The organism is Confluentibacter lentus (assembly GCF_002806995.1).
Classification (GTDB): domain Bacteria; phylum Bacteroidota; class Bacteroidia; order Flavobacteriales; family Flavobacteriaceae; genus Confluentibacter; species Confluentibacter lentus.
Genome location: NZ_NIHE01000001.1, coordinates 346030 through 403700 on the forward strand (window position 1 = coordinate 346030; position 57671 = coordinate 403700).

The window sequence follows — 57671 nt, forward strand, 5'->3', positions numbered from 1 at the left end:
CCCTAGGGTTAATTGATGAAACCCACCATTGGTAAATACCACAGAATTGGTTTGGTAAGTATAGTTATAAGCGAACATAAACTGATCGTAATTTACGCCAATGATAGGCGTTATATTTTGTAATTTTTGGCTAGCAATGGCTCCAGAATTTGTTAGATATTGAGCACCATCTAAACTTTGACGGTAAGACAAGCCCCCCCAAAGGGTTCCAAACTGCGTTGTTTTATAAACTTTGGCGTTTATATCTATAGAGGACTCCTGCGTACCTTCTTTGTATTGAAACATTAAAGACGGCTCATAAGTCCAGTCACTTCCATACTTTCCAAAAACATAGCCCGCAGATAATAAATACCTTCTCAGATTACTTGTAATTTCAATATCGTTGTTAATACCTGAGTTTTTCAATAGATTTTTAACCGTTCCGTGGGCATAGAAATCTAAATAATTATACGAAAAACCAAAGTCCATGTTAAGATTGGTTTCACTTTGCACAACACCATCAATGATAGGGTCGAAACCATCTTGCGGAAATGATGTTTCATCTAATCTGTATTGAATAAAACCAACACTTAAACCAAATGATAACTGATTTAAATCGACTTCAGACCTAGAAAACATCAAGTGATGCGCATAGGTTACATAAGCACCTGTTTGAGAATGGTAGCCGTTTTTATCAGTATATAAAATACCTCCAATAGCAGAAGGTGTATCCCCAATTCTACTATTCATGCTCAACGTTAAAAGTTTTGGTGCATCTTCATGACCAAACCATTGTTGGCGACCCGTTAAACGCACCTTGGCGCAGTTAGCAGCACCAGCCATGGATGGATGGATTAAATAATAATTATCTGTTAAATAGTCTGTATAAATAGGCAACCCTTCTTGGGCTTGGGTTTTAAGTGCCCCCAAAAGGGTTATTACCAAAATAAAACAATATTTAAACTTCATAAACTATTATTAAGTAGGTTTTATATGGATACTATTGCTTTGATTATCAATAAATTAAAACAAAAAATACCACTATTAATCATGCCTTATAAAGAGCAACAAAACCCAAATATATACATAACTATAGTTTTCTTTTAGTATTTTTACAAAAAAAAGCTAAAATGAACACTTTTACCGTTTCAATACAGGAAACTTCCAATAAAGCTATCATCAAGTTCGAACTTAATCAATTCATTACCAAAAACCAAAGTTTTGAATTCAACAACATAGATGAAGCGAAACCGTCGCCATTAGCACAACAATTATTTTATTTACCTTTTGTAAAAAAGGTGTATATCTCTAGCAATTTTATTGCTGTAGAACGCTACAATATTGTAGAATGGGAAGATGTGCAGGATGAAATTGCTGAACAGATAGCAGATTATTTAAATGATGGAGGCGTTATTATTGAAGAAACCGCTGTTTCTAAAAAAACACCAGTTACAGTATATGCAGAAAGTACACCAAACCCATCTGTGATGAAGTTTGTTGCCAATAAAAAATTAGTAACAACTTTATTTGAATTCACTTCTATAGATGAAACCAAATTTTCGCCATTGGCTAAGGAATTGTTCCATTTTCCATTTGTTAAGAATGTTTTTTTTGATGAGAATTATATTTCAATAACAAAATATGATATTGCAGAATGGCAAGATATCACCGTGCAATTACGCGAATTTATAAGGAGTTATATTGAACAAGGGAAAGACATTGTATTGCCTGGAGCTGCTGAAAAGTTACAGAAATCAACAAAACAAGTAGATGCGTATTTTGAATCTCTTGACGATACCTCTAAAGAAATAATAAACATTCTGGAAGAATACGTAAAACCTGCTGTGGCTAGTGATGGAGGAAATATTCAGTTTATTTCTTATGATGCCATGTCTAAAAAAGTAAGCGTGCTGCTTCAAGGCGCTTGTAGTGGTTGTCCATCTTCAACATATACTTTAAAAAGCGGTATTGAAAATATGCTCAAAGAAATGCTACAAGGCAAAGTTGAAACAGTAGAAGCCATTAACGGTTAATTTCTTTACATAATGCAAAAATCATTCTACATTTTAGTAATTTCAACAATCTTGCTTTTTAGTTGTAAAAACGACACTTCAAAAGACATGACACATCCATATACAAACGACCTAGTACATGAAACGAGTCCGTACTTACTACAGCACGCGCACAACCCTGTAAACTGGAATGCATGGAACGACAAAACACTGGAGAAAGCAAAGTCTGAAAAAAAACTTATACTGATTAGCGTTGGTTATGCCGCATGCCATTGGTGCCATGTTATGGAACACGAAAGCTTTGAGGACAGTTTGGTGGCGCAAGTGATGAATAAAAATTTCATCAATATAAAAGTAGACAGAGAAGAACGCCCTGACGTTGACCAAATTTACATGAGTGCGGTACAACTTATGACTGGTAGCGGCGGTTGGCCTTTAAATGTGATTGCCTTACCTGATGGACGACCAGTTTGGGGCGGCACGTATTTCAAAAAAGAACAATGGGTAGATATTTTAAACCAGATTTCTAAATTATACGCTGAAAACCCTAACAAACTTTATGACTATGCAGACAAATTATCGCAGGGCATTAAGTCTTTAGATGTTGTTAATTTAAACACAGACGAACCGATTTTTGAAACGTCTTTTATAAATGATGCCCTTAAAAATTGGGAGGAAAATTTCGATTACAACCATGGTGGCACAAAGGCAACGCAAAAATTCATGATGCCTAACAACTATCATTTTTTAATGAGGCAAGCTTACCAAAATAATGATAAAAAATTACAGGAATTTGTAAATTTTACGCTAACCAAAATGGCTTATGGCGGTGTTTATGATCATGTGGGTGGTGGTTTTTCAAGATATTCGGTTGATGAAAAATGGCATGTGCCCCACTTTGAAAAAATGCTGTATGATAATGCACAATTGGTGAGTTTATATGCCGATGCGTATCTTATCACCAAAAATGAACTTTACAAAAAGGTTGTTGAAGAAACTCTAGAATATGTAAAAAATGACATGACCGGAAGCAATGGTATCTTTTATTCATCACTAGATGCGGACAGCAACAATGCCAAAGGAAAATTAGAAGAAGGCGCTTTTTATGTTTGGACTAAAGATGAACTAAAAACGCTACTTAAAGACGATTTTGATTTGTTTTCAGGATATTATAATGTTAATGATTACGGCCTTTGGGAACATGATAATTATGTATTAATCCGCAAAGATGATGACGCTTCCATTACTAAAAAATACGCCCTTACTGAAAACCAATTAACGGAAAAGAAACAACAGTGGAAAAAAACGCTTTTGGCCGTTCGGAATAAAAGACCAAAACCAAGACTTGATGATAAAACATTAACTTCATGGAACGCCTTAATGCTTAAAGGTTATATAGATGCTTACAGAGTTTTGGGAAACAAAGACTATTTAGAAGCTGCTGAAAAAAATGCCAAATTTATATTAAGCACACAACTTCGTAAAGATGGTGGTTTAAACCATAATTATAAAAATGGTAAAAGCACCATAAACGGTTATTTGGAAGATTATTCGGCTACCATTGATGCTTTTATTACGCTTTATGAAAATACTTTAAATGAAACCTATTTAAAAACCGCTAGAGATTTAGCCAATTACAGCTTCGATCACTTTTTTGATGAAACCAGTAAAATGTTTTTTTTCACGTCAAATAGTGATGCCTCTTTAGTATCCAGAAGCATTGAATATCGTGACAATGTGATTCCTGCTAGTAATTCCATAATGGCTAAAAACTTGTTTAAATTATCACATTATTTTGATAATGAGCATTTCTCAAAAACGGCAATGACGATGTTAAACAACGTAAAACCAGAAATGATGGAATATCCAACAGGTTACTCCAATTGGTTTGATTTGATGCTGAATTATGCCAGTCCGTATTATGAAGTTGCCATAGTAGGCAAAGACGCTAGACAAAAATTAGCCGAGTTAAATAAACATTACGTGCCCAATAAATTAATTGCTGCTAGCACTACCGAAAACAATATGCCATTATTGGAAAGCAGATACAATCCGCAAGAAACATTTATTTACGTTTGCGTAAACAAAGCCTGTAAACTACCTGTTAAAGACGTTAATAAAGCTTTAGAGTTTCTAAAAGAATGAGTTTTTTAAGCATTTTTTAATCGTATTTGTTGCTTTAGAACATCTCTATTTTTTGATATTTGAAATGTTTTTTTGGACCAAACCAAAAGGCATAAAAGCGTTCAGATTGAAGTCAAAACAATTTACTGAAGACACTAAAGTACTGGCTACAAACCAAGGATTATATAATGGATTTTTGTCGGCTGGATTAATTTTTTCAATTATAGAAAACGATATTAAAATCGCTTTATTTTTTCTTTCTTGTGTTACCATTGCGGGTATTTATGGTGCTTATTCTACCAAAAAAATCAAACTATTTTATCTTCAAGCCATACCAGCAATCCTTGGTATATTATCTCTCATTATTAACATTATTTAACCTTTTTGATTCCCCTTTTTAAGAAGAAAATTGTATTATGTGCTAGCATATATTAAAAACAAACATTTATGAATTTAGAAAGTATTGAAACAGAAAGACTGGTTGTATTAGCTACAGAATATGGCATGAAAATTATAGGTGCCATTATTATATGGATTGTGGGTGCTTGGGTTATAAAAAAAATTCTCCAAGCTAGCCGTAGAGTGATGGCAAAAAGTAATTACGATGTAAGCCTACAAAAATTTTTAATAAACCTTTTAAATTGGTCATTAAAAGCACTGCTTATTATTACGTTGTTAGGAACACTTGGCGTTTCAACAACCTCTTTTGCTGCCGTTATTGCAGCAGCGGGTTTAGCCATTGGCTTGGCACTTCAAGGCTCTTTAGGTAATTTTGCCGGAGGTGTATTGATTATGATTTTCAAACCATTTAAAATAGGCGATCTTATAGAAGCGCAAGGTGAACTTGGTACGGTGAAACAAATTGAAATATTTACCACAAAATTAATTGGGCTTTCCAACAAGGAAATAATCATTCCAAATGGTGCTTTATCAAACGGTAATATTATTAATTACACAACTGAGGGCACTAGACGAGTCGATTTGGTTTTTGGTGTTGGTTATGAGTCCGATATTAAAAAAACAAAAGAAGTTTTAATGACGGTTTTAAAGCAAACCCCTAAAGTTTTAGAAACTCCCGAACCAACCGTAAATGTTTTAGAATTGGCTGATAGTTCGGTTAATTTTGCGGTTAGGCCTTGGTGCAAATCTGAGGACTATTGGGCCGTTTATTTCGAAATAACTGAAAGCGTTAAAGAGGCTCTTGATGCTGCTGGCATAGAAATACCTTACCCACATCAAGTTGAAGTAAAAAAGGGAGCTAAAATTTAGCTTTTAAAGCTACAAAGTCTTTTAAGTAATAAGGTTCAAAATAAGCGACATCTTCAAAGTCGCTTATTTTGAACTTATCATAAGATAACAAACCCATCTCGTTTGCAGAGGGCAATGTATCATCTATAAAAATAGCATGGGGGTGCATGATAATATCTTTGGCTTTTTCAACACCATTACCAACAAAATAGACTTTTCCTTTTTCCAAATAATCTTTAAACGCATTGTCGTCTAGAATCTGTGCTTCAGTTTCCCTAATTTGGCTATAATCTGAATTGAAAATAGTCGAATATACTTCCATACGTCTGGCATCAAGCATAGGAATGATAATCCCTTCGGTAATTTTAACCTGATGTGCTAAAGCTAGAAGCGTTGGGACCGAAATCAACGGCTTATTTAAAGCAAAACAAAGCCCTTTTGCGGCAGAAACACCAATACGAAGCCCCGTATAAGACCCTGGCCCCTTGCTTACCGCAATAGCATCAATATCAATTAACTTAGTATTTGATTCTTTTAAAACAGTATCAATAAAGACATGCAAACTTTCGGCATGCGAATAATTCTTGTTATTATCTTCTTTTAAGAAAACTGTTTTACCTTCTTTAGAAATCGAAACCGAACAATTGGTCGTTGCTGTTTCAATATTTAGTATTAAAGCCAAATTAATCTATTGTTATTTTTTTCCATGTAAAAGTCTAAAACTTTTGTCTTAAAAACAAAAATTGTATCTAGTGATATTAAACTATAATTGCTTTATCCGTAAGAATAAAGCAATTATAAACAAAAGAACAATAATTGTTAAACTATGATTAATCCAATTCTGAGATAGGAATCCCAAAATAGAACTCCAACACTTTTAGTTTAAATATATAATCGTATTTGGTTCTAACCACATCACTTTGAGCAGCTTCTAACTGATTTTGGGATTGACTGAAGTCAAATGCATTTAACAAGCCAACATTGTAACGCTCTTGCGAATAATTATAAGCTTCTTGACGTGCTGTTACCGTCTTTTGGGCAGCCTCATAAGCTTTCATGGCACCTTTAGCATCATTAAAGGCTTGATAAACATTGGCTTCCAAATCCAAATTAGCTTGCTCTAATTGAAATTTAGATCGTTCTAAATTTATACGACTTCTGCTTACATTATTACTTGTAGAAAAACGATTGAATATTGGAATGCTTAATTGAAACCCAAAATTATGACGCTTGTTATTAGAAACTTGAACATCAAAAGGTTGCGTATCAAATAATTCCGAAGTGAAATAATTAGTTCCAAAACTATAAAAGCCACTTAATGTTGGCTGGAAAGCTCCCTTTGCAATTTCCAAATTATAATCTGCTATTTTCGTATTGGCTTCTGCTATTTTAATTTCATAACGTTCTTCCTTCGCTTTGCTAACAATAGTTTCAGGAGTTTCATTTAAAATATTGGTCATTGGCACATCATAATCGATATCAGCGGTGTCAAAATTTTGATAATCCTTAATCAATAATGTTTGTGCCAAGCTTACCCTTGACAATAAAATGGCATTTTCTGCATTTACAATTTGTTGTTCTTGGGATGCAATGGTTGCTTGAACCTCAAGTAAATCCCCTCTTGGCAATAAACCGCTGTCAACTAAACTTTGGGTTCGCTCTAATTGCTGTAATGAAACGGCTTGCTGTGCTTGTAACACTTTTAATTGTTCCTTATTGAAAAGAATTTGTAAAAATGAATTAGCAACCATAAGGGAAATATCATCCTTCATTTTATCTAGTTGATATTGACTTGCTACAATTTCTAATCTAGAACGGTACAACTGATTCAAATTTCTTAAACCATCATAAATGGTAATATTGGAATTTATATTACCCGAAAGCGTATTGGATGTTGCTGTAACAGCATCAAAACTTACTGGATTTTGAGTTAGACCAATACTCCAAGAATAAGATGATGATGCGCTTAAACTTGGCAAAAAATTACCAACAGCATCTTTTTTGTTTATCTCAGAAGTTTGTACATCTAAACCAGATTGTTTTACTGAAATATTATTCTCTAAAGCATACGCCACGCATTCTTGCAGTGTCCATTTTTTTTGCGAAAAACACAAGGCACTTATAAAGAAAACACTAACTATAATGTAATTTTTCATCTGATTCATAATCAATTAGTTATTTCTTCTTCTTTGTTGTTCGTCTTCATTGTTGTCTTTAGAAGCTTTGTTCCAAACCTTGATTTTATCGCCCTTCTTTACACCATCAAGGATTTCAACATTAATACCATCAGACAATCCTACCTTCACATCTTTCCTTTCAAATTTTCCTTCTCCAGTTTGTATTTCAACAAATGGTTTATCTGTAATTCTATCGTATTGAAGCAAGGCTTCCCTAATACTAAAAACACTGTCTTTGCCTTCTAAATCTATCTCGGCATTAGCACTGTAACCAGCCCTTATGTTTGTACCATTTTCAATAGACACATCTGCTTTTATGGTAAACTGAACAGCACCATTTTCTTCAATTCCTTTTGGTGCCACAAATGTTAATTTCCCTGGAAAATGTTTATCCTGGATTGCTCCAAGAACTATTTTAATTTCCTTGCCTTCCTTTAATTTGCCTACTTCAGCTTCATCAACTTTACCTTCAAAAATCATAAGGCTCATATCTGCAATAGTGGCAATGGTGGTTCCATCATTAAAAGTATTACTTTCAATAACTTGGTCCCCCTCTCTTACTGGAATCTCCAAAATAGTCCCATCAATTTGAGCCGTAATACTCGTGTTGGCGCCACTACCTCCCGAAATAGAACCTTTTTTAGTTATTTGGTAATCGTTTTGGGATTGCGAATATGTCTCTTTAGCCTGATTAAAGCTAAGCTCTATATTTTCAAAATCTTGTTTAGAGATGACTCCTTTTTCAAATAGTGCCTTGTTTCTATCGTATTGAATTTTGGCATTATCAAAAGCCAATTGAGATGTTTTTATTCTACTTTGCGCTTGAACCAAGGTTTGTTCGTTAGGCACCACACGAATGGTAGCGATTAAATCTCCTTTCTTAACGACATCGCCTTCATCAACAAAAATTTCATCAACAATTCCAGAAATCTGAGGTTTTAACGCCACTTCTTCCTCTGGATTTAATTTACCAGTTGCTACCGCTTTTGTACTTATAGTTGTGTAAAAAGGTTCTTCAACTTTAAAATCCTCAACGGCTTTTGAGTTGGCATCCATAAAATACTTGAGCACGATTATTAATAATATGACTGCAACTAATACTAAAATAATTTTTACTGTTTTTTTCATTTGGTTGTTCTTATTGTTTTTTATTTGTCAAATGGTGCTTCTATATTAAGTTTATAATAAAAAATAGTATAACGTTTATAGAAGGTTCATTTGGTTATTCTTATTATTTCTAATTCTTCAAATGCTGATTATACACTTGCTTTATAGAAGGTTCATTTTTTTTGATTATTTATTCTTCTCTTAATGCTTCAATTGGTTTTATACTTGTGGCTTTAAATGCTGGAATTAAGCCTATTAATGTTCCTAAAACCACTAATAATGAAAGAGCTGCAAATACCACAAGAATGGATACAGATGCGTTGACAATGACAGCGTCATCCCCTTGACCAAATGCAGAATCTAACCATATTAAAATCCAGCCCCCTGATATGATTCCAAATAATCCCGCTACAAGGGTTAAAAAGACAGCTTCTACTACAATTTGCCTTTTTATTTCAAATGGCGTGGCACCCAATGCACGACGAACACCAATTTCTTTGGTACGTTCGCGAACGGTAATCAACAAAATGTTCCCGATGGCAAAAACACCTGCTATTAAAGTAGCAACACCTACAAATATTGTTAAGAACTGCATACCTGTTAAAAATCCTGTTACTCTGGCAAAATCAGTACCTAAGTTTCTGCTGGCAAGACCTCTTTTATCATCTGGATGAATATTATTTAAGTTTTTCAGCAAAAGTTTGGCGTCTTGTTCTATCTGGCTTATATCGTATTCTGGCTTTCCGGTTATCATCATATAACCAATTCGATCACCTTGATTGTATATTTGTTGAAATGTGGTAAACGGTATATTTATTTCTGTTGAAGAACCAATATTTATAGCACCAACTTCATACATACCAATAACCTTAAAATTAATATCATTAATCTGGATATATTCCCCTATGGGATTGACATCTTTCTCAAATAGTTGTTTGTAAGTATCCTCAGAAATAACAGCGACCTTTTTCTTTTCATCAATATCTGCTTGATTTAAAAATCGGCCATTTATTAATTTTTTCTTTTGAACTTTGTCTAATAACGGATAATCTCCAGAAATTTGAGCCGTTCCTGAAAGAAAATTTCTTATAACAGTTGCTTGGTTTTGGTTTCTAGGAACCAAGAATTCAATACCTTCTACATTTTCCTCTACCTTTTTGGCATCCGTTAATGATAGTCTTACCTGTCTGCCTTCTTGAAATCCTTTAAAGGGTTTGCTAGTGGTTTGTCCCCAAATAAAAACACTATTGGTAGCAAAATTTCCGAACAAACGGTTAAAAGAATTTTCCAGACCTCTGGCAGAACCCAACAATCCTATTAACAATAAAATACCCCACCAAACGCCTACCATAGTAAGTATAGACCTTAATTTGTTTTTATTAAAGCTATCAAAAACTTCTTGCCATGTATCTCTATCAAATAAAAATCTAAACATACTTAATCATTTCTTAAGGCAACAATGGGTTTAATTTGTGATGCTTTTTGAGCAGGTAAATATCCTGCCAATGCACCTGCTAATACTAGGGTTATCGTGGCTCCAAAAACGAGACTATTATTAACACCTGGATTCGTTATAAAATAAACTTCTAAACCAGAACCAATCAATTCTAACACGCCCACTCCTATTAACAACCCTACATATCCTGCAATGGCAGTTATAAGTATAGATTCAATTAATATGATGGATACAATTGATCTTGGGGTAGCTCCTAGGGCTTTTCTAATGCCTATTTCTTTGGTACGCTCTTTTACAATGAAAATCATGATGTTGCTAATTCCTACAATACCTGCTATAAGGGTTCCAAAACCAATAACTAAAATGATAACGGTAAGCCCTAAAGTCATTTGATCAACTTGTTGGGTAGCTTCTGCCATATTAAAAACCCTGATACCCCTTTGATCATCATTAGCAACAGAAAACCGACTCTTTAACTTTCTGGTTAGCAAATTACTAAAGCCCAATGCCTGCTCATAATTTAAGTCAGGGCTATAAGTTAAGTTCATTTGATCTATATAATCATTATTCCCATAAAGATGTTGTGCTGTAGTAAGTGGCATATAAATAATCCGCTCCTCATCATCACCACCTTCATCCATAAAAGTTCCCACTACTTTATATTGAATACCATTAAGATTTATGTATTTACCTATTGAAGATTCATTTATAAATAAATCTTCTTCAACTAACCTTCCTATAACAATAACTTTAGTCCTGTTTTCAATATCGTTTTGGTTAATATAGCGTCCCTCTTTTATGATATTTTTCTCTACAAACTGATAATCCGGGTGTACAGCGATTAAACTGTAACTATTCTTTTCGTTTTTATAGGAAGCATTGACACTTTTGAAAACCCTTGAGGTTATAAATTCAACTTTATCGCTAAATTCTTCCTTTATGTAATCGTAATCCTCATTTTTAAATTGAATTTTTCTTCCAGCTTGAAGCCCTTCGCTCGCTATGCTTGTTTGCCCAGACATAATAAATATGGAATTTGAGGCCGTATCTACAAACTCTTGCTCAAATGTATTTTGTAATCCATTGGCAATACCAAAAAGAATTGTAAACAGCAAAATAGCAAATGCCACAGTAAACCCAGAAAGTAAACTTCTAGTTCTGTTTTTATTGATACTTTGAAAAATTTCTCTCCAGAGATCTAAATCAAACATGTTGTCCTGCCCTTATTTGGTTTATTTTTTTGTCTTCTATAATGATGCCATCACGCAAACGCACAATGCGTTTACACATATTGGCGATATCTTCTTCATGTGTTACCATTAAAATGGTTTTGCCTTCATCATTTAATTGTTGGATAAATGCCATAATTTCATGAGAAGTTGTTGAGTCTAAAGCTCCTGTAGGCTCATCTGCTAATAGCAGCTTAGGGTTTGCAGCCAATGCCCTAGCGATGGCAACACGTTGTTTTTGTCCACCTGAAAGCTCCTTAGGTAAATGGTGCGCCCAATTAGTCAGTCCCACTTTTTCTAAATGGAACATGGCCAATTCTTGGCGCTCTTTACGTTTCAACCCTTGATAATATAAAGGCAACGCTACGTTTTCAAGTGCATTTTTATAATTAATAAGATTAAATGATTGGAAAATAAACCCTAAAAACTTATTTCTATATACAGCCGCTTTTTTTTCGGTAAGGTTTTTAATAAGAAGCCCATCAAGTATATATTCACCCGAATCTGCTTCATCAAGCATCCCTATGATATTTAACAATGTAGATTTTCCAGAACCTGAAGACCCCATAATAGCAACCATCTCCCCTTCTTCAACTGATAGGTCTATACCTTTTAAAACATGTAAACTGGTGTTTCCTATGGGATAGGATTTGTGTAGTTTTTTAATTTGTAACATCTTTGATTGATTAATGAGCCTTACAGATTTATACGTTAGACTTATATTATTAAGAAAAGTTACATGTGAATTAAAAAAAATATTACTTTTTTAGCTTATCATCCACTTTATAAAACTTTCTATATATTAAATAACTTATGCCTGCTACTAAGATATAAGGAATTGCCATAAGATAAACAATCCCATCATTAATCCCTTGCGCAGCGGTTTGCCCTTCTTCACTTTCCAAAACCGCTCTACACATGGCGCATTGCGCATTTGTCTTGAGACAAAAAACAAGGAACAAAAGATAAAAGGTTATTTTAGTTTTCATTTCACTGATTGTTTCGTTCCTACGTTATGCATAATATGGAGAAATCATAATATAAACAATAACACCTGATACCGCTACATAAAACCAAAGCGGAAATGTTATTTTAGCTATTTTTTTATGTTTTTCTATATTATTAGTTATGGCTCTTACATAAGTAATAAGCACAAATGGAATAACAATAATTGACAATAATATATGTGTTATCAATATAAAATAATATATATATTTTACAACACCTTCACCTCCAAATTTCGTAGAATCGCTTGTCATGTGGTAAGCCACATACATAACTAAAAACACTACGGAACACCAAATAGCTGTGGTCATTAAGTTTTCATGAAGCACAATATTCTTGTTTTTAATTGCTATTAAAGCAATAACCAAAATAATAGCGGTTAAACCATTTATGGTTGCATAAATAGGAGGCAAAAAAGAAAGGGGCTCTACATTGGGTATTTTTACCCCAAATAAAATAGCTACAGCTATTGGAATAGCTACGGATAGTATGACAATTAATTTGTTGTACTTTTTATCGTCTAATATTTTTTCAGAATTATTCATTAAGCAATTTTTTTAAGTCTTCTTTTAGTGCACTAATTTCTTCTTTTGATCCATCATCATCTACCTTTTCTTCTTCTGAAACTATGCCTTTATAGTAAATTATAGGATTTCCAAATTCATCTTTTCTAGATCGAATAAACCCTTTCTTATCTATTAAAGCAAAGTTTCCCGAATGTTCGAATCCGCCCAAAGCATTTTCTTCTTTAGCGGTATATAAATTAAACCCTTCGTTGGAGAGTTTGTAAATGGCATTTTGGTCGCCAGTTAATAAATGCCAGTTCGGATTTGTAATACCATATTTTTTAGCATATTCCTTTAATACTTGGGGTGAGTCATATTCTGGATTAATGGTAAATGAAGCCACTCCAAAATTTTCAAAATCATTGAACTCATTTTGGATTTGGACCAAATTTGAATTCATTCTTGGACAAATGGTTGGGCAGGTTGTAAAAAAGAATTCAACAATATATACTTTACCTTCGTAATCTTTGTTTGATATGATGGTACCATCTTGGTTTGTAAAAGAAAATGCTGGCACTTTTTTTGGTTCACCATTAATTTCAATAAATGCTAAATCGGATTTAGATTTTTCTTCTAGTTTTTGGTCACTTCTACTTTCTTTTCTAGAGACGTCATCATTTGTAATTCTATCAATAATTCTTGGAATGAAATAAATACCAAAAACCAAAATAATAAAGGCAATACCTATGTACGAATAATTAGTTTTCTTCATCATCTTCTTTTAAATCGTTTGCCCTTCTGGTTGAGGAATCAAAATCGCCTGTTCTTTTCTGTCTGTATTCAGTAAAAAGAATGCGCATATCTTCACTCATTTTATTTTTTATTTCAGCGACCTCAATACAATTATATGAATATAAGCCAAGAACAGGGTTGTTTTTGGCAATGTCGTTATCTTCCCTATCATCCAATCGCCCTCGTTGGTTTAAATCCTTATCTATTATAAACACATTATCGGTTGCTAAATTGGCATCTAAAACGGCATTTCCTTTTAAGCTTTTAAATAGATTCTGAATGTCTTCTGGTTCTCCGAAAACAAAATGCCAAAACCTAATATCTTCGTAAGAGTTGATTTCCTGTTTTAAGGATTCCACCTCATCTTCGGTTCCAAAAGGCATAACAATCACTACTTGAAACCTTTTGAATCCTTTAAATTTATCGTAAACTAATTCTTTTAAATTGGAAGCAGTAATTGATTTTTCCAAAGGATGATTTCCTAAAAACCCCAACACGGTAATATGGTCACTTAAAACAATCTCATCATTTGAATCTGATGAAAATCCGTTTAAATCCAATACCGATTCATTAACAATATCCAATGGGGTATAATTATGGGTAGCAGGATATAAAAACAATAAAAAAGTAACAGGAAGAAAAAACAGAATTCCTAAAACTACATAGCGGGCAACTTTTTTATAATCCATTGAAGTATTCTGTTATTGTAAACCGATGTGCAAAAATAAAAAAGGTGGTTTAAATAACCACCTTGAATTTATCTTTTAACAATATAATATGAATTAAAAATCTCTTTTTATATATCCAGATGAATAGATACTTTCAATATAACCTCCTTCTTGTAATAAGATGAAGATTAAATATAAAATTAAGAATATAGCTGTCCAAACCACCATACGACGTAACGCTTTAACCTCATCGCGCATGTGCATAAAGTCCCAAGTAATATAATACGCCTTTACTAAAGTTAGTATGATGAATATCCAGTTTAGAATTTTCATTCCTATAAACTTTGCCATTAAGGATTCTGGCTTGTAAATACCTAAAACTACTTCGATAGCGGTTATAATTGACAAGAAAATTAAAACGCCCCAAATTTTTTGGGTATTGGATTTAAACTTAACTAAGCCTCTAAATATTTCTAATTTATGTGCGTGTGCCATTTCTTAATATTAAATAAAATTAAACAAGGTAGAAGAACGTGAATACAAATACCCAAACTAAATCTACAAAGTGCCAATAAAGCCCCACTTTTTCCACCATTTCATAGTTTTTGCGTTTTTCGTAAGTTCCTAAAATAACATTAAAGAAAATAATGATATTAATAACAACTCCAGAAAATACGTGAAACCCGTGAAACCCTGTGATAAAGAAAAAGAAATCGGCAAATAACGGAGAACCATATTCATTTTCGTGCAAGTTGGCACCTTCAACAACATGGGTTCCGTTGTTTTTTAATTGCTTTAATGATTCTGCTCTTGAAAGCACTGTTTTTTCACCATTCTCATCAAGCAATTGTGTTCTTACTAAAATATTATCATGAGCTTCTAAACCATTAACGACTTCTTCAACAGTATAGGTTGGCAACGTTCCTTCTGAAACAAACCAAATACCATTTTTCCTTTCATGCTGTGTTCTTTCGCCGTGTTCTGCCACAACAAAATCTCTTAAAGCAACTCTATGACCTTCAGTATCTACAAATTGTAAAATGTTACCTCCCTTTGTTTGTACGGCACCAAAATCACCTTTAATAAATGTTGCCCATTCCCAAGCTTGAGAACCCACAAATATTAAACCACCAATGATGGTTAAAAACATGTATAACGTTACTTTAGCTTTATTTAAATGATGGCCAGCATCAACTGCCAAAACCATGGTTACAGACGACATGATAAGAATAAACGTCATAAACGCTACATAAATCATCGGTAATTCTTGGCCATGTAGAAAAGGTACGTGAGTAAATACTTCGTCGGCAATTGGCCAATAATCTATAAACTTAAATCTTGAAAATCCATAGGCTGCTAAAAACCCAGAAAATGTTAAGGCATCAGACACGATGAAAAACCACATCATCATTTTACCATAACTTGCTTTTAATGGCTCGTTACCACCTCCCCAAGCTTTACCTTCAATTTCAGTAGCTACAACTGTATTACTCATATATATTGGTTGTTTTTTAAAAAAAGTTGCACAAAAATAATCAATTTATTTATCTAATAAAATATAAAAACAAAAAGAGATACACCCAAAGTATATCAATAAAGTGCCAAAAGGTAGATGCGAGTTCAAAACCAAGCATTTTCGAAGCATTATACTTTTGTTTAAAATGATTATAAATTACCACCAATAAACAAATTAACCCAACAACAACGTGCAAAATATGCACTAATGCTATCAAATAGATGTAAGACATGGTTACATTACTGGTCGGTCCCGTAAAATTATAACCTAAATCAATAATTTGCTGAAAGCCTGAAAATTGATTGAAAATAAATACACATCCCAAGATAAGCGTTACAAATAACCATAAGGTAGTTAGCTGTCTATTATCCTTTTTTAATGCTTGTTTTGCCAAAAAAAACGAAACACTACTTAATAAAATAACTACTGAACTTATTATAAATGCATTTGGCAATTGAAAATCTTTCAACCAATCTGGTCTAGAACTGCTTACCACAAATGCACTGGTCCACCCTGCAAACGACATGATAAGCGAAATAATGCCAAACCAAAGCATCATTTTCTTTGCTCGATTGTTTTTTTCTTCTAAAGTACCTTGAGTTAAATCCATGATTTATCTTATAAATTTATCGATAACGTAAACAATTTGAACCAATGTAATATAGGATACGCTTGCCAGCATCAATTGTTTTGCAGCTTGCTCCGTCATTTTTTTAAATAATTGAATGGCATAATACAACATCCCGAGACCTAAAATAAACACCAAAATAGCTGCTATTACAGATAATTGTAACTTACCTGTAAAACCAAAAACAGGAATAATAGAAACTAACAGTGTCCAAATAGTGTACATAATGGTTTGTACCGATGTACCTCTGTCTTGCTTGCCTGTTGGCAGCATAAAAAACCCCCCTTTTTTATAATCTTCAAACAAAAACCAACCAATGGCCCAAAAGTGAGGGAATTGCCAAAAAAACTGCAACGCGAATAATGTACCTGGCTCTATTCCAAAATGATCAGTAGCAGCTACCCAACCCAACATAAATGGAATGGCTCCGGGAATGGCACCAACAAAAACCGATAATGGTGTTTTTGTTTTTAGGGGCGTATAAACGCAGGTATATATAAAAATTGAAATAGCACCAAACATAGCGGTTTGCTTGTTGATGGTATATAAAATAATCATTCCCAACAACGTAAAAACAGATGCAATAATAAAGGCTGTATTAACAGACATACGACCAGCGGGTATAGGCCGGTTTTTAGTGCGATCCATTAAAGCATCTAAATCTTTTTCAATAATTTGATTAAAAGCGTTTGAAGCCCCAACCATAAAATAACCACCAAACGCCAATAAAACCAAGGTTTTAAAATCTACTATATCAACACCTAACAAATAGCCAGCAAGCGATGAAAAAACCACACTTACTGCCAGTCGCATTTTAGTGATTTCCTTAAAATCTGATATAACAGAATGTGTTGTTAATGAAGAATTTGTAGTGCCCAACGTTTTATGTGTAAGTCTCTTTAATAATGCGAGTGCAAAGATACTTTATTAATGTATTTTGAGCAATGCTTTTAATTATAAAAAAAAGGAAGTCTTTTATAAACTAAAAATCAAAATACCAATTGAACAAATCGGTTCTTACACCCAAATTAAACCACACCGTATCGCTATTAAATGCAGTGGCCGTTTCGGCTTCGGGGTTAAAGTTTCTAAATGTAATATCAGTAAATATTTTTAGGTTTGATGCTGGATTAATCACATAACCGGCCTGAATATTACCATTAAACGTTTTGGTTTTTATACCTTGACCCACTTCAACACCTGTATCAAAAGGTCTATCACTGTAATCTCTATAAATATCACCACCATAACTAAAATCATCTGTACCATCATTAAAATCCAGTCCTCTCAGGCCAAAAATAAGTTTGGCATCAGCAAACCATCGTTTATAATGGTAGCGGCCAATGATGATAGCTTCACTAAAATTAGCGCCCCATAAATGCGCCATGGATTGGTTATTGTGACCATAATTCAAAACCGTATTATGCGAATAGGTATAAGGCCTTATTCTATTATATTCAAATTGTAACAATAAATTATCAACTTTAAAAGCATTATAATATTTAACTCCAAGTTGATATCCAAATTTATTTTTCCAACTTTTTTCTCCGCCTTTTACATCGCTCAGGGAAAACTCGTCTAAAATAAATTGGCTGTATAGGTTCACGTTATTGTTCCATTTGTATTTTGCTGAAGCCCCTAAAATAGCATTTCCCGCTCCTTGCCCTGTTTCAAATTCTATTGCTCGGTAAAATATAATAGGATTCAAATAGTTTACATCAAAACCTCTATCGTTACTATTAGTCCATAAAACCGATTCAAATAATCCCAAATTAAATCGTTTAGACACGTTCCAACTCAAATAATGGGTTGCCATATATTTGGTTAAAAATGCCTTATCCTGAGTAACTTCTGGCCTTACATCTTTTAACCACATCCAAGTATTGGTATATTTTATTTTCCAGAACGTAGTGTTTAATTTTAGAAAAGGATGCGGACTAGCTACATCACTCAATAACAAAGAACGATAGCCGTCACCTATAAAATTTTTACCATGTCCGAATTGAACATTTAAAAACTTTGCTGGCGAATATGACAAATAAGCCTCTGCTACAGGATAATCATAACTATTTGTTTTAAAACGTTTTGCAATACCCCGCCCTGGAATAATAGCTGGGTCTGGGCCAAATGCTTTTAAGCTTTCGGCATAAGTGTTAACATAGTTTGCAAATCGACCCTGGCTTTCAAACACCGAGGTATAAAAATTAAACTTTTCACCTAAGCCACCTTGAACCAAAAATCCACGTGTATTATTGTAGGTTGAACCAAAATCGGCTTCCGTATCTTTACCTACTTGTAAATCTAAAATAGGGTCAATGGTGAACCAGTAATCTTTACCTTGTAGCTCAACCAAATGCTCATTCCAAAGTTTTTTTTCTGCCCAAGTCCTTGATTCCTTTTTTAGTGATTCTTTTTCTTTTTCGATGTCATAAAACCTAGAAACGTCTTCATAAATAAAAGGTTTAGATGCCGTATGGCTGTTCGTTCCAATCCTATTCATATGGCTATCAAATCTAGCATAATCACTATGTATAAACGGAATATTTAATTGACTGGAATAGGCCTTGTTGGTAAATGCGGTTAGATTATTGTTTACACTATCAAATTCTCTTTGGGCTTTTTGTTGCAATTGAGTTATCTCATTTGCTTTAGAAGTATTATCTGTTGAAATCTGTTGATTAACCAACGGTATTTTAATAGCTATAGAATACTGCTTAAATGTAGGTTTTCCATTATAAGTACCTGGTTTTATGGTTGGAAACAAGCCAAAAACACGCTTCGTTTCTTCCTTTAGCTCATCATACATAGCATCGGTATAAACAATCTTAAATTGTCCTTCAGCATTAACTTCAAAAATAACAGAGACTTCACCATTATAATTGGCATTGGAAACATGTTGAGGCACTTTGAAATTTTCAAAAATAAATTGGCGCACCTGACTGTTAAAACAATTTTGTTGTGCATCAAAAGAAACTCCCTCACAATTGGTATAAACTGGAGGTTTTTCATTATGAGATGTTTCTTGTGAAAAAGTATTATATTGAACTAAAAATAGAAGTAGTACAATGAATCGCTTCATAAGAGTTGGAAAGAATTGATTTTAAAGTGGAAAGATAGTATATTTTTAATAACGAACCATTAAAAAACCGCTATCACTGTTATGATAACGGTTTAAAAAAATATCAAATTTTTATATTACTAATTCTGAACCTGAAGCACAATTGGCAAAGAATAAATAACACTTACATTTTTATCTTGCTGTTTGCCCGGTGTCATTTCTGGAATTTTATTGATGACCCGCTCCGCTTCTTCTTTTAGTTTTGGATGCGTCGCCCGTGTTTGAATATCTATAACGTGGCCTGTTTTATCAATCTTAAACTGTGTATTAATTACTTGTTTCCCTGACAAACCCAGTTCACCAGCTAAATTCGGGTCAAACTGTTTTTGTACCAATTGGGATATTTTATCGGACATACATTTTCGTTTAGCATCATTGCTTTTTTCCTTTTCACAACCGGGATAGATTGGCACTTGTTCTATAAAATCTAGATGTATTGGAATATCTTCTGGAACATCAACAACTTTCACATCCTCAGGTGATATTGGACTATTTGTAACAGGAGGTTCTGTGAAAATTTCTAGGGTTTCTTCAATAATAGGATCTTCACTTATTATTGGTTCTTTAAAGCTAACGGGGGTCTTTTTTACCAATTCTTTTTTAACTTCCTCTTCATAAACTTTTACGGGTTCATTAAAAACGAATAAGTCATTTTCCTCTATTTGAGGACAAGCGGTAACAATACCGTCTGTTTTTTCAAATTTCATTTCAAGCATACCATAGGCTGCCATTAAACATACAATTAACCCTACTTGAAAAAACAGAACAGAGTTTTTTTGTAAATTTGCATCATGTTTTTGTGATTTTTTTACGACTTGAGCATTTTGCCGAATGCCGTCGTGAGTCTTTTTTTGAGTTCTCATAATATTATAGTTTAAATGTTAATATTATGATAAAATCACAATAAGCATACCAAAAAAGAAATCCCGTTACAAAATTTTGTAACGGGATTTTATATTTAATATAATTTAAAAAAATTACTCTTGAACCACAAAAACTATTGGTAATGAATATGGTACAGTAACTGCTTTACCACGTTGTTTACCTGGCAACATTTTAGGCAATAAATTTACAACCCTCGCAGCTTCTTTTTCTAACCCTGGGTGTGGAGCTCTAGCCTGAACGCCAGTAACAGCACCTGATTTATCAATTTTAAACATAACGGTAATACGTTGTCTACCAGATAACCCTAAATCACTTGCCAAGTCTGTATTAAATTTTTTACTAACAAATTCTTGAATCTTATCAGACATACATTTTTTCTTAGCATTGTTGTCCCCTTTTTCGCAACCTGGAAACGTTGGAACATTTTCAATAACTGCAAAAGGTACTTCAAGATCTTCCTCTACTTCCTTCACTTCAATTTGTTTCACTTCAACAATTTTTTCTTGTTGATTGGTTTCGGTTGACTGTATGACCGTTTCCTCAACCTCTTCTTCATCTTCAACAATTTCTATCACCTCTGTAGGAGCTGGAGGTGGCGGTGGAGGCGGTGGTAATACTTGTTGCTGGGTTATTGGAATTTCTTCTTCTAATTCTTCATCTAAATTTAATTGACCTATATCTATGTTAGATTCATCATAGGTTTTATAATTAATAGCAAAATTGGTTAAAAATAACATGAGCATTAAACCAATTGCGAAGTAAAGCGAACTATTACGTCCAACATTAGCTTTAGGATTTTTTTTAGGTTCCATAATTTATACTGTTTTTGAAGATTGCTAAAATAAGTATTTATTTATCAAAATTGCAAGCGTTTATAATTTTTTAACTGTATTTATATTTTTTAACAATAATAGAGATGCGGCAAATAAAACTCCCAAGGAATTAGCAAGTACATCAAACACATCAGCCTGTCTTGTTGCTGTAAACACTCCTTGTAATACCTCAACAATTATACCAAAAATAATTGATATAACAGAAGCGTATACAATGGCTTGTATTTTTCCTTTTTTAAATTGAAAAAAAAAAGTACCAAACCATAAAAAAGCTAAAATAACATAAGTTAATGAGTGAAATATCTTGTCGCCAAAGGACACGCCCATATCTGGTATTTTTTTTAATGGCATCAAATAAATTAAAGCCAATGCCAAAGAATAAAAAATGGTTATTAAAAACACCCGCTTTTTAAGCACCTATAAGATTTTTATATGCCTCTGCAGATAATAAACCATCAACCTCGTTTAAATTTGAGCATTTAATTTTTATCATCCAACCATCGCCATAAGGGTCTTTATTAACCTTTTCTGGTTCATCTTCTAAGGCATTATTAAATTCAATGATGTCGCCAGATAGTGGTAAAAACAAATCTGAAACCGTTTTTACAGCCTCTACTGTTCCAAAAATTTCTTCAGCCGCCAATGTTTCATCTAAGGTTTCAACCTCAACATATACAATATCACCTAATTCACTTTGTGCAAAATCTGTAATACCTACAGTAGCAATATCGCCTTCAACTTTAACCCATTCGTGGTCTTTTGTATATTTTAATTCTGATGGAATATTCATGTCATTGTTTTAAGTTAAATATGGGCAAATGTATCTATTCGAACTTTAAATTCAAACAGATATTTTTAATTTCCGAAATTATATCTTAACGTAAATCCAGAACGGATGGTTGTTTGTGGAAATGCTGTTGAAATGGCATATTCAGAAAACGAATAATCAAAATAAAACAAGGCTGTTAGGTTTTTACTAAACGCGTAATCGGCCGAGTATTTTACGCTCCAAATGGTTTGTCCAGAGGTTATTTGATTATTTTCTAAGTCTAAATACCTTATGATGGTTTTATTATCTCTTATGGAAACATCTGCTTTCATATTTAAATCGCTCACAATACGTTGCGTTGGGCCCGCTAAATTAGAGCGGATACGTAAATCCTTTATTCTATAGCCTAGCCCTAAAATGTATTCATTCCCTTGAATTTCGGTCATTAAATTATTATCAAAACTCAGTGATAATAATCGATCCTTTTTAATTTCGGCCAAAATCTTTATGGAGTTTTGCATTTCCATATCGATTCTAATGAGCGGACTGAACATTTCAGCCAAATTGATGTTACTATACAAGACTTGGTTTTTAAAATTCCCTGATTGATCTAAGTCATCATTTGGTTGCGATGCATAATCTAAACCATAATCGATACCATTAAAATCCAAATTAGATCTAAATTGGTTAATAGTATATGTCGAACGGTAGCCATGGTTTACTGAAAAACGCCTGAAATTCTTTTTAAACCAAGCAAACTTCATAAAACCCGTGTATTTTAAGTCCCAATTAGGAATGGGTACATTCCTAAACGCTCCCAATTTTACTTTACTAGCATCTTGCCCAGTATAAGCTGCCAAAAAAGCTGGCAATAATACGGCTTGACTATTTTTGCCAAACCCATTTGGATAACCATCAGTATCTACATCGTTAACATCTGCACCTCTTTCTTGTGCCAATCTTCTAGCAATGGTAAGTCGGTTTGCTCTAAAATCATTAAACGCATCTGATGTATTTTCATCACTTACACCAAACGCCGTTTTAATTAAAAGTGTAGAAATATTAAAATTACCAAACGTATTTGGCGTTAATGATTCATATTGTAAATCTCCAGCATTATTATTGACTCTAAAGTTTTCTGTGTAATTTTCATAATACGTTCTGTTACCTATAACATCTATTTGTAAATCGGTTACAGGTTGTAAACTTGCTGAAAAATCCAATTGCTTTGTATGCGTTTCTGTATATTGTTGGTTAAATTCTGGATACAAGGTTAACCATCCACGACTGGCTGCTAAATACCTAATGTCACTTTGGCTACCAAACGTATAACCTAAAGTTGGTTTAAGCGTTCCTATAAACCCAGGTGTTTGTAAATACCCTGGTAAAAAAGTACCATTGTTTTCGATGTAATTAAATTGAATTCTTTTTATACTAGTTAATATATCTACTCCTGCGTTTAATAGCTTAGTAGTTGATTGACTTTTTCTGTTTGTTTGAACCGGATTGCTTTGTCCTGGACCAGGAGGCCCACCCCTGTTGGTATTTGTTGTGCTAGCTCTTGAAATAGGTTTTTTAACCAAGCCAATATATCTATAAAGCTTATTCATGTCTAGCGACGAATTAAGACGATGGGTGTTGGCATTTTGAATGTTATTCCCTAAATCATAAGTCTGCCCATCGAGTTCCAAATTGCCATATAAATCAGAGCCTTTTTGCCATTGAAAATCTCCCATATATTCATAAGTGGCATTAATAAAATTGAAGGTTGGGATTTTATCTAACGGTAATTTATAGGTAAGTCCTAATCTTTGCGATTGTCTGTTGGGGTCACCAAAATCCAGAAAGCCATCCCAAACATCCAAATTGGGATCTTGTTCGCCATTTAGAATATCATCTTTGAAATAATTGCGTACGATATTATTATTAGCTGCCGTAAAGTTTAACTGTAACGAATTCGTCAAAGCATAATTAATGGTGTATTGAAAATCGAAGGTGTAATTTCTTCGGAATAACTCTTCAATACCAATATTGCCTCCGCCAAGGTCGATATCCCTAAATTTTTGCTTGTTGAATTGCCTATTAATATCGGTATTGATGGTAAAACTTGTTGGTAATAAATTCACATTAAAATCTTTTAGTATTCTCCAATACTTACCAGTAAACAAAGAATCATTCTTTTTAAAAGGCTCTACGGTAATAGGATTAAAGTTGAAAGCATAATTGGCACCCACCCTAACTGTTTTAATTTCGGAATTTTCTATTTCAAAATCACGATGCTCAATTTCGTTATAAGAATAGTTTAATGTTAAATTTTCCACATCATAAAAACGTGGTGTGGCATCGGTTGTTCTTGTTTTTCTAATGCCTATAAAATTAATGCTTTGTCGTTTTGTATAATCTTCCGATTGTTGTCTTACAATCTCCTTTTCATCACTCGTATTTGCCGCATCTAATCGAGATCGCAGGGTTAAATCCTCATAAAACTGATCATATTTAGGTGTAATGAGTTCTTCACTTTGCCCATAGTTGAATGGAATTTGAATGCCCCATTTTTTTGGTAATAGCTGCCCTACGTTTATGTTGGTAACCACATCATATTGCTTGACGTCTTCTAAGCTACGTTGACTTGGCCCTTGGTCTAAGCTACCAAAACCAGAGGTACTTTGTCTTCCTGTTGCGCTAATGTTCATAAAATCGGCGAAATTGCTATCCATACTTACTACAGCGGCCCAGCCTCCTTCGTTATCCATATCGGATAATCGAAGTTCATTAAACCAAACTTCGGCACAAACATCATTACTGTTCGTAGCGTTTTTAACCCCAACCATAAGGGTTCTAATATCACCAAAATTTGGATTTCCTTTGACACCGATACGATGCTGTCCTGCAACATAGCCCGAGAATGGATCTGTAACAGCAACTAATTCACCGTTTACAACATCATAAAAAGTGGGATCTTCATTTATTAAAGTTCCATCTGAAATCCCATTTGATTTAATCTGACCCAAGAGTTCAATAGCCAAATTAATTTCATTTTCTTCAGGCCAAAGACCTTCTCTTGAATTAGAGGTTGATACTTGTAAAGGAATCTCTATTTGATAAAAATTTTGGTTTAAATCGTTACCTATGCGTATAAAACCAACCAAATCATTATCAGTTAAAGACCCGAAATCACCTGGTTCTGCGTGTAAAAACATTCGTAACTTTTTATATTGACGCATATCAATACTAATATTTTTGAATACCCCTCTGGAATCTTCTGATTCTAGATTACATACATTAAGTACTAATGATTGTTCATTTTGTGGTATGACTGTATTATTGTTAAAAAGTTCTTCGGGTTCGATTCCTGGCGGACGGCTATAACTACCTTCATTGTCTAGTGTACCAATAACCCCGACTGAAAAATCTGTTTGTGTATCTTCAGGAGTTGCATCATTTTTATCTAATGCTTGGGTATATCGTCTCCAATCGCTTCTTACCAAATCTAAAGTCCCAAACCGAAAAACGGTGCTTTCAGTAAACTCTTTAAGAAAAACACGGGCAAAACGAACCGATCTTAAATCAGTAATACCACCAACAGCCTTTACATGGCTTCCTTGAACAGGAACTCTAAGAAGGTACCATCTAACATTTTGACTATCTCCATTAGCAAGTGCGCGGGGTCTTTCTTTAAAATCCCTTATAAATTCTTTTAGCGGATTGGAGTCAGGCATATTATCAAAGCTTAATTGATCTTCCGGTAAATTTTGCCTTGTAATATCTAGTTCATACTCAAAATAACTATCAATCGTGTTCATGGTATTATCACGGTTGATATCTTCTACATCGGGTTGGGTGTTGGCACCTCTATCTGTATTGCTAAAGGTGTCTGGTGTATTGCCTTCTACACCATTGTATTGTTTATAACGGTCAAAAATATCACCATCTGTATTTAAAAAGTAGGTGTAGTTATCTTTTGCGGGGTCGGGGCCAAATTGAGCTCCAAATACAGCGGCTTCTTCCGCATCATTATAGCCATCATAACCAACATCTTGATTGGTACGTTCCTCTCCTGTGCTATCAAACGCATACACCAATGATTGATTTTGAGGCACCACAGTACCCCAAGCCGTAGTTGGCAATAAACTTACATCACCACTTTTTGGCAAACCATTCTCGTATAATTTACGTCCGTCTTTAATAATGTCTTCAGAAATGTTTCCTAGGTTAAAAACCAATTTACCGCCTGGATTTGTTGGGTTTTCTTGAAAGGGGTCTTGCAACCAAAACTCAATATATTCCACATTTGCTTGCTCTAAATCGGTTGATGTTAATTGGCGTGTAATACCTGCCCAAGATTCTTGTGGATTACTGATAACACCATTAGCGGCAGTGGGATCGAAATTATAAGGCCCTCTTTCAGTTGGATAATATGCTAGATCTAAAGTAAATAATACCGAATTTTGACCTTGTACCAATTCCCTATCAGGAAACAGTTCATTTATAAAAACACGACTGGTGTATAAACTGGACAAATCGTCGTCTGATATACCATTGGGTCTTTGGTTGGTATAAAAAATAGGATCGATAGTATACCAATTTAACATGGCTCTACCATAACCATTTTGAATCCCATTATTATCATCACCCGGCGAATTTGTTAAATCTAACGGCCTGCTAGATAAAAACCACGACAATTGAGATTTTAAATCGATGGCGTTTTGAGTTCCTTCAAAATCATCCACATACGAGGTAGCTTCGCCATTAAGATTCGTGCCTTTGGGAGCTCCGGGCACCAAATAAGCAAACTCACCTCTTAGTGACAAATTAGATTCCACATCAGTATCTATATTTGGCAACTTATTTACCAAGCGTGTCAAAAAAGGCACTTTCGTGGCATAATTTCCATTCATTCCAAAAATGGTATTATTAATTGGCTCAGTACCATAATTGGCTTTTTGTGTTATAGGACGTTCACTTAAGTTTAAAAGTGTACCGCCTAATACAAAGTTCTCGTTGAATTTATGTTCAATATTAATTCCTGTAAAACGTCTGGTTTGTTGACCAAAAACGGCATTGTTTTCTGTAGAAATATTAATAGGTGTATTAGATGCTTTCAAAGCTTCATCTAAGATTTGAACACGCCCCAACTCATAGTTTACAATATAATCAATCCCTTCAACCAAAACACGACCTCCAGCAGTGACTTTTACAGACCCCCTGGGCACATTAAAAGCTCCAATGGAAATACCATCACCTCCTGTAGATTTGTAACGTCCTTTTATTTGAAATTTATTTTTTTCAATCGCTTCCAAAGCTGCTGTCTTAGTACTTTTATAAAGTACATCATACACATACTTGGCCTGATTTTCGTTATATGATCCGGGATCGTCATAATTACCACCCCCTAATTTATTAAACAGATATTCCCCAAAAGGCTCTGCATTTGGGAAAATTATTTTTCCGTTTTGTTGTAAAACCGTTATCCCTGGAACAAAGTCAAAAAAACCATCACCATTCGCTTGTGGGTCATTGTTGAAATTTAATTTATCTAAATTGAATACTCTTAATAAAGTAGATTCTTCAATTGGTTTATCATTTCCAGTAGGAGGAGGAAATGGTGTTGAACCCACTGGCGTAATATAATTTAAGGGAGACGCTTCGGTATAAAAAATGTTTAATTTAAAATCATCTTGGCTCAAGTTATAAGCCCCTGTATCATAAATGTTTTTCATCATCAAGTCCCAAACAGGTTGCGTCACGTTTGTGATACTGCTTTTTAGCATTTTTAAAACCAGATTGGAATTGACTACATTGGTTACTTGTCCAGAACCATTGGTTGTAACACTGGTTGCATCTATACCATCATTAGCAAATTCACCTACTTGATATACCTGACCGCCAACAGTAAACTGAAAAGCGACTGCCAAAACCTCATCATTATTTAAGCGTTGATTTAAGGAAATATAACCCAAATTTTTGTTTAATGTATATTCTTGACCTTCTATTAATTTTCGTGCATTTTCTAATTTAGCATAATCAAACCCTTCCCTTGAATTGGGAACTAAAATACCCGTTTGTACACTAGCAATATCCCTAATGGCATTTGTTAATTGTGAACCCGCTCCGCCAATATTTGTTGGATCCAACCCATTGTTTTCATTACTTGGAAATGCACCAGGACCCGTAAAAACAGTGACTCCAGCGTTTCCAAACTTTTCGTTTTCACCTAAATCTTGAAGGGCGACAATATTTCTAACGTTATCGGTTCTGTTACTACGGTTGGTAATCCAAACCTCTATTCTTGTGATTTGTACACCTCTATTATTTAAAAAAGGATAGGTTTGTAAAGATTGGTCATAGGTATCCCTAAAATATTGTGATAAATAAAAGTGTCTGTTCTCATCATAATCCCTAACAAATAATTCAAAATCTTCAACCGTTCCGCCTCCTTGAGCCACCACAGATGTTGCTTGCGACTTTTGTTCAGAAAAAACGCCCGTAACGGTGGTTTTCCCAAATTGCAATTGTGCCTTCACACCAAATAAACTTTGGGCACCTGTAATTAAAGAACTGTTTAAAGGCATGCTTACGTTACCGACTTCTATTTTTTGAATGATGTCATCTTCGGTTGGTGTGTATTCTAACTTGATGAGATTTTGAAAATCAAACGTGGATTGTGTATCATAATTTGCGGTTACCTGAAGTCGTGTTCCTACTTTACCAAGTAAACTCAAACTAATACGCTGGTCAAAATCAAAGGTGAAATTACTTCGGTTTCTTGGTGAAAAAGAGGGGTTATCTTGTCTAGAAAAAAGAACGCCCAAATCCATTTCTACAGATCCTTGTGGAACGACTTGAATGGTGTCACTACCAAAAATGGATTTAAAAAAATCTGATTTTACATAAAACTCTGGCAATAAGTTTTTCTGACCATCTTTAGAGCCATCCTTTTTACCATCAAAAGCATCTATTTTTTCTTTATAATAGGCTTTCAAATTTTCCCTTGCCACCAAATCTTGATATTCCTTTGGTGTTAAGATTATGGGATAGTTAATATTATAATTCCCAATTTTTTCGGTGAAAATATACCTATCAGTAATAGGGTCGTAAGTGTATTTAGACTCAATACTATTAGGATTTGGTATTTTAATATTACCTAAATTAAAGCCAGATATGATGGAATCGGAATCCTGTTCGGGTTCTTGGGCCCGAGCCATGAGAGAGAATAAAACAACAAAAACTAAAACAAAGTATTTTTTAATTATTCTATAAAAAATATCATTAGTTGTATTCAAATCTATTATAAATTTTTTAAAGCCTGTTTTATAATGGTTTCCACATTGGCATCGGGTTGCGATATTAAAATTTTATCTACAACACGCTCTGCTTGCTTTTTAACAAAGCCAAGCACTTCCAATGCAGATAACGCTTCATTTTTATTGGTATTGTCTTTAGAAACTGAAACTTCATCTATATCATAAATCTTTAAGATTTTATCTTTCAAATCAATGATGACACGTTGCGCTGTTTTGGTGCCAATTCCTTTAATGGATTGTATCAAAACAACATCTTCTTTTGCAATACCTTCCTTTATTTGCATAGGAGTTAAAGACGAAAGCATGGTTCTTGCAATATTGGCTCCAATGCCGTTAACAGAAATCAACAATCTAAAAATATCCCTTTCTGCTAACGAAGAAAACCCATACAGCGTATGGGAATCTTCTTTAATTTGTAAATGTGTGTATAATTTTAAATGTTCATTATCAGGTATTTGAGAGTATGTATGCAGAGATATATTGATAGCGTATCCAACACCATTACACTCTATGACAACATCCGTTGGGTTTTTATCAACTAACTTTCCTTGAATATGAGTTATCATTTTACTTTAGGTTATGCTACCAAATGTAATGAAATTATTTACGCTTGTCTATTTTGAATTCCCCTTTTCTTTTTCCCATTTTTCCTTTTGTTGTGCATCTATAACAGAAATAGCCGTCATATTAACAATTTCGTCTACACTCGCTCCTAATTGCAAAATATGAACAGGTTTGCGCATTCCCATCATGATAGGCCCAATGGATTCAGCTTTATTTAATTCTTTAAGAAGTTTATAAGTGATGTTTGCTGATTCTAAATTTGGAAAAATAAGGGTGTTTACCTTTTTACCAACTAATTTAGAGAATGGAAATGATTTTTCAAGCATTTCACTATTTAAAGCGAAATCTATTTGTAATTCACCATCTACTAATAATTCTGGATTGGTTTCATGGAGAATGGCTACTGCCTCCCTAACTTTTGTTGTTCTTGGACTAGGAGATGACCCAAAATTAGAAAACGTTGTCATGGCCATAACAGGTTCTAAACCAAACATACGCACGGTTTTTGCTGTCATTTGGGCAATTTTAACCAAATCTTCAGCTGGCGGATCGATATTTATAGAGGTATCACTTAAAAATATGGGCCCTCGTTGTGTCATCATAATATTGGTTGTTGCAACTCTTTTTGCTCCTTTAGCCAAACCAATTAACTCCAACATAGGTTTTACAACTGCTGGATAACTCAGCGAATATCCAGAAATAATAGCATCAGCATCACCCTCATTAACCATCATGGCAGCAAAATAATTACGCTCACGCATGATACGTTGTGCCGAATAAAGCGTTACTCCTTTGCGTTTTCTTTGCTCCCAATACACCTTGGCATACTTGTTTTTTCTGGTTTCTTCTTCATCAGATTTTGGATCGATGATTTCAATATTGGCATCAAATTCGATTTCAGCCATTAACTTTTGAATCGTTTCTTTTCTTCCTAACAAAATAGGAATTGCGATGCCTTCATCATATGCTATTTGTGCCGCTTTTAAAACATCTAAATGATCAGCCTCTGCATATACAACACGTTTTGGGTCCATTTTTGCTCTGTTGGTAAGCAATCTAATCATTTTATTATCCGACCCTAATCGTTCCAATAATTCATCTTCATATTTTTCCCAATTTTCAATAGGATTAGTAGCAACACCACTTTCCATAGCGGCTCTTGCTACAGCAGGAGGCACCTGAGCAATTAACCGAGGATCGAAAGGCTTCGGAATAATATAGTCTTTACCAAATGTTAACCTAGTTTCACCATAGGCAATATTGACCTGTTCAGGCACAGGCTCTTTAGCCAATCTTGCCAAAGCCTTAACGGCAGCCATTTTCATGGCTTCGTTAATTTTTGTCGCTCGAACATCTAGAGCTCCTCTAAAAATGAAAGGAAATCCTAGCACATTATTCACTTGGTTAGGATGATCCGAACGCCCAGTTGCCATGATGATATCCTTTCTTGTATCTACCGCAAGCTGATACCCTATTTCAGGATTAGGATTTGACATAGCAAACACAATAGGGTCTTTAGCCATTGTCAAAAGCATTTGTGGACTAACAATATCTGCCGTTGATAAACCAATGAAAACATCGGCATCAACCATCGCTTCATCTAATGTGTCAATTTTTCTGTGGGTAGAAAATTCGGCTTTTTCACTCGATAAGTTTTCCCTATCATTTCTAATCACGCCTTTACTATCAAGCATGACCATATTTTCGCGTTTTGCTCCACAAGCCTGATATAAACGAGAACAAGAAATAGCTGCGGCTCCAGCACCACTAATCACGATTTTTACGTCTTCAATTTTCTTCTTCGTGATTTCCAGAGCATTTATTAAAGCGGCTGCTGATATGATAGCTGTTCCATGTTGGTCATCATGCATGACTGGAATATCCAATTCTTCTTTTAAGCGTCTTTCAATCTCAAAAGCTTCTGGGGCTTTAATATCTTCTAAATTGATGCCTCCAAATGTAGGCGCAATCATTTTTACGGTTTGAATAAATTCTTCAACATTCTCCGTGTTTACTTCAATATCAAAAACATCGATGTCTGCAAATATTTTAAAAAGCAATCCCTTACCCTCCATGACAGGTTTTGATGCTTCTGGCCCGATATTCCCTAAACCTAAAACGGCTGTTCCGTTTGAAATTACAGCAACCAAATTTCCTTTGGCCGTATATTTATAAACGTTTTTTACATTTTTTGCTATTTCTAAACACGGTTCGGCAACACCTGGAGAATACGCCAAAGATAAATCTCTTTGAGTGGCATATTTTTTTGTTGGTACAACTTGAATTTTTCCTGGGGTTGGTTTTGCGTGGTATATAAGCGCCTCTCTGCGTTTACTTTCTTTGCTCATAGGGTTTTAGTTATAGTGGTTGTCAAAATTGAGAAACTAAGTTGTTAAACAATCCTTGCGTGTGTATACTATAAGGATTTCGTTTAAGTGACAAATATAATAATCCTATACTTTAAACCGCTATTCTTTCAAGAAATTGATGTTTCTTTTTAAACCCTAAAGTTTATTTGAAAATTTGATGATGACGTTTGGTTTTTCTATCATACCAAATAAAAACCACTTCAATAATTAATAAATATTATTTTTAATAACTTTATACTTGATAAGGATTTATAAATGCATCAATATCTGACTTTAACAACACAGGATTAGCTCCTTCATTTTGAGCGACCATTGCCCCAACGGCACAAGCAAAATCTATGGCCTCTTGGGGATTTGCATTATTAAGCAGCTGACTTATTAAAGCGCCTAAAAAAGAATCACCAGCACCTACAGTATCAATTACTTTTATTAAAAAGCCGCTATTGTAATAAAGTTTATCATTGTATAACAATACAGCCCCGTGGTGTCCTTTAGTCACACAAATATGTTTCGTATTTGTTTTGTTTGCAATGTACATTAAGTTTTGCTCTAATGAATTATACTTAGACCCCATTACCTTGCTCACTTCATAAAGTTCATCGTCATTGAATTTTATAAAATCTGCGTTGTTCATTAAATGAACCAACACCTCTTTAGTGTAGTATGGCGACCTTAAATTAAGGTCAAAAATTTTGTATTTGGCAAGTTCTATCAGTTTATACAATGTGCTTCTAGAACTTTCGTCCCTTGCTGCAAGGCTTCCAAAAACAAAAGCATCCGAATTTTTAACAGCGGCTTTGTTTATTTCCGTTAACCTTATTTTGTCCCAAGCCCTTGGGTATTTAATATCATAGGAGGCCGACCCCTTATCATTCAGCATCACTTTTACTTTCCCTGTTTTGTACTCATTATGAACTTGAATACAGCTAGTATCAATCCCTACTTCTTTAATGTAGTTAAGCAATTCAGCACCATTTTTACCTTGACCTATAGCACTAATCATGGTGACGTTATTTCCTAACGCCTGCAATCTATTGGCAACATTTAAAGGCGCTCCGCCAATTTTTTTATGCGTGGGGAATACATCCCACAACACTTCTCCAAAACATGTTATTTTAGACATATTATTTCATCTGTTTGCTATTATTGTCTTTAATTGTTAGATGGAACACTTTTAACAATCATTCTCGTATCTGTGAATACTATTCTCATGAATATTTCATTTGAAAGTTTAAAAGGGTGTTTCATGAAACACCCTCTTAATTTAAAAAAAACCAACTCAAAAAACTAAACAATTTTATGATTAAAATTAATATCCAGGATTTTGTTCATATAAACCTCCTGTAAAATCAATCTCTCTTTGTGGTATTGGATAATACTCATCGCGTCCTGCAGTAAACTGAGCATTAGCAAGAAAATCTTTTCTTGTTCTTTCAACCGCTAAATATGCATTTAGCACAGGTTCTGCTATGCCCCATCTTACTAAATCAAAGAATCTTGGCCCTTCCATACCAAACTCCAATCTTCTTTCAAACATTAACGCTTTAAAAGCATCTGCTTTAGACATTCCCATGGGGTACATCCCAACATTATATACGTTTGAAGCCCCTGCATCAATTTGTCTTTGAGTACTTGCCGCTGCACGTGTTCTAATTTGATTAATAATGGTTACACCTGCATCTACTTGATTTAATTGAATTAATGCTTCCGCTTTAAACAATAACACATCGGCATAACGTATAAAATCAATATTTTTAGAAGTACCAACAAAAGGCCCTTCTTTTACATAGCATGAACAATCTGGTGCTTGTTGCTCTTTCATGTTTCCAAAATAGCCATAAACACCCGGGTCTCTTGCCCAACTGAAATTGTAAATCATGTCACCAGTATTATTTACTGTATTACGATATTTAAACGGACGACCAGGTATTCCAACTGTGTGATCGATTCTTGGATCTACAGTAATCCCAGGAGCCAATGGCGTTTCACCATTTCCATCAACAACATTAAAAATGCTTGTATTATTAAAAGTATCTAATAAAGGTAACCCTGAAGCATCTGTTTGGAACGCATTTACCATATTTTGGCTAGCCAAATGGAATCCACAACATCCATACAATCCCGTACCATGTGGTGAGTTTAACCCTGTAACAAAACTTGTTCTACCAACAGTTGTACCATCATTTATAGAAAACTGAACAGCCCAAATAGATTCTGTACCATTATCAAAACCATCTAAAAAATTATTTCCATAATCTGCTTCTAACCCCCCTGTAACATCGTCGGCATAATCAATAACTTCTTGCAATTTAGAAGGGTTTATATTAGTTACCTGATGGGTATCATTTTGCTCATAAGCTTGGTATAAACGCAATTTTGCTAAATAAGCAGCTGCGGCATTTTTATCGGCTCTACCAACTTGGTCTTGAGATTGTGGCAACGTGTTATAGGCAAACAAGAAATCGTCTGCTATTGTATTCCACAAGGCATCATTATCAATATCATTAGAAGCTAATGCTTTCTCTTCAGGAGTCATATCTTCTGTTATATAAGGTATTTTTTTGAAAAGCAGTTTTAACATAAAATGAGAGTGCGCTCTTAAAAACCTAAGCTCAGCTTGTCTGATAGCTTTATTTGGATAGTCTGCATCTGGTATAATGTTAATTACAGATAAGGCAAAATTAGCTCTTGAAATGGCTCTATAATAAAGTGTCCAAGTTCTTGGTGTCATCCAGTCGCCCTGATCTGCCGCAGTAAGGTTATATTGCTCATATTTATCTACAATATCAACATCACCACGACCTCCTCCTCCTTTATAAGCGTCATCCGAACGCACACTACCGTAAACCCATTGAGAGGTTATAGGGCCAACCATATCATCGTTACCAATTGCAGCATATGCAGCAATTACCAATGCCTCTGCATTATCAGCCGTTGCAACATTTTCACTTGAGAGTACACCTTCTGGTTCGTATTCTAAAAAATCTTTACTGCATGCAGACAATATTATTGTTGCAAGTAAACAGCCAATTATCTTTATATTTTTTTTCATGACTTTTTTATTTTAAAAATTAATGTTTAAACCAACAGATAATGTTGTAGGTACTGGAATTCTATTTACATCTATACGCTCTGGATCTGAACCTATATAACCTTTAGGTGTAAACCAAAATAAATTCTCTCCTTGACAGTAAACACGTAGTCCTGTCATTCCAGCCAATTTATTTATAGAGCTTTCAGGAAAAGAATATCCTAATTGCATGGTTCGTAATTTAAAATAGGAATTTTTTCTGTAAACATAGTCGTTGTCTCCACCAATATTATTTACTAATGATAATGAAGGAACATCGGTGTTAGTATTGGTTGGTGTCCATGAATTTAAAACGCCAGGACCAGCATTTTCACGACCTTGTGTGAAATTATTCCAGAAAATATATGGGTCTGTTCCTATTCTACCTGCAACTCCAGAACCAAACATTGAAAAATCAAAGTTTTTGTAGTTTAAATCTATTCTAATACCATATTCAAGATCAGGTACTGTAGTTCCAATAAAATCTCTATCATCACCATCTATTTTTCCATCATTATTTAGGTCAACAAACTTGACGCCTCCTGGTCTGGCATTACTTGTTTGCACACCACCGTTTGGATGCGCATCAACTTCAGCCTGACTTTGAAATAATCCATCTGTTTTATACCCAAATATTGAAAATACTGAATGTCCTAATATAGAATTATCTGCTGTACCGGGAAATCCCGCAAGAACATCTGCTGGTAAATAGGTGATTTTATCTTTAAAAGCTCCAAAATTTGTAGAAACCGTAAAACTAAAATCATTATCATAAGATTTAGAATAACTTAAAGCTAATTCCCAACCTTTTGTTTCGGTAGAAGCGCCATTTAACACACGTTGCTGCCCTTCTCCTAACACAGATGGAATTGGTGGTGTAGTTAAAATATCACTTGTTTTTCTAGTAAAATAATCGAACGAGCCACTAACAGCATTATTAAATAAACTAAAATCAATACCATAGTTGTATTCTTTAGTTGTTTCCCATTTTAAATCTGGATTTTCAGCTTGTGTAGAAACAAACCCAGATGGTAAAGTACCCGTGTTATTACCATTTATGTCATAAGCAGTACCAACATTTTGATAAATTTCAAAAAATCCACCTGAAAGTTGTGCTTGATTTTGTCCATACCTTGACTCATATAATCCGAAACGAGCTACATTTCCAATTTCTTGGTTACCAACTTCACCATAACCAACACGAACTTTTAAATCTGAAATAACATCTGTTTTTGGGAAGAAATCCTCATTCGTAACTTTCCACCCAACTGTAGCTGCTGGAAAAATACCATATCTGTTATTTTTACCAAATCGTGAAGAACCATCTCTACGTAAAGTGAACGTTGCCAAATATTTATCGGCATAAGAATAATTCAATTTTCCAAATTGTGAAAGCAAACTATATGCAGTAGAAATACCATTACTAGTTCGAGCACCAGTAGCCGCATTTAATACAAAATATGATTCTGATTCTACTGCAAAATCATCTGCCTGTAAGAATAACGTATCAAAATTCTCGTTAACGGATTCAACTCCTAAGATGACTCCAAATTTACTTTCTCCAAGCTCTAAATTATAATTTAAAACATTAGAAAAAACTAACGATGATAATTTATTGGTGTCATAAATAAGTCTATTCGTGCCTCTGGTAATAAATCCGTTATTTACCTTTGGCTCAATATTTTTCTTTTTAAAATCACTAAAATCAATCCCCAAAGTAGATCGGAATGTTAAATTCTCCATTAATTGCAATTCGGCATAAACGCTCCCAAAGAAATTATTTTTTGTGGCATTATCCCATCTATTTAAATATTGCATTAATACAGGATTGTTACGGTCAGAATATCCAGCTCCTAATGGACCTGCAAAATTACCATTGGCATCATAAACAGGAAGTGTTGGTGCTAGAGTAATAGCCAAACCGGGTGTTGGAGCACTACCAACGTCAGGTGTAGCTAATGTCTCATCAGAAGTAGAAAATTGAGTATTCATACCAAACTTAAGTTTATCATTAAATAACTTTGTTGAACCATTAATCTTTGCAGTATACCTATCGTAATTTGTATATTTAAGCATCCCAGTATTTTTTAGATATCCCATATTAAAGAGCAAAGATGATTTTTCACTACTTGCAGAAACCGTTACTTCGTTATTAAACACATAACCTTTTTCATAAGTTGCATCTTGCCAATCGGTATCTCCAACAGGGACGTTAGGATCTCCACCAACAAATGGCTTAACAGTTACGCTATTAAGAACAGGATTACTAAAATCACCATTCCAATCAAAATTATAAATTTCACCATAGCCACCATTAGGATCTGCGCCATCATTAACAGAAGCTTGCCATAATGCTTGGCCTCGTTGTTGAGCATTTAACATATCATAACGTTGCTTTTTCTCTGATTGGACAGATATGTTCGAGTTTATACTTACTGTTACTCTTTCTCCTTTTGCACCAGTTTTAGTAGTAACTACTATTACACCATTTGCAGCTCTTGAACCATAAAGTGAAGAAGCTGATGCATCTTTTAGTATTTGAATAGATTCAATAGCATTAGGATTTAGACTCGCAAAAACCTCCTGGCGCTTAGTTGGCACACCATCTATAACATATAATGGGTCGTTGTTACCCAGTGTAGTAACACCACGAATAAGTATCCTACTATTTAAACCAGTAGGATCTCCAGATTTTTCGACAAAAAGTCCAGGAACTCGTCCTTGTAATGCCTGCATGGCATTACCTGAACTTAAACTTTGTCCTTCAACTGGTGCTAAATCAACTACAGTTATGGCGCCAGTAATATCTACTTTTCTTTCTCTGGAATATCCTGTTACAACAATTTCATCTAACGCTGCGGCATCTACTTGCATGACAATGTCTATTGAAGAACGCCCGCTAATTTCTATCTGTTGGGTTTGGAAACCTATGTAGCTAAAAACCAATGTGGCATTTTTATCAACATTTTCCAGTACATAATTACCGTCAAAATCAGTTGCAGTACCTTGGCTTGTGCCAGATACAACTACAGATACACCAGGTAAAGGCATCCCATCTTCTTGGGAGGTAACAGTACCTCTCACCTGTGCCTGTGTCCAAATGCTTATAAAAGCAAATACGGGCAGAAATAAAAGTTGTTTTAATTTCATAATTAATTAATTTAGTTAAAATTTAGTTTGTGGATTTCAATATTGCCAAGAACGAATTCTTGGTTTTTAGGTTCAATACTTAGCTTATCGAATGGTGAGTTCGGGAAAAATATTTCTGTCATGACGGTTTCGCCATTATCAAAAAATAGCTCGATGGATGTTTTGTCCAGAATAATTGTAGCAGACAAATCTGGGTTTAATGATGTTCTTTTAGCCTTAGAAACATGACTTGCAAACTTTTCTGAAAAGGCTGTTTTACCCGATTTTCTTCTATCAACAAAAAAATTTTTATCTTCATTATTGTATCCAAACGCTAAAGTGTCGCCTTGTTTGTTTGTAAGCTTGAAAGTGAAGCCGTTATCTTTTAAATCTGAGATTTTAAAATTGATTTCTGTACTTGATAAATCGATTGCTTTTGAATCAATAATTTTTGTATCTCCATTTATTGCTATTGATTCCTTTTTAAATTTGGTGCTTCTGTAATTAGTGAGTTCTTTCACAGGTTTAAATAACAACCTATAACTAGCATCCATTTTTTGAAGCTCAACTTCTCTTGCAACCGTCATGGCGCTTCTCCATGTTTCGGTAGGAACTTCTTGCCCGTAATGCCAATTAGACATCCATCCCATGAATAGTTTTCTGCCATCGGTATCTGGTATATTTGCCCAAGTTACTCCAGCATAATTATCTCTTCCATAATCTATCCATATAGATTTGTGTTCAGAACTATTTAAATCCTTTTCAAATGATGAATCAATATTGAATTGTTTCCCATTAAAATCGCCCACAAAATATTGAGTGGCACTTCCACTATTTGGTCCACCGGGATTTATACTAACCAACAAAACCCATTTAACCTCATCCGTTCCTTGAACTACCATTGGAAAGAAATCTGGACATTCCCAAACACCTCCGTGTGCTCCAATTCCATCGCCAAAATCTGATTCAAGTTTCCAATCTTTTAAATTCGAAGAGCTATAAAACATAATTTTTTGTCCAGCCGCCAATACCATAAGCCATTTTTCGTGTATGGAATCCCAAACAATTTTTGGGTCCCTAAAATCTTTAATGTCTGGGTTTTTAATGACAGGATTACCAGAATATTTAGTAAAAGTTTGACCTTCATCTAAAGAGTACGCTATGGCTTGCGATTGATAATTTGTTTTACCTGCTTTTTCCCCATCCATGTCATGGTAAGTAAACATGGCAATTATAGGTTGTCCGCCACCCTTACCAAATCCTGAGGTATTGTTAACATCTACCACAGCACTTCCCGAAAAAATATAGCCTTTTTCATCTGGGAATATGGCTATGGGCATTTCTTTCCAAGTGACCATATCTGTGCTTACAGCATGCCCCCAATGCATGGGTCCCCAAACATTTCCATCAGGGTAATGTTGAAAATATAAATGGTAATACCCGTTATAGTAAAACATACCGTTTGGATCGTTCATCCATCCCTCTTTAGGAGTAAAATGAAGGTTCGGACGGTATAGGTCTTCTTCCGTATAAGATACATTTACAGATTCATCAACATCTTGATTGTTTTGGACTTTATCCTTGCAACCAATCAGAAAGGATAAAACTATAAGCATTGAAACTAGACTCGTTTTTCTTAAGGTTTTCATTTTATTTATCTTATTTAATTAGTTTTTTACTTAATTCTTCCAAGGATATACCTTTAGTTTCTGGCATCATAAAAATTACAAAAAGTAATTGGAGTCCCATCATAATGGTAAAGAATAGAAAAACCATACCTGCACCTATTGTAGAAAATAAAACAGGGACTAAGGAAGGTACCACAGCCGCTAAAACCCAGTGAACAGAACTGCCAAATGATTGCCCAGAACCTCTTAAATGATTTGGGAATATTTCTGAAATAAACACCCAAATTACAGTACCTTGACCAATGGCATGGGCAGCTATAAACATGAATAAAAATATGGGGACAAAATTCCCTTCCCAATGGAAGAAAAATGCCATAGAGACTAATGATAAAGATATAATGTAACCAATGGAACAGATAAACATTAATTGTTTTCTTCCTAATCTATCTATTAGAAAAATACCTAAAAGTGTAAATATCAAATTAGTAACCCCTACCCCTATACTACTTAAAAGCGCTGAACTTTCTTCAAGACCTGCTTCTGTTAAAATCCTAGGCGCATAATAAAGCAATGCATTGATTCCAGACAACTGATTAAAAAATGCTATTAAGAATGCCAAGATTAACGGAAACCTGTACTTCTTTAAAAAAATGTTCTCGTTGGGCACTGTATTATCCATCTCATCTTTTATCTCTAACATCAGCTTTTCTGGATCTTGATCTGGATTGATAATTTGAAGAACGCTTATTGCTTCACTATTTCTAAATTTAGTAAGCAACCAACGTGGACTCTTAGGTATAGTTAGCGCAAAAATGGTATATATAGCTGCAGGAAAAGCTTCTACTCCTAGCATCCAACGCCAGGCATTTTCTCCTATATTATTTAATAAGTAATTTGATAAAAAGGCTATAAGGATACCAAGTACAATGTTGAACTGGTATAAACCCACCAATTTACCGCGGTCTTTGGCGGGAGCTATTTCTGATATGTATGCTGGTGCCGCAATAGTTGAGGCCCCTACACCCAGACCTCCAATAAACCTGAAAATCGCAAATGTTATGGGGTCATTGGCTAAAGCAGACCCTACTGCGGATATGGTATACAATACGCCTATCCATATTAAAGTATTTTTACGCCCAATCCTATTAGTGGGAATCCCACCAAAAAAGGCTCCTACAACTGTGCCCCATAATGCCATACCTATTACAACTATGCCATGAAACATATCGGAAGAACCCCATAATAGTTGTAGTTTTTTTTCTGCTCCTGATATTACTACGGTATCGAAGCCAAATAAGAAACCTGCTAAGGCTGCAGTAATAGACCAGATTAATATCTTTCTGTTCATGTGGTGGTATATTTAGTTTAGTGATCACAAGGTACTTTTAAAGACCATCGCTCTATTTCAGATATGTATCAAAACATTCTAAAATTGTTAAACAAACGTTAAAAAACATATAAATAATTAATTATCAATTAATTAAAATGAAATAATTTTTTTATAAAATTATTGATGTTTAATATTGTTACATCAATCTTTCAAAATTGTTACATGTAAATTTTCAAAAAACGTATCAATTTCTTAAAAAGCATTATTTAAAGTAACAATTGAATTGATCTTTGGATAGTGAAATAAAAAAGCGATGCTATTATTACAATAGGAACAAGAAAGAAAGATAAAAAACCATTAAATAATTACTCTCTAAAAGCTTTTGGAGATTTATTAAATTTATTTTTGAAGCTTGTAGAAAAGTAATTTGGCGATGAAAAGCCAGTAGCATAAGCTATTTCAGATATGGTTAATGTCGTATCCTGAAGCATATTTTTTGCTTTTTCCAATCGAATGTTCTGAATATAATCACTAACATTTACATCCATAATAGCCTTAATCTTTCTGTAAAGCTGAATTCGAGATACATTGAGGTGGTTTGCTAAATTCTCAACGGAAAATTTAGTATTATCTATATTATCATTGATTATTTTATTCACCTTAGAAATAAATTCTTGCTCAATCGTACCAAAAGTGCTACTAGCATCTATGTTATGTACATTGTTAACAAAATAATAGCGAAGCTTCTCCCTATTATAAATGAGTGTTTTAATGGATTGTGATAAAATGGCAAAACTAAATGGCTTGGTTAAATATAAATCGGCACCAGATTCAAGTCCTTTAATATAAGATTCTTTGTCATTTAAAGCCGTTAGTATAATGGTAGGTATATGCGATGTCCTTAAATCTTTCTTTAAAATGTCGCATATTTCAAAACCTGTTTTATCAGGAAGATTAACATCGCAAATTATAATATCTGGGATAAGCCCTAAAGCCATTTCTACACCGTTGTTGCCATCGGAAACATGCACGCTGTACTCTTGTGTTAATTTGCCTTTTAAATATTTAACCAAATCTGGATTGTCTTCAATAATTAAAATTGAATAGCGTTCATCATCATTTAAAACTGCATCTTGATTAAATATATCTTCCTCATAATCCACATTAAAACTCAAAACCGCACTATCAACAACATCGGGCAGGTAAATAATTTCATCCGAACTTAAATGTGCACTTCCTTTATAAAGTGTTAAAACAAATTCTGCTCCGTGTTTTGAAAATACTTCAATACTACCTTTATGAAGCTCTATGAATTCTTTTGACAAATGCAATCCAATACCAGAACTCGATTTGTTGTTATTCGTGCCCTGATAAAATGCTTTAAAAACATTATTTAATTCTTGATTTGGTATACCGATTCCAGAATCTTTAAAATGTATGGTTACATAATTACTTTCAAAATCATCTTTTATATCAATAGATATGGAACCATTATTGGGGGTAAACTTAAAGGCGTTTGATAATAGATTGAAATAAACTTTGTCCATTAAATTTCTATCTAAATAAACTTTTAAGTTTTTATTATTGCTATTAATGGAAAAATTAATGTTTCTTTTTTGTGCTTCTCTCTCAAAATCCTTGAAAATAGTATTTGAAAAATCGAATAGATTGGTTTCAGAGGCTTTTAAAACAAACTTTCTGTCTTCAATTTTTCTAAAATCAAGTAATTGATTAATCAAACGTAATAACCGTTTGGAATTGTTATAGATCAAACCTACTTCTTGAACTAATTTGTTGTCTCTAATTAATTTATTATCGGATAAAGATTCAACTGAAGATAGGATGAGCGTAATAGGCGTTTTAAATTCGTGCGATAATCCTGTGAAAAAATTCACCTTAGCTTCATTACTGATTTTAACTTTCTCAGCTATTTTTTTTATCTGATTTCTTTGAATCGTAATTTTTTTGTTTTGCAGTTCTAATGCGCGTTTTTGCTTTCTAATATTATACCCCGAATATATGCTATAGGCCCCCAAAAGGATACTGGTTATTAATAGTCCTAAAAGCAACTTTAAGATATTGGTTTGTGTCGTATAAGTTTCCTCTTGCTTATCTATAGTGCTTTGCTGCTGTAAAATATCTTGCTGTTGTTGGTTTATTTTGTTAAACTGATTCCACATAATATCAGCATTACGAAAATCTATGACAGTTGTTTCCAAAATATTGTTTTTTGGAACACTCTCACCATTTAAAATCTTCATGGCTAATCTTATAGCTTCATCTCCCCCTGTAGGATATAATATGGTAGCCAGCAACACATGATCTTGCACTAACTTAATGCCCCCATATTCCCCTGGCAGCCCATCAACTCCAACAAATCCTATTTTGTTATGTAAGTTTTTTTCTTTAGCAACTTCCCACGCCCCGAGCACCATTCTATCATTGTGCGCAAATACATAATCTATATCTTTTATTTCATTTAATACCTTTCTTAAACTATCTTTAATCGAATAACTTTCCCAGTTACCCTCAATAGATTTAACAATTTCCAGCTTATCATTTTTTTCAATGGTATTCTTAAACCCAATACTCCTTTCTAAAGCAGGCGAAGAACCAGATAAACCACGTATTTCCACTACTTTTTTTCTTTCATTTGATAGCGATGCCAAATAATTTGCGGCATCTACACCTACTTGGTAATTATCACCTCCTAAATATGCCGTATAATTTTGCCCCTCTGTTTTCCGGTCAACAATTAAAACAGGGATTCCCTTATTGAATGCTTTTTCAACAATTGGTGTTATGGGTTGTGATTTAACGGGAGAAACTATCAAAACATCCACATCCTTAGCGATTAATTCTTCAATGTCTTGTGTTTGGTTTTCAATATTATCTTCACCATCCAAAATAATAAGCTCAACATTGGAATACAGTGATGTTTGTATTCTCATTGATTGATTCATTGCTCTTCGCCACTCATCATTAACTCCTGTTTGAGCAAACCCAATAGTATATTCTTTAGTTTCAGTCTTACTACATGAAAAAGAAAACAAAAGAATTGACACCAAAAAAAATCTGAAAAAAATATGGAAATGTCTGGTCTTCATTAAAAAATACGATGATCTTAATACTTTGGAAATAATTTTGAAGATAATGATTTCTATAATAAAAATTTATTAAGTGCCCATTTAAATGTATTATCCTGTTTTTATAATAAATTTACTATCAAGATATAGTAAAGGATATGAATATCATTATGATACATTTATTTCAAAAATGCAATATTCCTCTTTAAGCCAGAAAATTTAGTTCTTTTTACTGCGGAATCTTTGAACACTTTATTGAAAACATCCTCCGTGATATCCTCCCAATCTTTTTTGGTTAGGGATAACAGTTCTGGGTGAGGATTGAATAATGGTTCGTTATGTACTTTTGAAAACCTATTCCACGGACACACATCTTGGCACACATCGCAACCAAACATCCAATCATCCATTTTTCCTTTGAATTCCGTGGGGATATTTTCTTTTAATTCTATGGTGAAATAGGAAATACATTTACTGCCGTCAACTACATAAGGCTCTGTAATGGCTTGCGTTGGGCAAGCATCAATACAAGCAGTACATGTGCCGCAATGGTCGGTTGTTGGTAAATCGTATTCTAAATCTAAATCCACTATTAATTCAGCTATAAAATAAAAAGAACCTACTTGTTGAGTTAATAAATTACTGTGTTTTCCAATCCAACCCAAACCACTTTTCGCTGCCCAAGCTTTATCCAAAACTGGAGCGGAATCTACAAAAGCGCGCCCGTGAACATCGCCTATCTCTTCTTGAATGAAGTTTAAAAGTGATTTTAATTTGTCTTTTATAACGAAGTGATAATCGGTTCCATAAGCATATTTTGATAGCTTGTAGCTGTTAGTCTTTTGCTCTTGGCTTGGATAATAATTAAGTAATAATGAGATAACAGATTTAGAATCTTCAACCAATTTAGTTGGGTTTAAGCGTTTATCAAAATGGTTTTCCATATACTGCATCTGTCCATGCATATTGTTTTTCAACCATTTTTCCAATCTTGGCGCTTCTGCTTCCAAAAAACCAGCTTTACTAATACCACAAGATAAAAAACCGAGGCGTTTGGCTTCGGTTTTAATTAATTGGGTATGATTTTGCTTATTCCCCATAGTTAAGAGATTCTGAAAAAAGTTCAGAATGACAATTGTTTAAAACAATCCTCCTTGAATATTTCCTTTTATTTTACCTAAATGCTTATAAGCTAATTCTGTGACTTCGCGTCCACGAGGCGTTCGCATGATGAAACCTTGTTGAATTAAAAAAGGTTCATAAACTTCTTCGATAGTTTCGGTACTTTCACTAACTGCGGTCGCAATGGTAGAAATACCAACAGGTCCACCTTTAAATTTGTCAATAATTGTAGAAAGAATTTTATTATCCATTTCATCCAAACCAAATGCGTCTACATTTAGAGCTTCCAAACCATATCTAGCGATTTTAATATCGATACTGCCGTTGCCTTTTATTTGTGCAAAATCACGAACCCGACGTAATAAGGCATTCGCAATTCTTGGCGTACCTCTACTTCTGCCTGCAATTTCAATAGCCGCTTCCATTGAAATAGGCACATTTAAAATAGTGGCACTGCGTTGCACTATGGTGGTTAAAAGCTCGGTGTTGTAATATTGCAATCTACTTTGAATTCCAAACCGGGCACGCATAGGTGCTGTTAATAAGCCTGAACGTGTCGTGGCGCCAACCAAGGTAAACGGATTAAGATTTATTTGAACTGAACGCGCATTAGGCCCCGATTCTATCATGATGTCTATCTTGTAATCTTCCATTGCGGAATACAGATATTCTTCGACGATGGGACTCAAACGATGGATTTCATCAATAAATAATACATCACGCTCTTCCAGATTGGTGAGCAACCCTGCTAAATCCCCTGGTTTATCCAAAACAGGGCCAGAAGTTACTTTTATACCCACATTCAATTCGTTTGCTAAAATATGCGCCAACGTGGTTTTCCCCAATCCTGGAGGGCCGTGAAATAAGGTATGGTCTAATGCTTCACTACGCAAATTAGCCGCTTGAACAAAAATTTGAAGATTCTCCAACACTTGATCTTGACCCGTAAAATCCTCAAAAGTTAAGGGCCTTAACTTTTTTTCTACATCCAGTTCTTCAGGAGAAAAATTATTTTTTGTTGGGTCTAGGTTTTTGTTCATAGCATAGATCCTGCCTTGGCAGGAATGACAAATAATCATTACAAGCAAATATAAAGAAAAAGCCTTTCCTATTCGAAAAGGCTCCATCTAAATATTTGTTTGTGAAAGTGGCTATTAGTTAATTCAATATTATCTTTTTCCTTGTAACTACTTTTTAACAATTCTCTTAACTAAACTACCTCTATCGGTTTCTATTTTTAACAAATAGATACCTATTTTGATGTTGGATAAATTAATAGCATCGTTTTCTATCTTAATGTTATCAATTCTTTTTCCCAACACATCAAATAATGACACTTTCTCTACTTTTATATTGCTAGATAGATATAGTAAATTATTAACAGGATTTGGATATAAACCTATTGAATTTTTTAATAACTCTTCTTCTAGCCCAAGGGTTGATGTAATAAAGTTCTCTTCACTGCCATAGCTTGTACCTGTTGTATTGGTTGCATAAGCCCTCACATAATAAGTAGTGCCTGCTATTAAACCTATAATTTCATCAGAAAAACTGCCGTTTCCAGAACCTATTTGTACTTTGGTATCGTCATTTACATTGGGTGTACCCGTCGTATTATAGACAATCCCACGTTCGGTTACCGTTGCGCCGCCATCATCGGTTACGTTACCACCAAGGATTGCTGTGGTGGTTGTTACGCCCGAGGCGGTTGCCGTAGTGACGGTTGGGGCATTATTCGCCGACAAAACAATAGGATCAGGGCTTACTGCGGGGTCTATTTGATTACCACCACTAGTAGCTGTATAAATCCAATTCCAATTATAGGTTCCAGAATTTACGTTATTAGCCACATTGGCTATGGTTACTATAACCTCAGATCCACCGGCTACTATTGGATTATCTAGAGTAATGTATGCTCCTGAACCACCGACAGAAAATATTCCTGCAACAGTTCTCGGAGTTCCATTTACCAAAACGGTTATGTTTCCCACAGTTACACTATTAGTATTCCAGCCATTTGCGGTATTTAAAGCATATAAAATAGCATCACTCCCTCCTAAGTCCGTAACAGTAGTATATTCAAATGTATAAGTAACACCTGTAGCTCCTGCACTTAAGTTATCTGCAGACCATGAAAAGTTTTCTAATTGTTTCGGCAAGGTGGCAAAACTCTCCACCCCACCATACGTTGTTCCTTCACTGTTGGTGGCATAGGCTTGGTAATAATAGGTGCTGGACGCACTCAATCCTGAAATGGCTTCGCTAAAAACACCTGTACCACTACCATCTACAACTTGTGTAACCCCACTTTCCCCAATAGTTGGAGTATTATCGGAAGTTGAGTACACAAAACCACGTTCGGTTACAGTTGCGCCGCCGTCCATGGTTACCTCTCCATTTAAAGTGGCTCCTGAGACGGTTATTGAGGATGCCGCTGAGGTGTTTATGGTTGGAGCGGTTGCTGGTGAAACAGCAGGTTCAAAATCAATATTATCCAATCCTACAAATAAATTGTTGTTTGGGTCTGCATCTAATGGATAAAATCTTATTTCGTCGATATTGCTCCAACTTGAACCGAAAGTAAGTGTTCCTGAGTTACTTCCATTATCATTATAATCTTCTCTTACCCATGTAATGGTAGCATTTCCAGTTCCATAACTACCAGATGAGGTGACAATGAAATTTCCTGCTGACACAACTTCCAAACCATTATCGTATCCTATAATTTCATAGGTCTCAGAACTACTTCCGTTGGTATGCCCATAAAAATCAGCAACAAAAGAAACAATCTTAAAATTGTTAGCTGATGAAGAACTTCTAAAACTTACGTAACCGCCTGGAGTATTCCCTCCCATTACAACAGCACTGCCGGAGAACAGAGGACTTAAAGAAATACCTTGGCCTACCGTGTTTCCTATTCCAACATAGGCGTCACTTCCCGTATAGGTAATCAACTCATAGGTTACAGAGCCTCCATAAGACAAATCTTCGTAAGTTCCGAAATTCTGATCCGGTGGCGTTTGCGCATGTACAACTAATGATGTCATACTAAAAAAAAATAAGAATAAAATAAGATAGGTAGTTTTTTTCATGAAAGCCTTGTTTTTAATGTTTAAAATATAGGCAAAAATACCACAAAAAAAAACTAAAATAGTATTTGGTCTGTTTTTTTTGCATTACATGTCAAAATTTAACATTTAATCTAGACTAACTGTAAAATGAGGATTCGCAAACATAAATTTTGAATTGGTTGGGTTTTTCTGAAAATTTTATCAATGTATTTTATATGGCTAGGATAATATTTTATTTCAAATTTATAACCGATTTCTGCTTCCAAAAGAAATCGAAAATTCGACGAAGTCAATAACAAATAATCATAAAAATAATATACAAAGAAAAAGCCTTTCTGGAAACAGAAAGGCTTTTCAATATTAAAAGTATTATTCTAATTTAAAATTTTGAATTCACAACGTCTGTTTACATCATACTCTTCTCCTTTGCACATACCTTCTTTTGTGCAATTATTTAGTGGTTGTGTTTCACCGTAACCAATGCTTTTTAATCGGTTTCTATCAATACCTTGACTCACCAAATATTCTAAGGTTGAAGCTGCACGTCGCTCAGACAATTTTAAATTATAGTTGTCTTTTCCATAAGCATCAGTATGTGCAGACACTTCTACTTCCATAGATGGGTATTTTTTCATTAAATCTACCAATACATTTAAAGTTGTGGCGGCATCATCACGTATTTTTGATTTATTAGAATCGAAGTAAATTTTATCCAACTCTACTTTTAATTCCCCTTTTTCATCTTTCTTAACGCGTGCTTCCACATCTGCAAAAGATTCTAAAGTCAAGTAAATATTATGCTGAACTTTGCCATCACTATCGGTAGAAAACTCAACATCTTGGGGAATATAGGCTTTGAATGTGCCTCTAACTTTATACTTTTTATTAGGTTCAATTTTGAATAAATAATTGGCTTTTTCACCAACTATAGAATCTTGGATGACAGTTCCTGCTTCATCAAATAAAGTTACCGAAGCACCTTTCAACAATTCTTTACTATTTTTATCCTGAACAATACCTTCTACTTGGTATTTGGTGAGCATATTTTCTTCTCTCGTGAAACCCAACAGCCTATCAAAACCAGTTCTGTTTGATGATACAAATCCTTTATTATCTTTTTCCCGAATAACATAAGCAAAATCGTCTAAATTACTATTTATGGTGCTTCCTAAATTTACAGGAGTATCAAAAGCTCCGTTCACCATATTGCTTCTAAAAACATCCAATCCACCAAAACCTTCGTGCCCGATGGATGAAAAATACAATACATCATAATCACTCACAAAAGGAAACTGTTCTCTTTGCTTGGTGTTTACGGTTGGCCCTAAATTTTCTGGTTCTCCATAAGTGCCATCATCATTAATGGCCACCTTATAAATATCAAAATTCCCAATCGTTCCTGGCATATCACTAGCAAAATAAAGCGTTTTTTCATCAGAACTTAATGCAGGATGTTCCGTACTGTAAACATTAGATGTGAAAGGCAATGTGGTAACGTTTGTCCAATTGCCATCAACTAATTCAGCTTTGTAAATTTTAATATGCGCAATTTTATCTTCTTCACCTTTTTTACGGGTGGCATTTGTTCTGTTAAAATACATGGTTTTACCATCTTTTGTGAAAACCGCATTACTTTCGTGGGAATCAGTGTTAATCGCATTTGAAAAAGGCACGATATTTTCTAGCGTTCCGTTGCTAGACATGGTAGCTGAGTACAAATCCAAATATGGCAAATCGTTCCAAACATAATTAGGTCTTTCGGTATTCCTTGTTGAAGCGAAAGCTACTTTATCATCCCCGTAAAACGACAATCCGAAATCACTAAAAGAATTATTGCCTTCAACTTGTTTAAGATTGAAATTATGTGGTGTCGTTTTGCTGTTTTTTTCAATAAAAGCCTTCGTATTTAAATCTTTATTATGGTAAATCTTTAAATATTTATCTGCCTCATCATAATTTTGAACGCCTTTTAGAGCCTGCCCATATCTAAAATAATAGTCTAAATCCATTGAATCACCATAAGTAACAAATAGTTCTCTATACGTTTTAACAGCCTTTTGAAGATTGGCATTGTAATAATAGCTATCGGCTAAATTTTGAAGCACTTGTTGTGTGCGCTCTTTGGTTTCATAAATTTCAGCTGCTTCGTTGTAAGCTCTCATTTCAAAAAGCTTATCCACGCGTTTTAAATCGTTTTTTTGAGCTAATGTAACTCCACTAACTAATAAAAGGCTTGCAAGTATGTATGTGTTTGTTTTCATAATTGTAATCATTAAAAATTAGAAGAACCTAGGTGAACGATCATAACCCCCTTTAAGTCCGAATAAATCAATATCAAATAAAATGAATATTTCGTGTGAGCCTGAATTATAGTTGCTTAAATTGCTTGTTGTATAATCATAAGCATAACCGATTCTGAGTTGCGGTGTTACTTTAAAATTAACCAAGGCACTTACGGCATCACCCAATCTATAGCCCAAACCAGCTTCTAAACGTTCTTGAATTAACACATTGGCTGTTAAATCCATTGAAATTGGTGCACCACTGACTCCTTTTGCCATGAAGGCAGGTTTAAACTTCAAGTTTTCATTGATATCAAACACATAACCTCCCGTTAAGAAATAATGCACACTTTCAACGCCTGTGGCTTTAATACCGTTTTCATTTTCCAAATGTTTTGTTGATAACATATTTGGAGCGGACAAACCTACATAGTATTTATCGGTAAAGTAAAAAGCGCCAATTCCTAAATTAGGGAAAGTTCTACTGATGTTTTCGTTGAAGGCAATATCCGTACCTGGACCACCAGATTGTAAATTAATCCCATCGAAATTAGTATCAAAGATGGTAAATCCAGCTTTTAAACCAAAAGACAATTTGCTTTTTAAACCAACCGGCAATACATAGGCAAAATCTGCGTAGATATTATTTTCATTAACAATATCACCAATATTATCATTTGTGAAAGATATGCCCAACTCAATTTTATCATTAACTGGTGTATGGGCAAAAAAGGTTCCTGTTTTTGGAGCGCCTTCAAAACCAACCCATTGGGTTCTGTATAATCCCCCCAAGTTTAAAATACCTTCATCAGCCGTTGCATACGCTGGATTGATAACACTCATGTTGTACATGTATTGAGTGAATTGTGGATCTTGCTGCGCAAAACTTTGTAGTGACAAGAATGCCAAACTTATTAGAGCAGCTATTTTATGATATATATTTAAATTTTTCATCGTTTCTAAATTTTTGATTTATCTAAAAATTATCTGCTTAAGTATAAGCGTCCTTGTTTTGGTTTATTTGTACCATCGTTGAAATTGAAGATGTAGAAATAAACACCTACTGGTAGCTGCTTGCTTCCTAAAGCTCCAGATTGATTTGCTGTGCCATCAAAACGCGGTGTGCTGGCATTTCCTTTGTAAACAACCGTTCCGTATCTGTTAAAAATTTCAATACTAAAATTCGGATGCAGAATATCTAGATTGTTATAATCAAACGTATCATTAGTACCATCTCCATTCGGCGAAAACCCATCCGGCAAAACCAACTCTCCACATGAAGTTAAGTCTGGAGTGTAAGCTAAACGTACACTGCTTTCACAACCCGTTGTTGCATCATATAATGCTGCATAATAGGTAACCCCATAGCTTAATAAATCACCGCTGGTAAATAGTGAACCTCCTGTTGCAGCATCGTACCAAATAACATTATTTAGACTTGAATCGTATTCCACGATATTTTCAGTTAGCTCTAATATGGTTGGACTATCATTAATACATAATTCTAAATTAGAATTGACTAAAGTTGGTGTAGCTACATTATTTACTGTTGCCGTTATTTCAACACTTTGTGATGATTCACAACCTGAACCTGTAGTTTGCCTAGCGAAATAATCTTCGCCATCTAATAAAGCATCCGTTAGATTTAAAGGTGTTGTTGAGGTGGCATCTGCATACCAACTAATAGTTCCTGTTACTCGGATAGCTGCATTTAAATCTGCAACCGTTGGATTATTTGCTTGACAGAATTCCGGATTAGCATCTAAAACAATAGGAGCTGGACTATCGCTAATTGTAACCGTTATTTGTGCACTTGAGTCTGACAAACATGGCGACATAGCTGTAACTGTATAAGTGTAAATGCCCGCAGTATCAACCAATGGGTCAAATAATCCTGTTCCGCTTGTTAATGCTGGCGACCAAGTGCCTCCTGTTTGTGCGCTACTTCCTAAGAATGTAAATAAATCGGTAACGCCATCTATCACGCAAATGTTAGCTGTATTATCTGTTCCGGCATTTGGGGCTTGGGTTACTGTTACAACAATATCACTTGAAACAGTTCCACAAGCATTTGTTAATGAATAGGTATAAGTTCCTGCTGCATCCACTAATGGATCAAAAACCCCTGTGCCACTAGCTAAAGCTGGCGACCAAGTGCCTCCTAAATCTGCGCTTCCTATGAGTGTAAATAAATCTGTTGTGCCATTATTGCTACAAACATCCAAAACACCATCTGTTCCCGCACTTAAAGGTGCTTCAACAGTTATTGTTATAACCGTGCTATCATCAACACAAGGTGCTGAAGCTGTTACATAATAAGTGAATTGATAAGTTCCTGGTGTCACTTGAGTAGCATCAAAAATATTACCAATTAAAGCTCCCGTTCCGTCAGTATCTTGCCAAACGCCACCAGCATCTTGACTTCCATCTAAACCTAAATTCAAATTTATGCTAGTATTTGTGCTACAAGCGATGATTGGAGTTGCTGGATTTCCTGAGTTAGGTGATTGATAAATTGTTACATCTACAAGGGTTCTAACTGAGGATTCGCAACCAGTGATAGCATCCGTTTGGCTAGCGAAGTAATCTTCTCCGTCAACTAAAGCGACAGTTCCAGCTAAAGGTGTTCCTCCAGTAGCCGTATTATACCATTGAATGGCTGTTCCTGTTGCCACTAAATTTGCAACAGTTGCTGTATCGCAAAACTCTTGTGTTGCTAATGCTGTTGGTGCAGGTGTATCGTTTATAATTATTGAAACTGTTATGTTTATATCATCACATGTTCCAATGGCAGCGACATCATAAGTGAAATTATAAGTGCCTTGAGCTAAACCATCCAGTGTTACCATATTTCCTATTAGCAATCCTGTTGCATCATCGTCACTCCAAGTTCCTGTTTGGTCTTCCCCAGTTAATAAATCAAATAAATTATAAGTTTGTCCTGCTGTTACAGCTGTTATACAAAATTCAATAGGTGTATTAGCGGTTCCTGATTCTGGTGCATCTTCAACTGTAATGGTTACCGTTGAACTATTTGTACAATTATTTGGGTCTGTGATTGTATAAGTGAAACTGTATGAACCTATGGTCAGCAAGGTTAAATCAACATTACTTCCAGTTAAAGCACCAGTTGTGTCATCATCAGTCCAAGTTCCTCCAGCATCTTCTCCAGTTAATTGTCCGAATAAATCGATAGGTGAATTAGCCGTTAAATCATTTTCACAAAATACGGCTGCAATGGGAGTCCCTGTGTTTGGCAATGGATTAATGATAACTGAAACAGTAACCAATACATCATCGCAACTTCCTATAGCATCTACATCATAAGTAAAATTATAGGTGCTGGCAGTGTAAGCAGATAAGTCAACTAGATTAGCAATGGTAGCTCCTAAATTATCTGTTCCAACATACCAAGTGCCAGTTTGGTCTTCATCAGTAAGCAAATCAAATAAATTGAAATTTGTAGGCGCATCACCTTCACAAAATACTTCAGGTGCATTTGCTGTTCCAGACTCAGGTGCTGGTTGTACAGTTATTGTTATGGTTTCTGTATCAGAACACGTTCCATTATCAATAGTATAATTAAATGAATAAGGACTTCCTGCCACTGTTAGCGTTGTAATATCTAATGAGTTAGAAATGGTTACATTATTTGAGTCTGTCCAAGTACCACTATTATTATCTTGAGTTCCATCTAAAGCATCAAATAAATTGAAAGGCGAATTTGAAACTAAGTCATTTTCGCAGAATACTTGATTTACCGCATTACCAGCATCTGGGTTGGCCAAAATAACCACTTGAACAGTTGTTGATTCATCTGGACAAGGTGTTGATAAATTTTGAGTATATGTGAAATTATAGGTTGCTGGCGCTAAGCTTGTTAAATCAATAGTTGATGGATTTGCAACTAAAGGATCTGAACTTAAAGTTCCTTGAGTCCATTGACCTCCAGTATCTTCATTCTCTATAAGTGAAAACAAATCGAATGAAGTTGGCGCAGTAGATTCACAAAACGTAGCTGGGTTTGTTAACGAAACCGTTCCTGAAGTTAATATTTCATCTATTGTAATTATAATATTTGCTGAACTTTGTGGACAAACACCATTAGTTGGCACCGTATATATAAAAGTATGAATCCCAGCTGTTAGTGTTGAAATATCTACAGTCCCTTGATGTCCATTGGAGGTTGACAAAGGGCCTGACCACGATCCGTTTGTATCTGGAGCACCGCCAAGTTCATCAAACAAATCAAAAGGGGCAACTGGAATACTATCATCACAATATTCTAAATTACTTGGAGTTCCTGGGTTAAAAGGCGCATTGACAGTTACTACTACAGCTACGGGGTTGCTGTAACATATTAAATCTTCAACCCGAACATAGTATGTGTTTCCATTAATTAAAGGTGTAGACATTGGCAATGCCGGAGCTACCGTATCTGGATTATCATACCAACTAATATCCGGAGCCAATGTCCCAGGATCTAAATCGGCTATTGTTGGGTTAGAATCAGAACAAAATACTTGAGAGCTTATAGGGGTTGGGTCTGCCGGGGAAGCAGATATAATTGATTTTCCAAACTTGATTTGACTTGTACATGCCCCATCATCAAACACAATGTAATAATTAACAATACCATTTGCGATGACATCCGATGTATCAGCTTGATTCGTTAATGCTGAATCATAATAAACAGTTACACCAGAAGGAATGTACAAGGCCAATGCATCATCAATATAATCTTGTATCGTTGCATTTTCATTACTACAATAAAATTTATCTATAGAAGCTCCCGACGGCACTGGATCTACTTGAAAGGTTACTGTAATAGACTGTCTTGTGCCACTGCATGAACTAGGATTGCTATCTACATAATAAGTACCTTCTTGGACTAATTGCGTATTACTAATTGCGCTCCCTCCCGATAATGTATTGTACCACACAATACCATTGCCACCATCTGTAACATAATCAGAACTTAAATCAGTAAAAGTATATCCTGCAGCAGAGCAAATGATAGGACTGGAATTATTAACTGTTGGACATTGCGCATTAATTTTAAAAGCAGTCCACAGTAATACCATACTATAGATTGTAAAAAACTTTACATATCTAAATAAGTAGTTTATTTTCATAACATTGGTCAGTTATAGATTTGAGTTAATAGACATTTACATTATTTTAACTTTGTACAATTTCTTTCGATTATCTATACAAAATTCTTAATCGTAGTGCAATTTAACGAATTTTTTTGTATTTCAACGATATAATTTAATTTATTTTTACTTTTAATCGAAAAAATATGCTTTTAAACGGAAAAACCCATCCTTTTAAGAATGGGTTTTAATATCTATTTAAAATATGTCTTAGTGTTGAAGTTCTTCTTCGCCTTCTTTTAATGGTATATTTTGAGGTACAAAGTCGACATCATGTCCTGGCTTGCTATAATCATATGCCCAACGATATACGTGAGGAATATCACCTGGCCAATTACCATGCATGTGTTCAACAGGTGTTGTCCATTCCAAAGTAGTAGATTTCCATGGATTCTGAACGGCCTTCTTCCCATAGAAAATACTACTGAAAAAATTATATAAATAGATTATTTGTACAACACCACCCACTAACGCAAATATGGTTATTATAACATTTACATTGGCTAAATCATCGAATAAAGGGAAGTTGCTATTGGTATAATATCTTCGAGGCAATCCTGCCATACCTATAAAATGCATTGGGAAGAATACACCATAGGCACACACTGCGGTAATCCAAAAATGTATATAACCCAAATTCTTATTAAGCATTCTACCAAACATTTTTGGATACCAATGATATATACCAGCAAACATTCCGTATAGTGCAGAAATACCCATTACTAAGTGGAAGTGAGCAACTACAAAATATGTATCATGAACATTAATATCCAAAGCGCTATCCCCTAAAATGATTCCTGTTAAACCTCCAGTAATAAAAGTAGATACAAAACCAATGGAGAACAACATAGCAGGGTTCATTTGTAAATTACCCTTCCAAAGTGTCGTAATCCAGTTAAAGGCTTTTACAGCTGACGGAATGGCGATTAATAAAGTTGTAAATGTAAATACGGAACCAAGGAATGGATTCATACCAGAAATAAACATGTGGTGACCCCAAACAATGGTTGATAAAAATGCAATGGCCAGTATGGAGGCAATCATGGCACGATAACCAAAAATAGGTTTGCGTGAATTAGATGCCATAATTTCGGAAACAAGACCCATAGCTGGTAGAATAACGATATATACCTCTGGGTGTCCTAAGAACCAAAACAAGTGTTCAAATAATACTGGCGAACCTCCTTGGTAATGCAATACTTCGCCTTGAATAAATATATCAGATAAAAAGAATGACGTACCAAAACTTCTATCCATTATTAATAATAATGCAGCAGATAACAATACTGGGAATGATATGACTCCAATAACAGCGGTAATAAAGAAAGCCCATATAGTTAAGGGAAGTCTTGTCATAGACATTCCTTTTGTTCGCAAATTTATAACCGTTACAATGTAGTTTAAAGATCCTAATAATGAAGATGCAATGAATATAGCCATGGAAACCAACCATAAAGTCATACCCATCCCAGAACCGCCTTGAGCCATTGGCAAGGCACTTAATGGTG

General features: G+C 34.5%; 40 protein-coding genes (2 of these 40 only partly in view). 4 read left to right on the forward strand and 36 right to left on the reverse strand.

From position 1 onward, the window contains the following. Nucleotides 1-948, reverse strand: the 5' portion of a protein-coding gene (locus CDH50_RS01560; protein WP_100610125.1) for a PorP/SprF family type IX secretion system membrane protein. It extends 57 nt beyond the left edge of the window; only the first 948 of its 1005 coding nucleotides appear in the window; it begins with the start codon at nucleotides 946-948; its stop codon lies off the left edge, out of view. Between the two features lie 161 nt (nucleotides 949-1109). Between CDH50_RS01560 and CDH50_RS01565 the strand changes: the two genes are divergently transcribed. The 4 genes from CDH50_RS01565 to CDH50_RS01580 all read left to right on the forward strand — a co-directional run bounded on the left by CDH50_RS01565 (nucleotide 1110) and on the right by CDH50_RS01580 (nucleotide 5384). Next, nucleotides 1110-2012 (forward strand): NifU family protein, encoded by a 903-nt coding sequence (locus tag CDH50_RS01565; RefSeq protein WP_100610126.1) that lies wholly within the window; start codon nucleotides 1110-1112, stop codon nucleotides 2010-2012. 12 nt (nucleotides 2013-2024) lie between these two features. After that, nucleotides 2025-4136: a thioredoxin domain-containing protein gene (locus CDH50_RS01570; RefSeq protein ID WP_232731935.1), complete on the forward strand. Its 2112-nt coding sequence runs from the start codon at nucleotides 2025-2027 to the stop codon at nucleotides 4134-4136. A gap of 19 nt (nucleotides 4137-4155) precedes the next feature. Next, nucleotides 4156-4494, forward strand: coding sequence for a DUF1304 domain-containing protein (locus tag CDH50_RS01575; RefSeq protein WP_262496094.1), 339 nt, complete (start codon nucleotides 4156-4158; stop codon nucleotides 4492-4494). Nucleotides 4495-4562: 68 nt separating this feature from the next. Further along, the gene (locus tag CDH50_RS01580) at nucleotides 4563-5384 is read left to right on the forward strand and encodes a mechanosensitive ion channel family protein (protein WP_100610128.1); all 822 of its coding nucleotides are present in this window, start codon (nucleotides 4563-4565) and stop codon (nucleotides 5382-5384) included. Here CDH50_RS01580 and tsaB read toward each other — a convergent pair. The 35 genes from tsaB to CDH50_RS01755 all read right to left on the reverse strand — a co-directional run. Further along, nucleotides 5374-6045 (reverse strand): tRNA (adenosine(37)-N6)-threonylcarbamoyltransferase complex dimerization subunit type 1 TsaB, encoded by a 672-nt coding sequence (gene tsaB, locus CDH50_RS01585; protein ID WP_100610129.1) that lies wholly within the window; start codon nucleotides 6043-6045, stop codon nucleotides 5374-5376. The genes CDH50_RS01580 and tsaB overlap by 11 nt on opposite strands. Nucleotides 6046-6193: 148 nt before the next feature. Further along, a complete protein-coding gene (locus CDH50_RS01590; protein WP_100610130.1) occupies nucleotides 6194-7519 on the reverse strand; it encodes a TolC family protein in 1326 nt (441 codons plus the stop codon). A 15-nt stretch (nucleotides 7520-7534) separates the two neighbouring features. After that, a complete protein-coding gene (locus CDH50_RS01595) occupies nucleotides 7535-8668 on the reverse strand; it encodes an efflux RND transporter periplasmic adaptor subunit (protein WP_100610131.1) in 1134 nt (377 codons plus the stop codon). Nucleotides 8669-8837: 169 nt separating this feature from the next. Then, a complete protein-coding gene (locus tag CDH50_RS01600; RefSeq protein WP_100610132.1) occupies nucleotides 8838-10082 on the reverse strand; it encodes an ABC transporter permease in 1245 nt (414 codons plus the stop codon). Between the two features lie 2 nt (nucleotides 10083-10084). After that, on the reverse strand, nucleotides 10085-11314 hold the full coding sequence (locus tag CDH50_RS01605) for an ABC transporter permease (RefSeq protein ID WP_100610133.1): 1230 nt from the start codon (nucleotides 11312-11314) through the stop codon (nucleotides 10085-10087). After that, on the reverse strand, nucleotides 11307-12008 hold the full coding sequence (locus tag CDH50_RS01610; protein ID WP_100610134.1) for an ABC transporter ATP-binding protein: 702 nt from the start codon (nucleotides 12006-12008) through the stop codon (nucleotides 11307-11309). The genes CDH50_RS01605 and CDH50_RS01610 overlap by 8 nt, the downstream gene beginning before the upstream one ends. Before the next feature lie 82 nt (nucleotides 12009-12090). Then, entirely contained in the window at nucleotides 12091-12321 is a 231-nt protein-coding gene (locus tag CDH50_RS01615; protein WP_100610135.1) for a hypothetical protein, read from the reverse strand. A gap of 24 nt (nucleotides 12322-12345) precedes the next feature. After that, nucleotides 12346-12882: a DUF420 domain-containing protein gene (locus tag CDH50_RS01620; RefSeq protein WP_100610136.1), complete on the reverse strand. Its 537-nt coding sequence runs from the start codon at nucleotides 12880-12882 to the stop codon at nucleotides 12346-12348. Beyond that, nucleotides 12875-13618, reverse strand: a complete 744-nt coding sequence (locus CDH50_RS01625; RefSeq protein WP_100610137.1) for an SCO family protein — start codon at nucleotides 13616-13618, stop codon at nucleotides 12875-12877. Before CDH50_RS01625 ends, CDH50_RS01620 begins: the two co-directional genes overlap by 8 nt. Continuing rightward, on the reverse strand, nucleotides 13602-14324 hold the full coding sequence (locus tag CDH50_RS01630) for a hypothetical protein (RefSeq protein ID WP_100610138.1): 723 nt from the start codon (nucleotides 14322-14324) through the stop codon (nucleotides 13602-13604). The genes CDH50_RS01625 and CDH50_RS01630 overlap by 17 nt, the downstream gene beginning before the upstream one ends. Nucleotides 14325-14417: 93 nt before the next feature. Next, on the reverse strand, nucleotides 14418-14798 hold the full coding sequence (locus CDH50_RS01635; protein ID WP_100610139.1) for a cytochrome C oxidase subunit IV family protein: 381 nt from the start codon (nucleotides 14796-14798) through the stop codon (nucleotides 14418-14420). 19 nt (nucleotides 14799-14817) lie between these two features. Next, the gene (locus CDH50_RS01640) at nucleotides 14818-15798 is read right to left on the reverse strand and encodes a cytochrome c oxidase subunit 3 (protein WP_100610140.1); all 981 of its coding nucleotides are present in this window, start codon (nucleotides 15796-15798) and stop codon (nucleotides 14818-14820) included. A gap of 49 nt (nucleotides 15799-15847) precedes the next feature. After that, a complete protein-coding gene (locus CDH50_RS01645) occupies nucleotides 15848-16429 on the reverse strand; it encodes a cytochrome c oxidase subunit 3 (RefSeq protein WP_100610141.1) in 582 nt (193 codons plus the stop codon). 3 nt (nucleotides 16430-16432) lie between these two features. Further along, on the reverse strand, nucleotides 16433-17326 hold the full coding sequence (gene cyoE, locus CDH50_RS01650; RefSeq protein WP_100610142.1) for a heme o synthase: 894 nt from the start codon (nucleotides 17324-17326) through the stop codon (nucleotides 16433-16435). A gap of 103 nt (nucleotides 17327-17429) precedes the next feature. Further along, nucleotides 17430-19526, reverse strand: coding sequence for a gliding motility protein RemB (locus tag CDH50_RS01655; protein WP_100610143.1), 2097 nt, complete (start codon nucleotides 19524-19526; stop codon nucleotides 17430-17432). Between the two features lie 119 nt (nucleotides 19527-19645). Beyond that, nucleotides 19646-20428, reverse strand: a complete 783-nt coding sequence (locus CDH50_RS01660) for an energy transducer TonB (protein WP_100610144.1) — start codon at nucleotides 20426-20428, stop codon at nucleotides 19646-19648. Between the two features lie 114 nt (nucleotides 20429-20542). Next, a complete protein-coding gene (locus CDH50_RS01665; RefSeq protein ID WP_100610145.1) occupies nucleotides 20543-21262 on the reverse strand; it encodes an energy transducer TonB in 720 nt (239 codons plus the stop codon). A 60-nt stretch (nucleotides 21263-21322) separates the two neighbouring features. Further along, complete coding sequence (locus CDH50_RS01670; RefSeq protein ID WP_157804923.1) at nucleotides 21323-21634, reverse strand: VanZ family protein; 312 nt, start codon at nucleotides 21632-21634, stop codon at nucleotides 21323-21325. Nucleotides 21635-21692: 58 nt separating this feature from the next. Next, nucleotides 21693-22073: a glycine cleavage system protein GcvH gene (gcvH, locus tag CDH50_RS01675; protein ID WP_100610146.1), complete on the reverse strand. Its 381-nt coding sequence runs from the start codon at nucleotides 22071-22073 to the stop codon at nucleotides 21693-21695. Between the two features lie 65 nt (nucleotides 22074-22138). Then, entirely contained in the window at nucleotides 22139-29335 is a 7197-nt protein-coding gene (gene sov, locus CDH50_RS01680; protein WP_100610147.1) for a T9SS outer membrane translocon Sov/SprA, read from the reverse strand. Nucleotides 29336-29340: 5 nt separating this feature from the next. Beyond that, nucleotides 29341-29922: a Holliday junction branch migration protein RuvA gene (gene ruvA, locus CDH50_RS01685; RefSeq protein WP_100610148.1), complete on the reverse strand. Its 582-nt coding sequence runs from the start codon at nucleotides 29920-29922 to the stop codon at nucleotides 29341-29343. A 48-nt stretch (nucleotides 29923-29970) separates the two neighbouring features. Further along, nucleotides 29971-32268 (reverse strand): NADP-dependent malic enzyme, encoded by a 2298-nt coding sequence (locus tag CDH50_RS01690; protein WP_100610149.1) that lies wholly within the window; start codon nucleotides 32266-32268, stop codon nucleotides 29971-29973. 253 nt (nucleotides 32269-32521) lie between these two features. Beyond that, the gene (locus CDH50_RS01695) at nucleotides 32522-33412 is read right to left on the reverse strand and encodes a carbohydrate kinase family protein (protein WP_100610150.1); all 891 of its coding nucleotides are present in this window, start codon (nucleotides 33410-33412) and stop codon (nucleotides 32522-32524) included. Nucleotides 33413-33598: 186 nt separating this feature from the next. Next, nucleotides 33599-35341 (reverse strand): RagB/SusD family nutrient uptake outer membrane protein, encoded by a 1743-nt coding sequence (locus CDH50_RS01700; RefSeq protein ID WP_100610151.1) that lies wholly within the window; start codon nucleotides 35339-35341, stop codon nucleotides 33599-33601. 12 nt (nucleotides 35342-35353) lie between these two features. After that, complete coding sequence (locus CDH50_RS01705) at nucleotides 35354-38509, reverse strand: SusC/RagA family TonB-linked outer membrane protein (protein ID WP_100610152.1); 3156 nt, start codon at nucleotides 38507-38509, stop codon at nucleotides 35354-35356. Between the two features lie 11 nt (nucleotides 38510-38520). Beyond that, nucleotides 38521-40137 carry a glycoside hydrolase family 32 protein gene (locus CDH50_RS01710; RefSeq protein WP_100610153.1) on the reverse strand — a complete coding sequence of 539 codons (1617 nt, stop codon included), beginning with the start codon at nucleotides 40135-40137 and terminating at the stop codon, nucleotides 38521-38523. A 10-nt stretch (nucleotides 40138-40147) separates the two neighbouring features. Continuing rightward, entirely contained in the window at nucleotides 40148-41464 is a 1317-nt protein-coding gene (locus tag CDH50_RS01715) for a sugar porter family MFS transporter (RefSeq protein ID WP_100610154.1), read from the reverse strand. 347 nt (nucleotides 41465-41811) lie between these two features. Further along, the gene (locus tag CDH50_RS01720; RefSeq protein WP_100610155.1) at nucleotides 41812-44553 is read right to left on the reverse strand and encodes a substrate-binding domain-containing protein; all 2742 of its coding nucleotides are present in this window, start codon (nucleotides 44551-44553) and stop codon (nucleotides 41812-41814) included. A 158-nt stretch (nucleotides 44554-44711) separates the two neighbouring features. Next, the gene (gene queG / locus CDH50_RS01725) at nucleotides 44712-45632 is read right to left on the reverse strand and encodes a tRNA epoxyqueuosine(34) reductase QueG (protein WP_100610156.1); all 921 of its coding nucleotides are present in this window, start codon (nucleotides 45630-45632) and stop codon (nucleotides 44712-44714) included. A gap of 39 nt (nucleotides 45633-45671) precedes the next feature. Then, the gene (gene ruvB / locus CDH50_RS01730) at nucleotides 45672-46694 is read right to left on the reverse strand and encodes a Holliday junction branch migration DNA helicase RuvB (RefSeq protein ID WP_100610157.1); all 1023 of its coding nucleotides are present in this window, start codon (nucleotides 46692-46694) and stop codon (nucleotides 45672-45674) included. A 147-nt stretch (nucleotides 46695-46841) separates the two neighbouring features. Next, nucleotides 46842-48746, reverse strand: coding sequence for a T9SS type A sorting domain-containing protein (locus CDH50_RS01735; RefSeq protein WP_100610158.1), 1905 nt, complete (start codon nucleotides 48744-48746; stop codon nucleotides 46842-46844). Nucleotides 48747-49099: 353 nt separating this feature from the next. Continuing rightward, the gene (locus CDH50_RS01740; protein WP_100610159.1) at nucleotides 49100-50986 is read right to left on the reverse strand and encodes an OmpA family protein; all 1887 of its coding nucleotides are present in this window, start codon (nucleotides 50984-50986) and stop codon (nucleotides 49100-49102) included. 18 nt (nucleotides 50987-51004) lie between these two features. Then, on the reverse strand, nucleotides 51005-51961 hold the full coding sequence (locus tag CDH50_RS01745) for a PorP/SprF family type IX secretion system membrane protein (protein WP_100610160.1): 957 nt from the start codon (nucleotides 51959-51961) through the stop codon (nucleotides 51005-51007). Nucleotides 51962-51990: 29 nt separating this feature from the next. Beyond that, a complete protein-coding gene (locus CDH50_RS01750; protein WP_100610161.1) occupies nucleotides 51991-56142 on the reverse strand; it encodes a gliding motility-associated C-terminal domain-containing protein in 4152 nt (1383 codons plus the stop codon). Between the two features lie 231 nt (nucleotides 56143-56373). Next, a protein-coding gene (locus CDH50_RS01755; RefSeq protein ID WP_100610162.1) for a cytochrome c oxidase subunit I crosses the window boundary here: on the reverse strand, nucleotides 56374-57671 show its 3' portion. 505 nt of this gene lie beyond the right edge of the window; only the last 1298 of its 1803 coding nucleotides appear in the window; its start codon lies off the right edge, out of view; it ends in the stop codon at nucleotides 56374-56376.

Coding starts and splice junctions, on each gene's coding strand:
- CDH50_RS01600 (WP_100610132.1), bottom strand. CDS start 10,082: ATGTTTAGATTTTTATTTGATAGAGATACATGGCAAGAAGTTTTTGAT.
- CDH50_RS01715 (WP_100610154.1), bottom strand. CDS start 41,464: ATGAACAGAAAGATATTAATCTGGTCTATTACTGCAGCCTTAGCAGGT.
- CDH50_RS01610 (WP_100610134.1), bottom strand. CDS start 12,008: ATGTTACAAATTAAAAAACTACACAAATCCTATCCCATAGGAAACACC.
- CDH50_RS01580 (WP_100610128.1), top strand. CDS start 4,563: ATGAATTTAGAAAGTATTGAAACAGAAAGACTGGTTGTATTAGCTACA.
- CDH50_RS01750 (WP_100610161.1), bottom strand. CDS start 56,142: ATGAAAATAAACTACTTATTTAGATATGTAAAGTTTTTTACAATCTAT.
- ruvA (WP_100610148.1), bottom strand. CDS start 29,922: ATGATAACTCATATTCAAGGAAAGTTAGTTGATAAAAACCCAACGGAT.
- CDH50_RS01570 (WP_232731935.1), top strand. CDS start 2,025: ATGCAAAAATCATTCTACATTTTAGTAATTTCAACAATCTTGCTTTTT.
- CDH50_RS01625 (WP_100610137.1), bottom strand. CDS start 13,618: ATGATGAAGAAAACTAATTATTCGTACATAGGTATTGCCTTTATTATT.
- ruvB (WP_100610157.1), bottom strand. CDS start 46,694: ATGAACAAAAACCTAGACCCAACAAAAAATAATTTTTCTCCTGAAGAA.
- CDH50_RS01700 (WP_100610151.1), bottom strand. CDS start 35,341: ATGAAAAAAAATATAAAGATAATTGGCTGTTTACTTGCAACAATAATA.
- CDH50_RS01745 (WP_100610160.1), bottom strand. CDS start 51,961: ATGAAAAATTTAAATATATATCATAAAATAGCTGCTCTAATAAGTTTG.
- queG (WP_100610156.1), bottom strand. CDS start 45,632: ATGGGGAATAAGCAAAATCATACCCAATTAATTAAAACCGAAGCCAAA.
- CDH50_RS01620 (WP_100610136.1), bottom strand. CDS start 12,882: ATGAATAATTCTGAAAAAATATTAGACGATAAAAAGTACAACAAATTA.
- CDH50_RS01630 (WP_100610138.1), bottom strand. CDS start 14,324: ATGGATTATAAAAAAGTTGCCCGCTATGTAGTTTTAGGAATTCTGTTT.
- CDH50_RS01605 (WP_100610133.1), bottom strand. CDS start 11,314: ATGTTTGATTTAGATCTCTGGAGAGAAATTTTTCAAAGTATCAATAAA.
- CDH50_RS01690 (WP_100610149.1), bottom strand. CDS start 32,268: ATGAGCAAAGAAAGTAAACGCAGAGAGGCGCTTATATACCACGCAAAA.
- CDH50_RS01735 (WP_100610158.1), bottom strand. CDS start 48,746: ATGAAAAAAACTACCTATCTTATTTTATTCTTATTTTTTTTTAGTATG.
- CDH50_RS01695 (WP_100610150.1), bottom strand. CDS start 33,412: ATGTCTAAAATAACATGTTTTGGAGAAGTGTTGTGGGATGTATTCCCC.
- CDH50_RS01590 (WP_100610130.1), bottom strand. CDS start 7,519: ATGAAAAATTACATTATAGTTAGTGTTTTCTTTATAAGTGCCTTGTGT.
- CDH50_RS01665 (WP_100610145.1), bottom strand. CDS start 21,262: ATGGAACCTAAAAAAAATCCTAAAGCTAATGTTGGACGTAATAGTTCG.
- CDH50_RS01660 (WP_100610144.1), bottom strand. CDS start 20,428: ATGAGAACTCAAAAAAAGACTCACGACGGCATTCGGCAAAATGCTCAA.
- CDH50_RS01645 (WP_100610141.1), bottom strand. CDS start 16,429: ATGGATTTAACTCAAGGTACTTTAGAAGAAAAAAACAATCGAGCAAAG.
- CDH50_RS01640 (WP_100610140.1), bottom strand. CDS start 15,798: ATGAGTAATACAGTTGTAGCTACTGAAATTGAAGGTAAAGCTTGGGGA.
- CDH50_RS01635 (WP_100610139.1), bottom strand. CDS start 14,798: ATGGCACACGCACATAAATTAGAAATATTTAGAGGCTTAGTTAAGTTT.
- CDH50_RS01615 (WP_100610135.1), bottom strand. CDS start 12,321: ATGAAAACTAAAATAACCTTTTATCTTTTGTTCCTTGTTTTTTGTCTC.
- CDH50_RS01655 (WP_100610143.1), bottom strand. CDS start 19,526: ATGAAGCGATTCATTGTACTACTTCTATTTTTAGTTCAATATAATACT.
- CDH50_RS01670 (WP_157804923.1), bottom strand. CDS start 21,634: ATGCCATTAAAAAAAATACCAGATATGGGCGTGTCCTTTGGCGACAAG.
- gcvH (WP_100610146.1), bottom strand. CDS start 22,073: ATGAATATTCCATCAGAATTAAAATATACAAAAGACCACGAATGGGTT.
- CDH50_RS01705 (WP_100610152.1), bottom strand. CDS start 38,509: ATGAAATTAAAACAACTTTTATTTCTGCCCGTATTTGCTTTTATAAGC.
- CDH50_RS01720 (WP_100610155.1), bottom strand. CDS start 44,553: ATGAAGACCAGACATTTCCATATTTTTTTCAGATTTTTTTTGGTGTCA.
- CDH50_RS01595 (WP_100610131.1), bottom strand. CDS start 8,668: ATGAAAAAAACAGTAAAAATTATTTTAGTATTAGTTGCAGTCATATTA.
- CDH50_RS01565 (WP_100610126.1), top strand. CDS start 1,110: ATGAACACTTTTACCGTTTCAATACAGGAAACTTCCAATAAAGCTATC.
- CDH50_RS01740 (WP_100610159.1), bottom strand. CDS start 50,986: ATGAAAACAAACACATACATACTTGCAAGCCTTTTATTAGTTAGTGGA.
- CDH50_RS01710 (WP_100610153.1), bottom strand. CDS start 40,137: ATGAAAACCTTAAGAAAAACGAGTCTAGTTTCAATGCTTATAGTTTTA.